Below are 54,644 nucleotides of genomic sequence, written 5' to 3'. Positions count from 1 at the left end.
GTCATCGGCAACAGCGAGCTGCCGCAGCAGCAGCTGTGGGGCACGGTGCTCGCCTGCGCCATCGCCTCGCGTTCGCCGAAGGTCCTCAAGGAGCTGGAGCCGGAGGCCCAGGCCAACCTGAAGCCCGAGGCGTACCAGGCCGCCAAGTCGGCTGCCGCGATCATGGCGATGAACAACGTCTTCTACCGGACCCGGCACCTGCTGTCGGACCCGGAGTACGGGACGATGCGCGCCGGTCTGCGGATGAACGTCATCGGCAACCCGGGTGTCGAGAAGGTCGACTTCGAGCTGTGGTCGCTGGCCGTCTCCGCGATCAACGGCTGCGGTCAGTGCCTGGACTCGCACGAGCAGGTCCTGCGCAAGGCCGGTGTCGGCCGCGAGACGATCCAGGAGGCCGTGAAGATCGCGTCGGTCATCCAGGCGGTCGGCGTGACGCTGGACGCCGAGGCGGTTCTCGCCGAGTAGCGGCGTCGTACGAAGTGAAGGGCCCCGGGGTTCGACGGAACCCCGGGGCCCTTCGCCGTCCGGCCGCGCTCAGCTCTTGAGCGCCTTCATCAGCTGCTGCATGTCCTCGACGAGGTAGGTCTGCATGGCCGCGGGGTCGAGCTGGGGCGCCTCGATGGGCCGGTCCTTCTCCTCGTCGTAGTCGTCCGCCTGGAGCACGAGGCGCAGCACCGCCTGCCCGTCGAGGACCTCCAGCGACTGGTCCCCCCACGGGCCCCCGTAGTAGGCGAGCTCCCCGATGCCGCCGACCCGGTCGCCGCCGCCCGCCAGCTGCGGGTCCGCCCTCCGGGCCTCGAACTCGGGGCCGGGGTCGGTCACCCGGTGCAGGGAGTAGCTGACGCGCACGGTGTACGGGACGGGCTTCGACGCCAGGGTGACGCTGCAGTCCCATTCGAAGAGGGCCGGGTGGTCGGCCTTCAGCGGTTCGTCCTGGGCCGGTCCCTTGGGGCCGAACGCCGCGGTCAGTCCCGACAGCTCGGCCGTCTCGCAGGGGTCGCGGTCGGTGCGGTAGCCGCCGAGGTCGGGACGGTCGTCAGGGTCGTACGCCGCGAGGCCGCCGGCCCACAGCGCGGAGGCGGCGACGGCGCCGCCGAGCGCCCACGGCCAGGGGCGGCGGGGGCGGTACGGCTCCGGATCCGACGGCGGGGGCGGGGGCGGAGGCGGGGCCAGGGGGGCGGAGGCGGGGGCGGGGAACGCCGTACCTCCGACGAGTTCCGGTTCGGAGATCACGCGTCACTTCCGGTGTGGCGGTCGGTCGAGCCGGGCGCCGGGGTGGGCGCCACTTCGTGGGCGGTCGCTCCGCGCGGCTCGGGGGCGGCCCGCAGGGCCTGTTCGGTGCTGTACGCGCGGAGGTAGCCGACCGCCGTGTTGGCGACGGCGACCAGCGGGACGGCGACGACGGCGCCGCCGATGCCGGCGGTCAGTCCGCCGGCGGCGACCGCGAGGACCACCGCGAGCGGGTGGACCCGCACGGCCCGGCCGAGGATGAACGGCTGCAGGACGTGGCCTTCGATCTGCTGCACGGCGAGCACCACCACGAGCACCATCAGGGCGGTGAACACGCCGTTGGTGACGAGGGCGACGACGACCGCGAGGGCGCCGGAGACGACGGCGCCGACGAGCGGGATGAAGGCGAAGAGGAAGATGAAGACGGCGAGCGGCACGGCCATCGGCACGTCGAGGAACCACAGGCCGAGGCCGATGAAGACGGCGTCGATGAGGGCGACGAGGACGGTGCCGCGGACGTACGCGGTGAGGGTGCGCCAGGCCCGGGGGCCGGCGCCGGCGACGCCGGGGCGCGCCTGGGCGGGGACCAGCTTGAGTGTCCACTCCCAGACCTTCTTCCCGTCGTGGAGGAGGAAGAGGGTGGAGAACATGGCGAGCAGGATGCCGGTGATCGCCTCGACGATCACGGTCACGCCCTGGAGTCCGGCGGTGGTGATCTGTTCGGCGTTGGCGCCGATGGTGTCGCTGAGGTTCTTGGCGATGTCGTTGATCTGGCGCTCGGTCACGTGGAACGGGCTGTCGAGGAGCCAGCGCTTGAGCTCCTCGATGCCGTCCCTGACCCGGTCGGTGAGGTTGTCGATGTTGTCCATCACCTGCCAGACCACGAACCAGCCGACGAGTCCCATGATCACGAAGCCGGAGACGGCGGTGACGGCGGTGGCGAGGCCGCGCGGCAGGCCCTTGCGGCGCAGGAGCGCCACGGTGGGCTGGAGCAGTGCGGTGATGAGGAGGGCGGCGACGAAGGCGAGGACGACCAGCTGGACGGAGCTGATCACCTTCATCAGCACCCAGACGGTGCCGGCGAGGACGAGCAGGCGCCAGCCGGCCTCGGCGGCGACCCGCATGCCCCAGGGGATCGCGGCCGCCGGGTCGGGGCGGGCGGCGACGGCGGGCGCGTAGGCGGGCGGCGCGGGTACGGAGGCGGGTTCGGGTACGGCGGCGGGGGCCGGTCCCGCGGCGGTGCCGGGGGCGGTCTTCGGCGCGGGGTGCGGCTCCGGTCGCGGCTCGGGGGCGGGGGCGTCGTAGGGCGGGCCCAGGGGTTCGCCGCGTTCGGCGTCGGCCCGGCGTTCGTCAAGGCGTTCGCCCGCGCGGCTGAGGCTCTCGCCCAGCCGGTGCAGCCATCGTGGCAGTCTCGACATGCTCTTCCCTCTTCCCCCTTCGGGTCCCCGAACCTACCCCACGCGCGCGCGAAGCCCCTCACCGAAGGACGGCGAGGGGCTTCGCGGGGTTGAGCGTGGGTCGGCTGGTTGCAGGGGCCGGCCTAGTACCAGTGGTTGGCCTGCCAGAACGACCAGGCGCCGCAGGGGCTGCCGTAGCGGCCGTCCATGTAGCTGAGGCCCCACTTGATCTGGGTGGCGGGGTTGGTCCGCCAGTCGGCGCCGGCCGAGGACATCTTCGAGCCGGGGAGCGCCTGGACCAGACCGTAGGCACCGGAAGAGGGGTTGGTCGCGCGGTAGTTCCAGCCGGACTCGTGGTCCACGATGTTGCTGAAGCACTGGAACTGGTCCGCCGGGATCATCTGGCGGGCCATCGCCTTGACCTCGGAGATGCTGTACGACCCCTGGGCGGCGAAGCTCGAGGCGTCGCGCAGGGAGTCGCGGTTGGCGCGCTCGGCGGCCTCCTTGCGCTCCTGCTCGGCCTTGTCGGCCGCCTTCTTCTTGGCCTCGGCGTCCTTGGCGGCCTGGATGCGGGCGGCTTCCTCGGCGGACTTGCGCGCGAGGGAGTCGGCGGCGGCGGCCTGGACGTCGGCCTGCTCCGTGAGCGAGGAGACCTGTACCTGGGCCTGCTCGCCCGCGGGGATGTCCGCGAGCAGCGTGGTGTCGGCCGCGGTGGCCTCGAAGTTGTCGTCCGAGGGCTGCGCCGCGTTGCCCGAGGCAACACCGACGACGGCGCCGACAGTGGTGACCGCAGTGGCCGAAGCCACCGCGAATCCCCGGACCGAGATCCGGCTCACACGGTTTCCTTCCAGCATCGCCCGCGCAGGTGACCAAGCGGGCGAAATCGTGCCCCTGACACTGGTCTTCGACTGCATGGGTCACTGAAGACACGGGCCCGTGGTGCTGTGGGCGGCATACGGCGACGGCTGTTGAGTTGTGTGGTGCCGCACCCCTGAGGGTGCACGTGTGCCGTATGCGGGGCCTGACGGAAGCAAGACTCTGCCGGACGTCGGCGCCGCGAGGCAATTCCATGGTGCGTGTGAAAGCTCACACCGGGTGGGAGGCAAGGGATTTGGCGTTTACAGCGGACAGCGCGGCGCCGCCCGGCTAAGCTCTCGCGCTTTGCCGGGCGGCGCCAACAGGGCCCGCAAAGGGGTCAGATCTGGCCGTCCTCCAGCATTTCGGTCACGAGCGCGGCGATCTGCGAGCGCTCGGAGCGGGTGAGCGTGACGTGGGCGAAGAGCGGATGCCCCTTCAGCTTCTCCACCACGGCGACGACTCCGTCGTAGCGACCGACCCTCAGGTTGTCGCGCTGGGCGACGTCATGGGTCAGCACCACCCGGGAATTCGCCCCGATCCTGGACAGAACGGTCAACAGGACGTTCCGCTCCAGGGACTGGGCCTCGTCCACGATGACGAACGCGTCGTGCAGCGAGCGGCCCCGGATGTGGGTGAGCGGCAGCACCTCCAGCATGCCGCGGCCGAGTACCTCCTCGATCACGTCACGGCTCGCGACGGCCGACAGCGTGTCGAACACGGCCTGCGCCCACGGGCTCATCTTCTCGGCCTCGGTGCCGGGGAGATAGCCGAGCTCCTGTCCGCCGACCGCGTACAGCGGACGGAACACCATCACCTTCTGGTGCTGACGGCGCTCCAGGACCGCCTCCAGGCCCGCGCAGAGCGCCAGCGCCGACTTGCCGGTGCCGGCCCGGCCGCCCATGGAGACGATGCCGACGTCCGGGTCGAGCAGCAGGTCGAGCGCGATCCGCTGCTCCGCGCTGCGGCCGCGGATGCCGAAGGCCTCCCGGTCGCCCCGCACCAGCCGGACGCTCCCGTCGGCTCCGACCCGGCCCAGCGCCTTGCCGCGCTCGGACTGCAGGACGAGGCCGGTGTGCACCGGCAGCTCGGCCGCCTCCGGCACGTAGAGCGTCTCCTGGTCGTAGAGGAGGTCGATCTGATCGGCCGAAAGGGCGACTTCGGACATTCCGGTCCAGCCGGAGTCCGTGATGGCCAGCTCCGCGCGGTACTCCTCCGCGAGGAGACCGACCGAGGAGGCCTTGATCCGCAGCGGCAGGTCCTTGGAGACGACGGTGACGTCGTACCCCTCGGCCTGCAGGTTGCGCGCGACCGCGAGGATCCGCGAGTCGTTGTCCCCCAGCCGGTAGCCGGCGGGCAGGACGCCGGGGTCCGAGTGGTTGAGCTCGACCCGCAGCGTGCCGCCCAGGTCCCCGATGGGGAGCGGGGCGTCGAGGCGTCCGTACCGGACCCGGAAGTCGTCCAGGAGGCGCAGGGCCTGCCGGGCGAAGTAGCCGAGCTCGGGGTGGTGCCTCTTGGCCTCCAGCTCGGTCACCACGACGATCGGAAGCACCACTTCGTGCTCCTCGAAGCGGGACATCGCGCTGGGGTCGGCCAGCAGGACGCTGGTGTCGAGAACATAGGTGCGCCTGTCGGACAAGCGGCGCTTAGTGCTGGTCACCACGGAAGGACAGACCCCCTTCGAGGACCCCTGTGAGGTCGGGGTGCGCCGGGGCCGCCCATGGCGGAACCGGCGTCGCTGCGGAATGGGACCGGGCTCAGGCCGCGATGCGCGGGCCGAGCTCCGGCCCTCCGCCTCGTCCGTACATGTCCTGCACGGTCGTCCTGGTGCAAAGGGCCTCCCGGGTGGCGGTCTCCGTGCCGCTCACTTCACCTGGGATATGCCCTTTCGCACGCGCCGTCATGCCATGGCATATGACGGCGTGTTCATGAACGGAGGGTGACGGGCGTTCCCCGCGGGGAGTGCCGGGGCGTCAGTTGCCGAAGCGCCGGTGCCGGGCGGCGTAGTCGCGCAGCGCGCGCAGGAAGTCGACCTTGCGGAAGGCCGGCCAGTGGACCTCGCAGAAGTAGTACTCCGAGTGGGCGCTCTGCCACAGCATGAAACCGGACAGGCGCTGCTCGCCGCTGGTGCGGATCACCAGGTCCGGGTCGGGCTGGCCGCGGGTGTAGAGGTGCTCGGAGATGTGCTCGACGTCGACGATCTCGGCGAGCTCCTCGAAGCTCGTGCCGCGCTCGGCGTGCTCCAGGAGCAGCGAGCGGACCGCGTCGGCGATCTCCTGGCGGCCGCCGTAGCCCACCGCGACGTTCACGAGTATCCCCGTGTTGTCGTGGGTGGCCTGCTCGGCCTCCTTCAGGACGGACTGGGTGCGCGCGGGGAGCAGGTCGAGGGTGCCGACGTGGTGCACCCGCCAGCGGCCGTCGGCGGCGAGCGCCCGCACCGCGTCCTCGATGATCGCGAGCAGCGGGACGAGCTGCTCCTCGGGGCGGTTCAGGTTGTCGGTGGAGAGCATCCAGAGCGTGACGACCTCGACGTCGGTCTCGGCACACCAGCCGAGCAGCTCCTGGATCTTGTCCGCGCCTGCCTTGTGACCCTGCTCCGGGGTGCCGCCGGATGCCTTGGCCCAGCGCCGGTTGCCGTCGAGGATGACGCCGATGTGCTTGGGCACCTGGGCGTGATCGAGGCGGCCTTCCACCCGGCGTGCGTAGAGCCCGTACACCAGGTCGCGCAGGTTCACTGTTCTTTACCCCTCCATGCAGTGTCGGCCCCCGAAGCCGCCACATTACTGCGGAGGGGTGACCGGCTCCCAGCCCGGGACTGTCACAAGTCCGTGATAAGCAGAGATACGTGACTGATTCCCCCGTGTACCGCGCCGCCGAGGACCGCTACGACTCCATGGAGTACCGGCGCACCGGCCGCAGCGGGCTCAAGCTCCCCGCGATCTCGCTGGGCCTGTGGCACAACTTCGGCGACGACCGCACCCTCGCCTCGCAGCGCGCGATCCTGCGCCGCGCCTTCGACCTGGGCGTCACCCACTTCGACCTGGCCAACAACTACGGGCCGCCGCCCGGCTCCGCCGAGCTGAACTTCGGGAAGATCTTCGCCCAGGACTTCGCGCCGTACCGCGACGAGCTGATCGTCTCGACGAAGGCGGGCTATCTGATGCACCCGGGGCCGTACGGCGAGTGGGGCTCCCGCAAGTACCTGATGTCGTCGCTCGACGCCTCCCTGAAGCGGATGGGCCTCGACTACGTCGACATCTTCTACTCGCACCGCTTCGACCCGCACACCCCGCTCGAGGAGACGATGGGGGCGCTGGCCTCCGCCGTGCGGCAGGGCAAGGCGCTGTACGTGGGTGTCTCCTCGTACACCAGCGAGCAGACCGCCGAGGCCGCGCGGATCCTGAGGGAGATGGGCGTCCCGGCGCTGATCCACCAGCCCTCGTACTCGATGATCAACCGGTGGACGGAGGAGGACAACCTCCTCGACACGCTGGAGGCGGCCGGGATGGGCTGCATCTCCTTCGTGCCGCTGGCGCAGGGCCTGCTCACCGACAAGTATCTGAAGGGCATCCCCGAGGGCTCGCGGGCCACCCAGGGCAAGTCCCTCGACCCGAACCTGCTCTCCGACGAGGTGCTGCGCCGCCTCCGCGGCCTCGCGGACATCGCGCAGCGGCGCGGGCAGTCGCTCGCCCAGCTGGCCCTCACGTGGGTGCTGCGCGACGAGCGGATGACGTCGGCCCTGATCGGCGCGTCGAGCGTGGCGCAGCTGGAGGAGAACGTGGCGGCGCTCGCCGGGGCGCCGCTGACGGACGAGGAGCTGAAGGAGATCGACTCCTTCGCCGTCGACACGGCCGGCACCAACATCTGGGCCGGCCGGGGCTGACGCGCCCCGGAAGGGCGGCAAAGAAAACGGGCCGGTCCGTGGGGGGGGATACGGACCGGCCCGAGGGGGGGTTTCCACCATAACCCTTCATTAGTCGTGCTGGGGGCCACCCGCGCCGATCGGGTGCCGCCGGATTCGCCGGAGCCCAGGCGCCACAAGGGCTGTGGCCCCCGGTGGCGGGTTTGCGCCCGGGCGTGGCGGCGGATTCCGTACCTCCCACGGGGGACCCCCGCGGGTCCTCGCCCGGTTGACGCGCCGGCGCGGGCCGGGCAAGAGGCCGGGGCGGGCGTGGGGGCGTGGGGACGTGGGGTGGTGTGGCCGGGGAAGGCGTGGGCGAGGCGGACAGGAGCTGACCTACTTCGCTTCTACGGTCGGGGCATGACGACCGCCTCCCCCGCCGCGCCCCCGGTCACCTGGGCGCAGGCCGACGCCCGCAGGATCCGCCGCCAGTTCCTGGCCGAGCCGGCGGACGCCCCGCCGGCGGAGGTGGCCGCCGCCATGCTCGGCGCGCACGCCCAGGTGCTGTCCGCCGCCGAGCTGTCCGTGGCGCTGCGCAGGACGGAGGGGACGCGGGCCGACGTACGCGCCGCGCTCGGGCAGGACCGCACGCTGATCAAGACGTACGGGCCGCGCGGCACCGTCCATCTGCTGCCCGCCGCCGATCTGCCGATGTGGACGGGAGCCCTCTCCGCGATCCCGGCCGTGGCGGGTCCGCAGCCGCCGCACGTACGGATGACGCCCGAGCAGACGGAAGAGGTCCTGGCCGCCGTCGCGGACGCGCTGACCGGTGCGGAACTGACCGTGGACGAGCTGACGGACGCGATCGTGGAGCGCACCGGCCCCTGGGCCGGTGACCGGGTGATGGACGCCTTCCAGGAGAAGTGGCCGCGCTGGCGTCAGATCACGCACCTGGCGGCGCACCGCGGAGTGCTGTGCTTCGGGCGCGACCGGGGCAGGAAGGTCACGTACACGCACCCGGGGGTGCGTCCGGCGGGGCCGCGGGCGCTCGGCGAGCTCGTCGAGCGCTATCTGCGCGCCTACGGTCCGGCGGAGCCGCGGCACTTCGCGAAGTGGCTGGCGGCGCCGCCCGGCTGGGCGGCCGGGCTCTTCGCCTCGCTCGCCGAGGCGGGCCGGATCGAGGAGGTGTCCTTCGAGGGGGCGGCCGCCTGGGTCGCGGCCGGGGACACCGCCTTCCCGGAGGAGCGGCCCGCGCCCGGGGTGCGGCTGCTGCCGTACTTCGACGCCTTCGCGATCGCCTCGCAGCCGCGCGAGCGCCTCTTCCCGGGGCGGGCGCGGGAACGGGCCCTCGCGGGCGGCCAGGCCGGGAACTTCCTGGTGCTGCTCCTCGACGGCACGGTCGCGGGCGTCTGGCACCAGCGCCGCTCCGGGAAACGGATCACGGTGACGGTGGAACCCCTCCGGCCGCTGGGCGCGCCCCGGCTGCGCGAGCTGGCGGCGCAGGCCGACCGGCTGGCGGCGGTGCTTGAGGGCCGGGCGGAGCTGACGGTGGGGCCGGTGGCGGTGGGGCCGCACGCCTAGGGACGGGCGTCGGCATCAGCCCTCGGAGCCCTGGTGCGGTGCAGCAGGGTGATTCCGTCGCGTACGGCCACGACCTCGTAGCCGTGCTTCTCGCGGGCCGCCCTCAGTTCCGCGCGCTGCTGCTCCAGGGGGTAGGGCCAGTGGCCGCGGGGGTAAGGCCAGGCCTCGGGGGCCTGGGGGTCGTGGACGATCCATTCGGCGGTGGGCGCCGGCAGGTCGTTGCGCCGGTGCTCGTAGAGCCGGCCGGCGACCGGGAAGGTCGGGAAGAGGACCACCGTGCAGCGCGAAGTGAGCTGGGGCGCGAGCCGGTTGGAGGCGGCGACGGTCGCACCGTCGGGGATGCGGGCGAGGAGTGACCGGGCGGCCTCCACGTGCCCGGTGGTGTGCCAGGTGGCCCGCTGGGCGAGCTGGGCCAGCGGGAAGGAGGGGATGAGGACGGCGGTCACGGCGAGGACGGTGGCGAGGGCGGCGCGGACGTTGCGGCGGTTGGTCTCGCGGCCGAGGACGTCGAGGAGTCCCGCGAAGACGACGGGCATGAGGATCGCGCTGTAGTGGAACGCCGTGCTCCAGTGGAAGCCGTTCTCGGAGGCCAGCCGCCAGCCCAGGGTGGGCAGGGCGATCAGGGCGAACGGGGAGCGCAGGGCGAGCAGCGCGGACGGGGCGAAGACGAGGACGAGCGTGGTCGCCTTGGTCTCGGGGCGCAGCAGGTCGAGGGGGGCGTGCGCGAGCGCGGAGAGCAGGGAGCCGTGCGCGGCGGCGAGGTTGCCGCCGTGGACATAGCCGCCGGTGGGGGCGAGGGCGGGCAGCAGGACCTTGATCTCCAGGAACGAGCCGAGGAGCCCGGCCGCGACGGTGGCGAGCCCGAGGACACGAACGCTTCGGGACGCCCGGCCCTTGACCGCGATGTAGCCGCCGACGGCGGCGAGGGTGAGCCCCAGGTCCTCCTTGACGAGCAGGAGCGGCGCGGCCCAGGCGACGGCGGCCCGCCAGCGCTGCCGGCCGAGCGCTTCGAGGGAGAAGGCGAGCAGGGGTACGGCGAGGGCGACCTCGTGGAAGTCGAAGGCGGCGGCGGAGGCGATGCCCCAGCTCAGCCCGTATCCGACGGCGACGGCATGGGCGCCGCGGCGGCCGACGACGCGCAGCGCCCAGCGGACCAGGGGGACGGCGGCGAGCGCGAGGAGCGCGGACTGGGCGACGAGCAGGGCGAGCGGGGAGGGCCAGAGGCGGTAGAGCGGGGCGAGGGTGGCGAGCAGGGGGTGGAAGTGGTCGCCGAGGAGGTTGAAGCCCTCGCCGCGCAGGGGGGCGACGGGGGCCCGGAGTTCGGCGTAGGCGCGGACGGCCTGCTCGAAGATGCCGAGGTCGTATCCGGTGGTGCGCATGAGGAGGTGGCGGCGCACGGCGACGGTGGCGTACAGCAGACAGAGGGCGGCGGCCCAGGCCCAGGGGAGCAGGGCGGGCCGCCGGTGGAAGGGGGTGGGTTCGGGAGAGGGAAGACCTCTCACCCCTTCCTCTTCGGTCGCCGATGCCGATGCCGATACCGATGTCACCATCGTCCCGTTTGATGCCGGATGCCCACCAATTGTTCGCATACGGCGTGATGCTAGGCGGGTCGTTTCAGGGGAGGGCGGTGAACGCGCCGAGCAGGAGGCCGAGGAGCGCCCCGACGATCATGAACGGTCCGAAGGGGATCGCGTCGCCGCGGTCAGCGCGCCCGGTGACGACGAGCCCGAGTCCGTACAGCGCGCCGAGGAGGAATCCGGCGAAGGCCCCGGCGAACAGCACCCCCCAGCCGTACCAGCCGAGGGCCGCGCCGAGCGGCACGGCCAGCTTCACGTCACCGAAGCCCATGCCGTTCGGGTGGAGCATGGCCAGCAGCAGATAGCCGCCGCCGAGCACGAGCGCCCCGAGCAGGCTGTGCGTCCAGGACCCCGCCGCGTACGGCAGGAGCGCGGCGAGCGCGAGCAGCAGGGGCAGTGCGACGGCGAGGGGCAGGGTCAGCCGGTCGGGGAGCCGGTGGACGCGCACGTCGACGCAGGCGAGGAGGGTGCCGAAGGGCGCGGCGAGCAGCCAGACCAGCAGCTCGGGCCGGGGGACGCCGGTGGCCGCGGCGAGCGCGGCGCAGGCGAGCGCGGTGAGCAGCGGCGCGGTGAAGGGCGCGGGAGTGGTGGCGCAGCCGGCCCGCCCCGGGCCGCCCAGCCAGCCCCGGGCCGGCCCGGCTAAGGCGTGACCGGCGGGGCAACGGGAGCGCCAGGGCTCGTCCGCGGCGACCGACAGCCGGTACGCGGCGCGGGGGACGAGCAGCCCGGCCGCCGCGCCCCAGAGGGCGGCGGTGGTGACGAAGGCGATCGACGGGGCGTCCACGGCCCGAGCCTAGAACTAGGGTCGTGGCCATGGGGAGGACATGGCGCGACGGCACCGGTTGGCTGGAGATTCCGGGCGGGCACGGGCGGGTGCCGCTGGAGGTGGCGGCCTCCTACCGGGCCCGGCGGCGCGGCCTCCTCGGCCGCGACGGCCTGGACGGCGCGCTGCTCATCACGCCCACCAACAGCGTTCACACCTTCGGGATGCGCTTCACCGTCGACGTCGCCTATCTCGACCGGTCGTTGACCGTCCTCGACGTGGTCACCATGCGGCCGGGACGGCTCGGCATGGTCCGGTGGCGCGGCCGGCACGTCCTGGAGGCGAGGGGCGGCGCGATGGCCGGCTGGGGTCTGCGGCCGGGCGTACGGGTCGCGATGGAACTCACGGACCGCAGGGACCCTGGAGGTGTTTCCGGCCGCACGGACCTCACGGAGGGCCCGAGCCCAGGAGCGTGAACGCCCCGTACGCGGCGGAGGCGAGCGCCAGGGCGGCCAGGACCGGTACGACCGTGCGGGTACGGAGCCGGGCCAGGGCCGCGGCGGGCGGCAGGAGCAGTCCGAACGCGGGCATCATCAGGCGCGGCCGGGAGCCGAAGTACGCGGCGCCGACCAGGGAGACGAGGACGACGGCGATCGTGTACACGAGCAGCGGCAGCGGCTGCCGTTGCCGTACGCACAGGACGATCAGCCAGGCGAGCAGCGCGAGCGCCGCGCACAGCCCGAGGGCGGCGGGCCACGGCAGGCCGGCGATGAACAGGGCGAGGGCGACACCGCCGTCGATGGAGTTGCCCCAGGCGGCCTGCACGTCGAAGTAGGCGGTGGGGCCGCCCTGGCGGACGCCGACGTAGACGATGTAGCCGAGCCAGCCCAGCGGGGCGAGCAGGACACCGGCGGCGACGCGGGCGCGGAGCCTTCGCTCGCGCACGACCGTGACGAGGGCGGTGATCCCGATCGCGGCGATCAGCGCGGCGGCCGTCGGGCGGGTGAGCCCGGCGAGCACGCACAGCGCGCCGGCCAGGATCCAGCGGTCGCGCAGCACGGCCCAGAGCGACCAGGCGGCGAGGGCGGTGAACAGGGTCTCGGTGTACGCCATCGACTGCACGAACGCCGTCGGGTACACCCCCCACAGGACGGCGAGCACCACTCCCGTGCGCGGCCCGGCCACCTGGGTGCCGACGGCGTGGATGCCCCAGGCGGCGACGAGCGAGGCCGTCCAGGACACCAGCAGCCCGGCGGTGGCGGCGTCGACCGGCAGCACGGCGGACAGGGCCCGCTCCAGGAGCGGGAGGAGCGGGAAGAACGCGAGGTCGGCGTGGACGGCGCCGTCGGGCAGGGTGACCTCGTAGCCGTAACCGTGCTCGGCGATCCGCACGTACCAGACCGAGTCCCAGCGGCCCGAGAGCCGGTGCAGCCCGTCCTTGCCGGTGGCCGCGGCGACGGCGGCGAGGACGGCGAGACCGAGGAGGCGGGTGGCGGCGTAGCCGCCGAGCGCGGCCCAAGGCGGGGCGATCGCGCGCGGGACGCTCGTCCGCGACACGGTCGGCGGCGCGGCGGGGGTGGTGCGGGACATGTGGTCGATTATCGGCCGCCTGGGCGGGAGCCCGGTCGCTGCCTCGGGAGGCCGGCTCTCGCGCCGGACGGTCAGCCGCCGGGACGCAGGCGCAGGAACCTGGCGGCCATGACCGGCCCCAGCTGCCGGACGATCTCGTACCCCGGCTCATGGGGATGCGGCAGGTCGACGAGGAAGGACGTGACGATCACCTCGTCCACGCCGACCTCACCGCGGCGGCTCTGCTCCTCCAGGAAGTCGAGCGTGCGCCGCCAGTCGACCGCGCTGCCCTCCTCCTCCAGGAACGAGCGGACGGTCCCCTGGACGACGTCCCAGAAGAAGACGTGCGGCAGGACGACGCCCTGGGTGAAGACGTGCGACTCGTAGGCGTCGCGGAAGGAGGGGATGCGGGCGACGAGGTCGCTGACCAGCTGGACGCTCGGGGTCGTGGTCGTCATGCGCTGCCCATTCGGGAGGGAGGAAGGGCTGGGGTTCGGACCAGGATCCTCCTCGGGAACGCCCTGTCCGGCCGCCTTTGCGCTTTCCTTACGGCCTCTTTCGACGGGTTTTCCACAGGGGGTGCGAACTGTCCCTCTTCCGTGGATCGTTGGGCGTATGTACGAGTTGATGTCGCCGACGATGCTCGCCAGGGGCGGGGTGCTGCTCACGGTGTGGGCGCTCGCGGCCGGCTGGCCGCGGGGCCGGCTCGCGGGGCGGCTGCGCCGGGACGGCTGGCAGCGGATCTGCCGGGGCGCGTGGGCGGTCCCGGGAAAGGAGGTGGACTGGCGCGTGCGGGCCAGGGCGGTCCAGCTGCTGCGGCCGGAGCTGGTGTGCAGTCACCGGACGGCGGCGGCGCTGCACCGCATCGAGCTGCTGGGCGAGGGACCGGTGGAGGCGGACGCCCTGGACTTCGCGGCTCCCCCGCCCCATCGGGGAGGAGCGGCCGCGCGGGGGTGGATACGGGTGCACGGCACGGCCCGGCTGACGGACCGTGACTGCTCGCTGCGGCGGGGGTTGCGGGTGACGAGTCCGGCGCGGACCGTCGGCGACCTCATACGGACGGCCGGCAGCCGGGAGGCCGCCGTGGTCGTCGCCGACTCGGCGCTGTCCCACCGCTTCGTGGGCGGCCTGCGGCGCGCCCCGCTCGTCCGCGCCGAGGACCTGGCCGCCGAACTGGCGGCGCCCCGCTGCCCGGGCGGCCCGGCGGCCCGCCGCTGGCTGACGCTCGCCGTGCCCGGCTCCGGCTCCCCCGCCGAGACGGTCGCCCGGCTACGGATGCGCGACGCGGGCCTGCACCCGGAGGTCCAGCCGACCCTGCACACCGCGGCGGGCCGCCCCCTGCGCCCCGACTTCTACTTCCGCGCCGCCGGACTGGTCGTCGAGATCGAGGGCTTCGCCTTCCACGGCACGCGGGAGGCCCACGAGCGGGATGTCCGCCGCTTCAACGAGCTGCAGAACTGCCCGGGCGTGCGTCGTGTCCTGCGCTTCACGGCCCACGAGGTCTTCACCCGTCCCGACCGGATGACCGCCACCGTCCGGGCGGCCCTCGGAGCCCTGGCGGCGCGTCCGGGGGCGCCGTAGGTCACCCGCCGGAGGTGCGGGGGAAGGACACCTCGACGCGGCGGTTCTTCTTCCGCCCCTCCTCGGTGGAGTTGTCGGCGATCGGATAGTCCTCGCTGTACCCGCGGATGTCGAAGGTCGTCCCCGGGTCCAGGTTCCTGGCCAGCACCTGCTGCACGGCGTCGGCACGCTGTTTGGAAAGCTTCAGCCCGTGCTCGTAGGTCCCGAGGTCGTCGGTGAACCCGAACACCCGGACGCGGCTCGACCCCTGCTTGTTGATCTCCACGGCGATGGCGGCGATCCGGGCGGTGGCGGCGGGGCTGAGCTTGGCGCTGTCCTTGGGGAACAGCACCTCGGCCTGCAGGGCGAACGTGACGTCCACGTTGGTGTCCTCCCGGCGCTGCTCACCGCCCTCCTCCTCGACGATCTGCTTGATGTCGAGGACCTTGGCGGGGGCGAGGGTGGCGCCGTCCGGCAGCATCAGCGCGGGCGAGTTCGCGTCGATCGCGGCCGGCGGCGCGCCGACCGTCGTCGACCCGGGCGGATCATCGGCCCGCGCCACCCCGGCCCCTCCCCCGAGGAGGACGACCGTGACGGTGAGGGCGGCGAGGCGGCGGGATGTCGTCGTCATGGCTGCGCCCTCAGGAGAGCTTGATGGTGGCGGGATCGAAGGTGGGGAGTTGGAGCGAGACTTCGGTGGTGGTGGGGGGTGGGGCGGGGAACTGCATGAAGACCGGCGTCTTCGCTCCGGCAGCCAGGCTGGAGAGCCGCGTGGTGGTGAGGGGGCGCCCATCGGTGTCGCGAAGCACGTAGTAACGCTTCTTTCCGGTGGAGTCGAGAAGGGTGGCGCCTCCGAGCGAGTTGCCGTGCTTGATGATCTCCGTCTCGTCGCCGCTGAGGTGGGAAGAGATGACGGCGATGTCGTCCGACGTGTTCTTCAGCTCACCCTTGACCGTGATGAAGCCCCCAGCGTCCCGCGTCGCCGAGTGGACGGAGAGTTCAAGGCCTTCCTGTCCCTTGAGTACGGCGATGGGATCGGCCGGCGCCTCGGACTGCGGCTGAGCGTTCCCCTCACTGCTCCTGGAAGCGCTGCTGGTCGTCGTCGGCTTGTCCCGCGGCGGCTTCTCTTCCTCGCCGCAGCCGGCAAGGCCGATGACAAGTCCGGCCGTTACGGCGACCGAGGCCCACCCTCTGCCGACCTTCTTCGTGTGCCGCACACTCATGGAAACAGGGTCCTTCGCTCGTCAGTCGACCAGTCGGACGGTAAAGAGGTCGGCCGCGTCGGGCAGCCGAGGGTCTTCCGGGTCGATCGTCCACTCGACGCCGTCACAGACAAGGCCGGTGATCGGTTGCGGTTCGGGGCTGGGCGTGGGAGTCGGCTCCGGGGCGGCCGAATCCGTCGGCGTGGGCGTGCTGGGCGTCGGCGGTGGGGTCGGCTCGGGAGCGTCAAAGGAGCAGCGGGGTTCGAGGACGGCCGTCGCCGTGGCCACGGCGTGCTGCCTTTCCGTACCCGGCACGAGGGAGTTGCCCACCGTGTCGAGGGTCCGGATCTGCACGCGGAACTCTTCTCCTCCCCCGGACCTCCGCGCCGTACAGCCGTTGGCGAGCAGTTCCGCGCGGTTCTCCGCTGCGAACTGAGCCGCCCGTTCGCAGGACTGTTCCGGGACGTAGTCCTCGCCGCTGAGGAATCCCTCCCATGCGTCCGGGTCCGTCACCACCTGCAGCCAGCCGTCCCGGAGTTGCTCTCGCGCGTCCTGCGCCGCGGCGAGTGCGGCGGCGTCGGCCGCTGTCTGTCCGCCGTTGCGGGTGGCCGCCGCCTGCCCCACGGCGAAGTAGACGAACGCGAGGAACAGCAGTCCGGCGATCACCGCGATGTAGACGGGAAAAGCCTGGCCATCGTCCCGCCGACGGTCGCCGGGGCCTATGAACCGCCTCCCCCACCCGTCAGGCTGGCGATCTTCCGCGTGATCGCGTCCTTGATGCTCTGACCGATGTCCGTGCCGGTGATCGCCACCACGATCGCCACCACCACCACGATGATCCCCAGGTACTCCACCGCCGTCTGCCCGCGGTCTCCCCTGGCCCGGGCGGCTCTGGCTTCGAGCCAAGTGGCCGCGTGCACCCTGGCCTTGGTCAGGGCCTTCAGCAGCGCGTCGTTCATGGTGTTCCCCTCCGTGTACGGCGACGCGGGCAGGGTACGCCCGGAGGGGGTGGGGATCACAGGGTCCGTAGGCCCAATTACGGTGTGTCACAGGGGGCGGTGGGGTCATGACGCCGTCCTCGTGCCGAGCCAGGAGGCGATCGCTTCGCCGCGGGTGGTGCTGTGGAGCTTGGCGAAGATGCGGTTGATGTGGTTCTTGACCGTCTTCTCGGTGATGGAGCAGGTGGCGGCGATCTGCTGGTTGGTCATGCCGGATGCGATCAGGTTCATCACCTCCACCTCCCTCGCGCTCAGACCGAACCGTTGCACTTGCGAAGCGGGATTCCTGAAGCGCAGTATATTCGAGACAGTTGATCCTCCGCCAGGATGTGCAGTCGCACGCACCGCGTGGATCAGTTCCGACTCGTCGAACTCCCCGTGGACAAGCTGCGCGCACCCCGCGCCCCGGACCGGGGTGTGGGTGAGGAGCAGGACCGGGGCCAGGGACGTCAAGGCGCGGGCGGGGGCCGCGGGGCCGTCGAGGAGGATCAGGTCGGGGGCGGGGCGGACGGCCTCGGGCGGGAGGTGCGGCGGTGGCGTCAGCACCTCGATGTCCCGGTGCGCGCCGAGCAGCACCGCCAGGCCCGCCCGCACCACCGGGTTCCCGCTCGCCACCAGCACTCTCAGCATCCCGGCCGCCCTCATTCGCCCGTGATCGAGCCGAAGTCGGTGCCCGTGCCGAGGAAGAGGCCCGCCCCGAGCAGGATCATCGTGGCCGGGACCATCAGCGTGGTGATGACCATCGTGGCCTTGGGAACGGCCTTCGCGGCCTTCCTCCTGGCGTTCTGGGCGTCGGTCCGGCGCATGTCGTCGGCGATCTGGATCAGGGTGTCGACGATGGGGGCGCCGAGCTCCTCGCCCTGCTGGAGGGCGGTGACGAACTGGGCGACCTGCTCGGAGTCGTTGCGGCGGCGCAGGGCGTCGAAGGCCTCTCGGCGGCTGACGCCCATGTCCATCTGGCGCAGGGTGATGCGCAGTTCGTCGGCCCACGGCCCCTCGTACCTGCCGGCGACCCGCTCCAGCGCCTGGCGGAAGCCGAGGCCCGCCGAGACGACGACGGCCAGCACGTCCAGGAAGTCGGGCAGGGTGCGTTCGATCTGGTCCTTGCGGATCCGGACCGCCGACCAGATGCCGACCTCCGTCCAGAACGCGCCGAAGGCGAACAGCAGCAGCGCGACGAGGACCGAGCCGCGCCCGAGCATCAGCAGTCCGCCGAAGCCGCCGAGGAAGCCGTAGACCGCCCGCCTCGCCCCGTAACGGTCGATCGTCAGGCCGCCGGGGTTTCCCGCGAGGTCGATGCGGCGGCGGACGGAGTTGACCCGCTTCGGGCCCATGAGCCGCAGGACGGCCGGTGACCAGCGCATGCCGAGCCGGTCGACGACGGAGTCGACGGCGCCGGTGCGGGTGGCGCCGACCTCCAGGGCGAGCTGGAGGTCGCCGGGGAGCCTGGCGTCGGCGCGGTAGAGGCGGATGCCGTAGCAGAATCCGGCGACGGCGAGTCCGGCGAGCAGGGCGAGCAGCAGTTCCATGGTGACGACCCCCTACACGTCGATCTTCGCGAGGCGGCGGATGACGACGAAGCCCACCACGTACAGCGCGAAGGCCACGACCACGGCGACCTGCCCGGCGGCCGAGCCGGTCATCCGGTCCAGGGCGCCGGGCTGCATGTTGTCGATGAGCAGCAGCGAGCCGACGCCGATGACCGGGACCGCGTACGCCGTCAGGCTGACCTGCGAGAGCTGGGTGCGGACCTCGCGCCGGGTCTCCTTGCGTTCCTCCAGGGTCTCGGTGAGGTTGCGCAGCGAGGAGACGACGGTCCCGCCGGCCCGGTTGGCGAGGACCAGCGTGGTGACGAGGACGACGAGCTCACGGGACGGGAGGCGTTCGGCGAGCTCGCCGAGGGCGTCGTCGACGGAGGTGCCGACGGCGAGCTGCTGGGCGACCCGGGCGAGTTCGTCGCCGGCCGGCGCCTCCAGTTCGTCGGCGGCGAGGGAGAGGGCCATGCGCAGGGCGAGGCCGGCCTGGGTGGCGTTGGCGAGGATGCGGGAGAGTTCCGGGAGCTGGTTGATGAACCTCTCGATGCGCTTCTGCCGCTGCCAGTTGAGGAAGCCCATGGCGGCCCATACGCCCAGGAAGCCGGAGATGGGTCCGAAGAACGGGGAGAGCAGTGCCTGCCCCGCGGTCCACAGGACCACCACCGTGACCGCCATGGCGACGACGAACTCGCCCGGCGTCACGGACAGTCCGGTGGCGGAGATGCGGAGTTCCAGCCTGCGCCCGAAGGCGGTGCGGCGGATCCGCCGGTCGATGCCCCGGAACAGGCGGCCGCGCCGGCCGGTGCCGCCCTCGCCCCCCTCGCCCGCGGTCTGCGAGAGGCGGGCGATCAGCGCGGCCCGCTGGGCGGCCCCGCTCGCGTAGAGCTGGACGCCGATCACGGCGAGGACGCCGGCGACCAGGGCCGCGGCCACCGTCAACAGTGTCGGATTCACGGAGATGTCCCCCTACTTCGCTTCCCGCGTGGCGAGGTGTGCGTCGGTCGCGGCCACGCCGAAGGCCTGCGGGACGGGCTGGCCCGCCATGTACAGCCGGTCGGCGACCCGGCGCGGCAGCGGGTGGTGGGCGAACTCGCCGTGGACCCGGCCGTCGGCGGCGATCGGCCGGGCGTTGAAGCGGCAGACGGTGGCGAGGAGGTAGCGCTCGCGGCCGTCGGAGGCGAGGATCGCGATCTCGGTGACCCTGCGGGTGCCGTCGGGATGGCGGGTGAGCTGGACGAGGACGTCGACGGCGCTGTTGATCTGGTCGCGCAGCGCCTCGAAGGGGACCTTGACCTCCGACATGGACGCGAGGGTCTGGAGGCGCATGAGGGCGTCCTCGGCGGAGTTGGCGTGGACGGTCGCGAGGGAGCCGTCGTGGCCGGTGGACATGGCCTGGAGCATGTCGAGGGTCTCGCCGCCGCGGACCTCGCCGACGACGATGCGGTCGGGGCGCATGCGCAGGGAGTTGCGGACGAGGTCGCGGATGGTGACCTGGCCGCGGCCCTCGATGTTCGGCGGGCGGGCCTCCAGGCGGATCACATGGGACTGCTGGAGCTGGAGTTCGGCGGAGTCCTCGATGGTGATGACCCGCTCGCCGTCGGGGATGAGTCCGGACAGGGCGTTGAGCAGGGTGGTCTTCCCGGTGCCGGTGGCGCCGGAGACGATGATGTTGAACTTCGCCTGGACGAGCCCGGACAGCAGGAGCAGCATCTGCTCGTCGAGGGAGCCGAGGCCGATCATCTCGTGCAGGGTGTAGGCGCGGGGGAAGCGGCGGATGGTGAGCGTGGCCCCGGTGAGCGACAGCGGCGGGATGATGACGTTGACGCGTTCGCCGGACGGCAGGCGGGCGTCGACCATGGGGTTCGACTCGTCCACGCGCCGGTTGACGGTGGAGACGATCCGCTCGATGGTCTGCATCAGCTGCTCGTGCGAGGCGAAGCGGAGCGGGAGCAGTTCCACCCGGCCGGCCCGCTCGACGTAGATCTGGTCGGGGCCGTTGACCATGATCTCGGTGATGGAGGCGTCTTCGAGGAGTGGTTCGAGGACGCCGAGGCCGAGTGCCTCGTCGACGACCCGGCGGATCAGCTGGGCGCGTTCGGCGGTGGAGAGGACGGGTCCCTCGCGGCTGATGATGTGGCCGAGGACGCGCTCCAGGCGGGCCCGCCGCTCGGCGGCGGCGAGCGCGGACATCTCGGTGAGGTCGATCTCCTCGAGGAGCTTGGCGCGGAAGGACGCGACGAGGTGGCCGTCCTCCCGTCCGCCGCCCGCCCGGTGGTCGTCAGGGGTGCTGATGCGGGCCCGCAGGCTCATGACTGGTCCTCCTCGGGCACGGGCATGGTGGCGGTCCTCGTCACGGGCTCGAAGGTCCAGAAGGGGACGAGGGAGGGGATCCGTACGGTGACGGTCGCCCTCCCGCCCGCCTCGGAGACGTCGCTGCGGCGGGCGATCCAGTCGCTCATGGCCGCCTCCCCCGCCGTCTCCGGGTCCGGTACGGAGTCGGTGTCGTCCACGCTCGCCGCCCGCGCGGCCGCCCGCGCTCCTGTGCCGGCCTGCTGGGCGGCGTACGCGACGAGGCCCAGCTGCACGCCGACGAGGCCGATCAGCAGGAGGATCGGCAGGAAGCCCAGGTACTCGATGGCGACCTGGCCCCGGTCACGTCGTCTCATCGATCCTCCCCCTCCCACACGGCCGCGGCCTCGCCCGTCACCGTGAACGGGAAGCTGATCGCGCCCGGGAAAAGCACCGGAACCTTGAGGTCGACCCGCGCCCGCGCCATCCCGTCCTCGCGCCGGCAACCCGGCGACGCGCCCGCCCGCCAGGCGCCGTCCAGGTGCCGCAGCGCCGCCTCCCCGCAGCTGTCGCCGACGGCGTAGGCCCGCGCCGCCTCGTCCGCCGCGTTCCCCGCCAGCGTGTACGTGTAGCCGATCAGGACGCACTGCCACAGCAGCACGAGCGTGAGCAGGATCAGCGGCAGCATGCCGACGAACTCGACCGCCACCTGTCCCTCGTCACCCCGTACGCCGCGCCCGGCCGGCACCCGTCCCATGTCAGCGTCCCGCCCCGCGCCGCCGCAGCCCCAGCGCGCCGCGGTCCGACGCCCGTACGAGCTCCCGGCCCCGGCCCTGCCCGCCCCGGCCCTGGTCGGCCGCCGCCTTGACCAGGCCGAGCTCACCCGCCAGCGCCCACAGCGCCTGCTTCACCGTCGACCGGGCGTCGAGGTCGTGCAGGCGGCCCGCGTCCACGACGGCGGCGAGTTCCTTGAAGTGGGCGGGGACAGCGACGCCGGCCAGGCGGGTGCCGGTGATCTTCTGGATGAGGGCGGGCTGGATCTCCGTCGAGCGCTGGTGGCGGTTCACCACCACGGTGCTCTCCTCCGGCTTGCGGATCTGGAGCCGGTCCCACATCCGTACCACCCGTTTGGCGGCCCGTACCGCCACCACGTCCGGCGTCGTCACCAGCAGGGCGGTGTCGGCCATCTCGACCGCCGCCGCGCCGGCCGCGTCCAGGTGGGTCCCGCAGTCGAGGACGACGACCTCGTAGCGGCCGCGCAGGGCGCTGACGATCTGGCGGGCGGAGCGGTCGGTGACCTCCTCGCCGCGTTCGCCCTCGCCCGGGGCCAGGAGCAGGGAGAGGCCGGTCTCGTGGACGTAGACGGCGTCCTGGAGGACGCGGGGCGAGATGTCGTCGACGGCGGCGAGGTCGGCGAGGGAGCGGCGGAACTGGACGTCGAGGTAGGAGGCGATGTCGCCGCCCTGGAGGTCCATGTCGACGAGGGCGACGGTGCGGCCGGAGGCGCGGGCGGCGAGGGCGAGGTGGACGGCGGTGACGGTGGTGCCGACGCCGCCCTTGGCGCCGCTGACGGTGACGACGGTGCCGCCGGGCCCGGTGGAGGTGTCGGCGCCGGCGCCGAGGTGGCGGCGGACGCCGGTGGACCACTGGGCGGCGGCCTGGACGCGGCTGGCGAGTTCCTCGTAGCCGAGCGGGAGGGTGACGAGGCCGCGGGCGCCGGAGTCCATGGCGGCGGAGAAGAGCACGGGGCTCGCGTCGGCGGTGATGAGGACGACTCCGACGGCGGGGAAGCGGAGGGCGACCTCGCGGATGAGTTCCAGTGCCGGTACGGGGCCGATGCGTTCGTGGACGAGGACGACTTCGGGAAGTTCGTCGAGGGATTCGGCGGCGAGCCGGGCGAGGGTGTCGACGAGCTGGGTGGAGTCGGTGACGGGCCCGGCGGGTTCGGCGTCGGGGAGCTGGCCGATGAGGGTGGTGACGGCGCGGGCCGCGTCGGGGTCGGCGACGGCCGGCAGGATCCTGGTGGGCATGGCCGGGCCTCACTTGTCCTTGTCGAGCGTGTAGGTGCGGTCGCGCGGGTCGGGCGGGGTGGTGGTGCCGGGGGCGACGAGCGCGAGGCGGACGTGCTCGGCGAAGGACTCGGCGTAGGCGACGCGCTGGGCGTCGGCCGTGGTGAGGGCGAAGGTGATGGGGACGGCCTCGGTGGCGCGGCCGGCGCGGTCCTCGCGGCCGGCGTCGATGGGGGTGAGCGCGCCGACGTCGAGGACGCGGGCGGCGGCGACGATCAGCTTGGACTGGGCGGCCGGGCCGCCGCGTTCGCCGGCGAAGGTGGCGTAGATGTTGACGGTGGCCCCGGGGGTGATCTTGCCGGCCACACCGGTGGCGGCGTCGATCATGATGGCGATCTCCTGCTGGCCGGGGGCGAGCGCGGGCCGTTCGACGATCATGTCGGCCTGGAGGAGGGAGCCCCGTTTGAGGGTGGTGACCGCGATCTTGCCCTCGGTGCGGGCGAGGTCGGTGACGGCGGTGGCCGGGAGCCAGCGCTCGGGCATGGTGATCTTCTCGAACTGGTGGGCCCGGAGCGGGGTGTAGGGCGCGATGTCGCCCTTGATCCGGTACGCGGTGACCTCGGGCCCGACCTTGGAGTTCACGTCGCTGATCACGGAGAGCACGCCGGCGAAGGCGCCGAGGGCGCACAGGACGGAGAGCAGCAGCAGGATGACGCCACGGCGCTGGCGGGAGTTCATGGCCGTACTACCTCGATCGTGGACGGGAACGGGGACGCTAGCGGTGACCGGTGGGGGTGGCCGGGGTCGGTTCGGCCGTGGGCAGCGGCGCGGCGCAGAAGCCGCAGCGGTCGCCGATGAGCTCCATCCGGCACCAGTGGCAGGTCTCGCGCCGTACGGAGGAGACGAGTTGGTACAGGACGGGCAGGTCGGGCAGGTAGGCGGCGAACTCGACGAGCTTGCCCGTGCCCCACCAGCGGGGTGAGGACTCGGGAAGGGTGGCCTCCTGGACGGCGCGGACCTGCCAGCGGGGCGCGAGGGCGGTGGTGGGCCAGTCGGTCTGGAGCTGGCCGCGGGCGAGCACGAGGTCGGTGCCGAACTCGGGCCCGGTGAGGGTGTCGGATCCGGCCGGCCCGGAGGATCCGAGGCGTACGAGCTGGGGGACGGGTCCGGCGAGGACGGCGAAGTGGGCGCCGGGCAGCCAGCCCTTGACGTGCGAGGCGAGGCCGACCGGTACGTGGTCGAGCCGGGCCACGGAGCCGAGGACGGCGCCGGCGTAGACGTAGTGGGCGAGCAGCCGGGCGGCGGAGGCGAGGACTCCGGGGCTGAAGTCGCAGGTGGCGAGCTGGCGCAGCTGCCGGACGAGGACGGCGGCGCCGAGCGGTGGCAGGTCGGTCCTGACGATCGCGATCCGGTCGGATTCGAGCAGCCCGCGGACCGCGTACAGGCGCTGTTCGGTCGCGGGCGGTGCCGTGGTGGGGCAGACGACGATCAGGTGGCCGTGCCGTTCGAGCAGGAGCTGGACGTCGGCGAGGGTGGCGTCGAGCGGCCGGGTGTCGGGGCCGGGCAGGACGGCGGCGGGGAGTGTCTGGGGGTCGGTCGGGGGCAGCACCAGGTCAGGCCTTGTGACCGCAATCGCTGTCGGCACGTCGGGCTCCCCCGATCCCTCACTGACCACTCGTTGATCACTTGCTGCGTTCGCGGCGTCACCGCTCCTGCACTTTAGCCACGCCGCTCGGGCGCTGAACACACAATCGTTCAAGCTCCGTCACTTTCTCGGCGCCGTGAACTGCGCTTCCTTCCACAGGTCTTGACAACCCGATTGGTCTGGACCAACTTGTTGCCCCTCCCCCACTTCCCCCCGGAGGCAGCACGTGGACCGCACCACCACAGCCGCGCTCGCGCTCGCCGTCGGCGCCGGGCTCCTCGTCGTCGGCGGCGCCGGCACCGCCCAGGCCGCGGACGTCAACGTCGCCAGGAACGCGGGCTTCGAGAACGGCCTCGCCAACTGGTCCTGTTCCGCCGGCAGCGGCGCGGCCGTCCCCTCGCCGGTACGCACCGGGGCGGGCGCCCTGCGGGCCACCCCGGCCGGCCTCGACAACGCCCGCTGCACCCAGACCGTGACGGTCAGGCCGGGCTCCACCTACACGCTGAGCGCCTGGGTGCAGGGCGGCTACGCCTACCTGGGCGCGACCGGCACCGGCACCACCGACGTCTCCACCTGGACGCCGGACAGCGCCGCCTGGAAGCAGCTGAAGACCACCTTCACCACCGGCCCCAACACGACGTCGGTGCAGATATACACGCACGGGTGGTACGGCACGGCCGCGTACTCCGTCGACGACGTGAGCGTCTTCGGCCCCGACGGGGGCGGCGGCACCGACCCGGAGCCGACGGTCCCGGCCACCCCCGCCGGCCTCGCCGCCGGCACCGTCACCTCGTCGTCGGTCTCGCTCAGCTGGGGCGCGGTCTCGGGCGCGACGGGCTACAAGGTGTACAAGGACGGCTCCCTCGCGGCGACGGTGAACAACACCTCGGCCACCGTCACCGGGCTCGCCCCCGACACCGCGTACCAGTTCCAGGTGGCCGCCACCAACGCCGCGGGCGAGTCCGCCAAGTCGGCCGCCGTCACCGCGCGGACCGCCAAGGTCACCGACCCGGGCCCCGGCCCGGCCGTGCCGAAGCACGCGCTGACCGGCTACTGGCAGAACTTCGACAACGGCGCCGCGGTGCAGAAGCTGCGGGACGTGCAGGCGCAGTACGACATCATCGCCGTCTCCTTCGCGGACTCCACCGCCACGCCCGGCCAGATCGTCTTCAACCTCGACCCGGCCGTCGGCTACGCCTCGGTCGCCGACTTCAAGGCCGACATCGCGGCCAAGAAGGCGGCCGGCAAGTCGGTGATCATCTCGGTCGGCGGCGAGAAGGGGAACGTCACCATCAACAGCGACGCCTCCGCCACCGCCTTCGCCAACAGCGCGTACGCGCTGATGCAGGAGTACGGCTTCAACGGCGTCGACATCGACCTGGAGCACGGCATCAACTCGACGTACCTCACCAAGGCGCTGCGCCAGCTGTCCGCCAAGGCCGGTCCGTCGATGGTGCTGACGATGGCCCCGCAGACCATCGACATGCAGAACACGGGCACCGAGTACTTCAAGACCGCGCTCGCCGTGAAGGACATCCTCACGGTGGTCAACATGCAGTACTACAACAGCGGCTCGATGCTCGGCTGTGACGGCAAGGTCTACAGCCAGGGCTCGGTGGACTTCCTCACCGCACTCGCCTGCATCCAGCTCCAGGGCGGTCTGGACGCCTCCCAGGTCGGCCTGGGCGTGCCCGCCTCGACGCGGGGCGCGGGCAGCGGCTACGTCGACCCGCAGATCGTGAAGAACGCGCTCGACTGCCTGGCCAAGGGCACCGGCTGCGGCAGCTTCAAGCCCTCGAAGACCTACCCGGGCATCCGCGGCGCGATGACCTGGTCGACCAACTGGGACGCGACGGCCGGGAACGCCTGGTCGAACGCGGTCGGCCCGCACGTCCACGGCCTCCCGTAACCCCTTCCGTAACGCCGTCCGTAAGACCCTCCGTTAAGCCGTCCGCGACGACTTCCGTCACGCGTCCACGATCCCCCCTTCCGGGGGAATCCCTCCGCAGCGCCGCCGCTCCCCCGGCGGCGCTGCGCCGTTTTCGGGGCCGGCGGCGGGAGAATATGGCCGAACTTCACTCCTTGACCGGTGCATGCCACACCCCCACGATGTGCACACCCGCACCAGTCTGTCGCACACCCCCACACTCCCCACCCAGGAGACAGCATGCGACTTCGAACCCGAGGTGCCCGCGGAACCCGCGGCCCGGGCAGAGGAAGGACCGCCGGTCTCGCGGCCCTCATGGCGCTCGCGCTCGCGGCGCCCCTCTCCGGCCTCACCACACCCGCCGGGGCCGACCCGGCGCCGACCGCCGTCGCCCGGGACGGCGAGGAGGTGATCCGGCAGTACGAGGTCGCCGGACCCGCCACCGCCGCCCAGCGCTCCGCCCTCACCGCCACCGGCGTCTCCATCGACGAGGTCGACGCCCGCTCGGTCGTCGTCAGCGCCAACGCCCAGCAGCTCGCCCACCTCAAGAGCCTCGGCTACAAGACCACCCCGCTGCCGGGGCCGCCCGACCGCAGCGGCGGCCACGACCACACCCATGGCGTCGGACCGCTCGACTTCCCCTCCGCCGACTCCAAGTACCACAACTACGCGGAGATGAACGCCGAGATCGACCAGCGCCTCGCCGCCTACCCGTCCATCATGAACAAGCGGGTCATCGGCAAGAGCTACCAGGGCCGTGACATCGTCGCCATCAAGATCAGCGACAACGTCGGCACGGACGAGGCCGAGCCCGAGGTCCTCTTCACCCACCACCAGCACGCCCGCGAGCACCTGACCGTCGAGATGGCGCTCTACCTGCTGCGCGAGCTCGGCGCCGGCTACGGCACCGACTCCCGGATCACCAACATGGTCAACGGCCGGGAGATCTGGATCATCCCCGACCTCAACCCGGACGGCGGCGAGTACGACATCGCCTCCGGCTCCTACCGCAGCTGGCGCAAGAACCGCCAGCCCAACTCCGGCTCCTCGTACGTCGGCACGGACATGAACCGCAACTGGAACTACAAGTGGGGCTGCTGCGGCGGTTCCTCGGGCTCCAAGAGCTCCGAGACCTACCGCGGCGCCGCGCCCGAGTCCGCGCCCGAGGTGAAGGTCGTCGCCGACTTCGTCCGCTCCCGCGTGGTGGGCGGCAAGCAGCAGATCAAGACCGGCATCGACTTCCACACCTACAGCGAGCTCGTCCTGTGGCCCTTCGGCTGGACGACCGCCGACACCGCGACGGGCATGACGCAGGACGACCGTGACGCCTTCGCCACGGTCGGCCAGAAGATGGCGTCGAGCAACGGCTACACCCCGGAGCAGTCCAGCGACCTCTACATCACGGACGGGTCGATCGACGACTACCTCTGGGGCACGCACAAGATCTTCGGGTACACCTTCGAGATGTACCCGGCCTCGTCCTGGAACGGCGGCTTCTACCCGCCCGACGAGGTGATCGAGCGCGAGACCAGCCGCAACAGGGACGCCGTGCTGCAGCTCCTCGAGAACTCCGACTGCATGTACCGCTCCATCGGCAAGGCCGCGCAGTACTGCTAAGACTCGTTCCGCAGTTCACCAGAGGGTGAGCTGCGGGTCGCAGCCGGGGCGGCGTCCGGGCTGTCCGGCGTGGTCACGCACGGCGCGTGTCTCATCCGGGGTCGCTCGGGGCCGCCTTGCGGCGGTTCGGTGAGCAGAGGTCTCCCCTTGGCGGGGGACTGCCACGCGACCAGCACCCCGAGGGGTGTTCTGGCTCGGTGTGGTTGACTCACGCAGGGCTTCTTCCAGCCCTTCATCGAAAACGATCTGTACGTGCCGGGACATCGCGGTGTCCAGGTACGCGGTCTTGGGGTCGTCCACGTCGGTGAGGCGGACGAACGCGGCCAGGGCGGCGGATACAAGGTCTCGCTTGCCGACCAGGCCGCAGGCAATGCACTTGTGTTCCCGATCCCGCAGCGCCTTGCTGACGCGCTGGCCGCACATGCAGTGCTGTGACAGGGCCGTTGACCAGGTGGACGCCCGTACGAGCCGTCCGCGCGCTGCCCGGCATTCGCGGTCGAGGGCGCCGATCAGCATTCCCGGTGTGGTCTGGGAGAGGCGCTTGCCCCACAGCCGGTACCAGGTGCGGATGTCGCAGTCCTCCACCACGAGGACGGGTCCGTGGGCGGCGATGATCTCCCGTGCCACGCTGCGGGCACGGTGACGGCGGTGTTCGGCGGCGCCGGCGGCGGCTTCGGCCTGGCGGGCGCGCTGCTCCCGGTAGTGGGCGGACAGCTTGTCGCGCCGGTATGCCTGCTTCGGCACCCCGCCCGCACGGGCGGCGCGGGCACCGCCCGGAACCTTGACCCTCTTCTCCGGGAGTCCCTTGGATGCGCGGCGCTCGGCCCGGCGCTGCTGCTTCTTCGACAGCCCGTACTGCGCCGTGTTCGTCGCCCGGCGGGAGCGTTCCAGCGCCCGCGCCCGGCCCCGCCGCTTCTTCGCCGACTTCTCCAACCTGGCACGCTCGGCGTCGGTAAGCGTGATCTCGATGGACGCCGGTGCGCTGTCGGCAGGGTCCAGGCTGGCGGGGAAGGAGACGACGGAGAGGTTCGAGACGTTGCCGTCCACCCCGCCGATACGGTTCAGGGAGGCAGCCCGCTGCCGCATCTGCTGTACGGCGGGGGACGCGTAGCCAGGACCCAGCACCATCAGGTGCGCCTCGTACGCCCAGCCGCCCGGCGCACCGGCTTTGCGGCGGCGCACAAGGTCCACCTTGTGCCAGCGGGCGGGGTCGGTGAGGAAATGCTCCGCCCGCGCCCACTGTCCCGGCCCCTGGGGGATGCGCACAGGGAGGACGAGGTCACCACGGGCGGAATCGGGGCCGCCCGCGAACACCACGGCGAGGGGACCGGCGTGGTCCCACCACGTGGCCTTGCGCATCCCCGGCTTGCCCGAGGCGGTGGTCTTGCCCGTGGGCACGCTGCCAGACGGCACGGTCGGCTTCGGCATCCGGCGCGGCTGCTGTAGCTCTTGCCGACCGCCGTCGGTGTAGGCCATGGCGTGGCCGTGGAGGCTGCCGGCGAGGCGGAAGGTTTCCCACTTGTTGGTGGTGGTGTGGGAGCGGGCGCGGCCGGGGATGCGGGTGAAGTCGTGCCAGCGGCCGGTCCTCGGACGGCCGAAGCGGTGGCCGGTGGCGTCGGAGAACAGGTGCCGCTGCACGCCGTTCCACACCTCGTCAGCCATGTGCATTGCCAGGGCCTTCGAGGCGTGGTGCCTGAGGTGCCCGGAGTCCTCCAGGTGCCGGTAGGCGCAGCGCTCCAACGTCTCACGGGAGAGGCCGAGGCGCTGCCGTACGGCCTTCGCGCCCTGCTCGTTCCGCTCGTGGTACGCGGTCCAGTAGGCATTGACCTTGGCGCGGGCATCGCGCTGGACGGCGTGCTTGATACTCCACATCGCAGCGAACAGCTTGTTCAGCCGGTCCAGGTCGCCGGGGTCGGTGACGGCCAGCGGCAGCACCATCACCGACACCACCCCGCCGTCGGGCTTCTTCCACTTCGGGGCCTTGTTCCTCCCCCGGAACCTCCCTGCCGTCCGGGCAGCCCGCATGACCGCCACCCCCTCCCGTATGGCACCGGCTCCACCCAACCTAGAGAGCCCTTCGCACGCACAGGCGAACTCCGTACGCATTCACCGATACTCGCGACACCCCGCACGCACGTGCGACCAATGGGCGGCGGGCACAACTCAAGGTGACCGTCCAACACGTCTACCTCAACCGCAGCCGAGCCGACTTCCCCACCCCCGGCCACGTCGGGCGCCGCACCCCGCCGTGGCCGGCCGACCGGCTCCACTCAACGTCACACCAGCCTGCACCCCCGCGCCATGTCGCACTGGCCCGGACCGACCATCAAGGCGTTCATTGTCCTGGTCGCCTGCACCGCCGCGCTCCTGCCAGCGCCGGGACGTGGGCGGCCGTGGACGATACTGCTGGACAGCCGCGTCCTACTGGCCGCCATCGCCTGGCGCACCAACCTCACCCACCGGCAGCTCGCCGACCTCTTCGGCGTCGTCCTGGCCACCGTCCACCGCGTCATCGACCGCATGACGCCCCTGGTCGCCGGGCTCCTCGAACCACCCGGAGGGCGCCGGTCGGACCTGTGGGTCGTGGACGGCACTCCTGCGCCCGGCCACGACCGCACCATGGCAGCCTGCTCAAAGAACTACCGGCGCTCCGTCAATTTCCAGGTCACCATCCGCGCCCGCGACCGCCGCATTGTGGCGGTCGGCGACAACTGGCTCGGCAACCGCAACGACATCGTCGTCTACCGCGCCACAATGGCCGACCAGGTCACCAGACATCGCCTCAAGGACTTCCAGGTTCTACGCCAGCACCACAGGCGCGGGAAGCACTTCAACGACACCGCCCGCGCCGTCGCCGTGCTCCACAGCCTAAAGATCGACTACGTATGAATTACGGAACATCTCTTAGGCGTCCTCGTCGAAGTAGGCGTCGAGCACCGCGTCCAGCCGTGACTCCCACTCACCGATGCGCGCCCTGGCCGGCGCCTCGATCTCGACCGGGTACCAGCGCCGGTCCGGGGTGTGCACGGTGACGGTGAACCGCTTGCCGAAACGGGAGGTCGCGGTCTCCACCGCGCCGATCTCGTCCCAGCGGAACTCGCAGTTCTCCTCGTCCAGGCCCAGACGTACGCCAGCGGCGTCGGCGACGATCCGGGCCCGCCGGTCGGCGGCCTCGAACACGGGGCCGCCGTCGGCGTGTCCGGAGTCCTCCCCGACCGGCGCGTCCTCGACGTCGATCCCGTCCTCGGCCTCGTCGACGGCCTCGTCCACGGCCTCGTCGTCGGCGTCCTCGACATCGGCGGGCTCGGCCGTCGGCGTCCTGTCCTCCGGTTCCGCCGGCCGCGGGCCCATGATGCCGGGCACGAACGCCGGGTCGGCCGCGGCCCCTTGCAGGGGCTGGATGCTGGGTTCTGTGCGCTGCTCCACGGCGGAAGTATGGACGACGGACCTGTGAGGAGCCCAGCCGCCCCCGCCACGAAACCGGGGATCAGCCCAGGACCGCCAGCGCGTCGATCTCGACGAGGAGGCCCTTGGGCAGGCCGACGTAGACCGTCGTACGGGCCGCGGCCGGGGCCTTGAGGCCCTGCTCCTCGAAGTAGGCGTCGTAGATCTCGTTCATCTCGGCGAAATGGTCGACGTCGGTGAGGTAGACGCGCATCATCATCACGTCGTCCCAGCCCGCGCCGCCCTCCTCCAGGATCGCCTTGACGTTGGCCAAGGTCTGGAGGGTCTGCTCGCGCAGGGTCGGGCCGGCCGGCGTCGGGGGCTGCCCCTCGACGGCGGGCAGGAAGCCGACCTGGCCGGCGACCTGGAGGATGTTGCCCTTCCGCACGCCGTGGGAGAACCTGGCGGGGGGTGCGGTGTGGGTGGCGGGGGTGAGGGCGATCTTCTCGGTCATGCGGGTCCTCGATCCTTACGCGTGTTTCGTCGGGGCGTTGCCTGAGTAGTCCCGGCTGATGTCGTCGGCGGTGCGCCGCACCAGCGGGAGGAGTGCGAGGAGTTCCTCGGCCGTGACGACCACGTTGGGCGCCGAGACCGACATGGCGGCGACGACCCGGCCGTCCGCGCCGCGGATCGGCGCGCCGACGCAGTTGATGGACTCCTCGTGGCCGCCGAGGTCGGTGGCCCAGCCCTGTTCGCGTACGGTCGCCAGCTCCTTGAGGAAGGCGGTGGCGTTCGGTGTCGAACGGGGTGTGTACGGGGGGTAGTCGAGCCTGGCGGCCAGCGCGCGCCGCTCGGGCTCGGGCAGGTCGGCGAGGAGCAGCTTGGCGACGGCGGCGACGGTGAGGGCGACCGGCTTGCCGATCCGCGAGTACATGCGGACCGGATAGCGGCTCTCGACCTTGTCGATGTAGAGGACCTCGCCCTCCTCGCGCACGGCGAGGTGGACGGTGTGGCCGATCCGCTCGTTCAGGGCGACGAGGTGGGGGTGGGCGATCTCGCGGACGTCGAGGTTCTCGACGGCTTCCTGCGCGAGGGCGAAGAGGCGGGCGCCGAGGCGGTAGCGCTGGTCCTGCTGGCGGTGGACGAGGCCGTGCTCGTGGAGGGTGCGCAGCAGCCGCAGGGCGGTGGACTTGTGGACGCCGAGCCGGTCGGCGACCTGGCCGAGGTCGGCGGGCCCCTGCGCGAGCAGCGGCAGGATGCTGAGCGCCCGGTCGACGGTCTGGCTCATGGCGTACGTACCTCCTGGTCCTCCCCGGTCCAGCCGGGGCCGAGGTGAAGTGTCCCCCAGGCCTCGTCGTCGGCGGCGGCCAGCCGGTCGGCGTGGGCGCGCCGGGGTGGCGCGGCGAGGTCTCCGGGCACGGTGAGCGCGGCCGCGGCCGTCAGATGCCCGTGCCGCGCCCGCGCCTTGGCGTCGAGCCCGCGCAGGGTCCCGGACAGGAACCCGGCGGCGAAGGCGTCCCCGGCGCCGACGGGGGCGACGACGGTGACGCGGGGGGCGGGGACGTGGGTGACGGTGTCGGGGACATGGGTGACGGTGTGGAGGACGTCGGTCACGGTGTCGGGGGCCGTGGCCGCGCGGCGCTCGAACACCACCGCGCCCTCCCCGCCCCGCTTCACCACCAGCACCGCCGGCTCCGGCAGCGCCGCCCGGATCGCCGCCGCACCGCCCGTCCCCCACGCCTCCTCCGCCTCGTCCTCCCCCACGAACACCACGTCCGCCCCGCGCGCCAGTTCCAGCAGCAGCCGGCCGCCCGCCGCCGGGTCGCGCCACAGCCGCGGCCGGTGGTTGACGTCGAAGGAGACGAGCGGGCGCCCGGGGCGGGGCCGGGTCAGCTCGCGCATCAGGGCGAGGCAGTCGTCGGACAGGGCGGCCGTGATCCCGGACAGGTGCAGGATCCGGCCACCCGAGACGCTCTCGTACGGCACGGTGGCGGGCGACATCGCCGACGCCGCCGAGCCGGCCCGGTGGTAGACGACCTCGTGGGCGTCGGTGGCCCGGTCGGTGGCGGTGCGGAAGTAGACGCCGGTCGGGCGGTCGGGGTCGCGGACGACGGCGGAGACATCGACCCCGTACGCCCCGATGGTCTCGATCAGGTGGTCGCCGAAGCCGTCGCGCCCGACCCTTCCCACCCACCGCACCCGATGCCCGGCGGCGGCGAGGGCGCAGGCGACGTTGGACTCGGCGCCGCCGATGGCGCGGTCGAAGGAGGGGACGTCGGCGAGGCGGCCCGGCCGGGTGGGCAGAAAGGTGACCATGGACTCGCCGAGGCACACGACGTCCACGGACGCGTGCGCGGGCGGGTTTCCGGTCACTGCGGGGGTCCTCGGCTTCGGTGCGGGGAAGGCGTGGGGTCCATTGACCCGGCGTCGGCCTGGATGTTAGACAGCCATGAGCGATATGCGCAACGGGTGTTGCATATACCGCAACGCCCTTGAGGAGGAGGACCCATGCCCCTGAACCCGGACCCGGATCCGGCCCCGGCCCCGGACCTGGCGAACGAGCGCGTCGACCACCGCTTCAAGGGCCTGCCGCCGGACGCCGAGGGCCTGACCGTCGGCGCGCTCGCCGCCCAGCGCCGCAACCTCTTCACCGGCGGCTTCACCACCCCCGTCCTCGCGCTCTCCGCCGAGTCCGTCGAGCACAACCTCCGCCTCCTGGAGACCTACGCCGAGCGCCACGGCCTCGCCTTCGCCCCGCACGGCAAGACCTCCATGGCCCCCCAGCTCTTCGACCGCCAGATCGAACACGGCGCCTGGGGCATCACCGCCGCCGTGCCCCACCAGGTCCGTGTCTACCGCGCCCACGGCATCGCCCGGATCTTCCTCGCCAACGAGCTCGTCGACGCCGTCGCCCTGCGCGGGCTCGCCGCCGACCTCGACGCCGACCCGGACTTCCGCTTCGTCTGCTACGTCGACTCCGTGCGCGGGGTCGAGCTGATGGACGAGGCCCTGCGCGCGGCGCGGGCCCGGCGCCCGGTGGACGTCGTCGTGGAGCTCGGCGCCGGCGACGGGGCCCGCACCGGCGCCCGTACGGAAGCCGACTGCGCCGCCGTCGCGGACGCCGTCGCCGCCGCCCGCACCCTCCGGCTCGTCGGCGTCGCCGGCTACGAGGGCGAGGTCCCCCGGGCCGACCCGGACCGGGTCCGCGCCTGGCTGCACCGGCTCACCGGGCTCGCCGCCGCCTTCGACAAGGACGGGCGCTTCGCCCCGGAGATCGGCGAGATCGTCGTCAGCGCGGGCGGCAGCGCCTGGTTCGACACGGTCGCCGAGGTCTTCGCCGAGATCCCCGCACTGTCCCTGCCCGTCCTGAAGCTGCTGCGCTCCGGCGCGTACGTGTCGCACGACAGCGGCCACTACCGCGACCTCTCGCCCTTCAACCGGGTCCCCGAAGAGGGCGCCCTGGAGCCCGCGTTCCGGCTCTGGGCGCAGGTCGTCTCCCGGCCGGCCCCCGACCAGGCCTTCACCAACGCGGGCAAGCGGGACGCCGCGTACGACCTCCGGCTGCCCGAGGCCCAGGTGGTCCGCGACGCCCGCACCGGCGAACTGCGGCCCGCCGACGGCATCACCGTCACCGGCCTGTCCGACCAGCACGGCTGGCTGCGGACCGAGGAGGGCGCCGATCTGGAGGTCGGCGACTGGCTCGGCATGGGCCTGTCGCACCCGTGCACCTCGTTCGACAAGTGGCAGCTGATCCCGCTCGTCGAGGCCGACGGCACCGTCGTCGACTACGTCCGCACCTTCTTCTAGCGTCAGCCGTCAACCGACAACCGTCAGGAGCCCGCCATGGATCTCGTCCTCCGTGACGCGGAGGTCGTCGACGGCACCGGCGCGCCCTCCTACCGCGCCGACGTCGCCCTCGCGGACGGCCGGATCGCCGCGATCGTCAAGGAGGGCGCGGCGGCCGGCTGCCAGCGGCCCACCGCCCGGCGCGTCGTCGACGCCGAGGGCCTCGCCCTGTCCCCCGGCTTCATCGACATGCACGCCCACAGCGACCTCGCGCTCCTGCGCGACCCGGACCACAGCGCGAAGGCCGCGCAGGGCGTCACCCTCGAAGTCCTGGGCCAGGACGGCCTGTCGTACGCGCCCGTCGACGACCGCACCCTCGACGAGGTCCGCCGGGCGATCACCGGCTGGAACGGCGGTGCGCCCGGGGACACGAGCGTCGACTTCGACTGGCGCACGGTCGGCGAGTACCTGGACCGGCTCGACCGGGGCGTCGCCGTCAACGCCGCCTACCTCGTCCCCCAGGGCACGGTCCGGATGCACGCCGTCGGCTGGGAGGACCGGCCCGCCACCGAGGCCGAGCTGAACCACATGCGGCGGCTGGTCGCCGAGGGCCTGGAGCAGGGCGCGGTCGGCATGTCCTCCGGGCTCACCTACACCCCCGGGATGTACGCCCCCGATGCCGAACTCACCGAGCTGTGCCGGGTGGTGGCGCGGTACGGCGGCTACTACTGCCCCCACCACCGCTCCTACGGGGCGGGCGCGCTGGAGGCGTACGAGGAGATGGTGCGGCTCACCCGGGACGCGGGCTGCGCCCTCCACCTCGCGCACGCCACCATGAACTTCGGCGTGAACGAGGGCCGGGCGCCGGAGCTCCTCGCCCTCCTCGACGAGGCCCTCGCCGGCGGCTCGGACATCAGCCTCGACACCTACCCCTACACGCCGGGCTGCACCACGCTCGTCGCCGTGCTGCCGAGCTGGGCCCACGAGGGCGGCCCCGAGGTGCTCCTGGCGCGGCTGCGCGACGACGCGACGGCGGAACGGATCCGCCACCACCTGGAGGAGGTCGGCTCGGACGGCTGCCACGGGGTGCCGGTCGAATGGGACACCCTCGAGGTCTCCGGCGTGACCGACCCGGCCCTGGCCGGCTTCGTCGGCCGCCGCCTGGCCGACTGGCCCACCGCCCGCCGTCTGCTGGTCGAGGACCGGCTCGGGTCGACGGTCCTCCAGCACGTCGGGCACGAGGAGAACGTGCGCGCGATCATGCGCCACCGGGTCCACACCGGCGGCTCCGACGGCATCCTCCAGGGCGCCAAGCCGCATCCGCGGGCGTACGGCACGTTTCCCGAATACCTCGGCCGCTATGTCCGCGAGGAGGGCGTGCTCTCCCTGGAGGAGTGCGTCGCCCACCTCACCGCCCGCCCCGCCGCGCGCCTCCGCCTCCCCGACCGCGGGCTCGTCCGCGAGGGCTACGTCGCCGACCTGGTCCTCTTCGACCCGGCGACGGTCGCGGCCGGTTCCACGTACGACTCCCCCCGCACGCTCCCGGTCGGCATCCCGCACGTGCTGGTCGACGGACGCTTCGTCATCGAGGACGGCCGGCGGACGGACGCCCTGCCGGGCCGCTCGGTGCGGCGCACGCCCCGGCCCTGACCACCCGTCCCTAGGGGGCGTCCGGAGCCGAATCCGCGCCGTGGGGGCGCGATGTCCCCGTGGTGCCGGCGGGCGCGAGGGCCCGCGGCGGATGCGCGGGCGCCGCCGCGGGCCATCGCTCCCGGCGCGCCCACAGCAGCCCTACCGCCAGCGCAAGCCCTGCCAGCGCGAAGCCGTACGCGGGGGTGTGCCCCGAGGGCGCCGTCTCGTACGTGAGGGCCGCGGACAGGACCGCGAGGAACTGCGCGGGCCGCGTGTGCCAGACGCCGGCCGCGGCGACGGTGGCGGTGCCCCACAGCAGGTACCACGGCTGGACCATCGGCGACAGCGCGACCAGGGCGAGGAGGGAGAGGCCGAGGGCAAGGACCGGGGAGAGGCGGCCCTGCCAGGCCCGCCGCCCGAGGAACGCGATCAGGACGAGCGCGGCGAGCAGGCCCAGCTTCTGGACCACGGCCTTCACCGGCTCCGGATCGTCCGCGACGAGCAGGCCGAGGCCGAGCCCGAGGTCGCTGGAGACGGAGAGCGCCGTGTGGATGGTGCCGGCCACGCTCTGGGTGCGCAGCCAGCCGAAGCCGGTGCCGGCGAGCAGCGTCGCCCCGGCGGCGACGGCGGCCGCGACCGCGCCGGGCAGGACGAGACCCCGCAGGAGGTTCCGTACGCCGCCGCCCCAACGGCGGGCGAGGAGGATCCCGACGAAGAGGAGCGCGACGGCGGCGGGCGACTTGACCATCGTCGCCAGCCCGATGACCGCGCTGCCGAGCACCCACCGGTCGCGGACCGCGAGCAGCACCCCGGTCAGCATGAGGCCGATCATGAGGCCGTCGTTGTGCATGCCGCCGACCACGTGGATGAGGAGGAGCGGGTTGAGCGCGGCGAGCCACAGCGCCCCGGCGCCGTGGACGCCGACCCGGCCCTCCCCGGCCTGGCTGCGCCCGGGCCCGGTCTCGCGGGCCAGGCCCAGGACCGCCCGGACGATCAGGGCGAGCGCGGCGAGGGCGAGCAGTCGCATGCCGAGGACGGCGGGGACGACCGCGCCGCCGGTGAGCTTGACGACCGCCTGGGCGAGGACGAGGAAGACGGGGCCGTAGGGGGCCGGGGTGTCCGTCCAGTGCCCGCCGACGCTGGCGGCGGCGTCGTGGCCGAGGTCGCCGGGGCCGAGGACGGAGGGCCCGGCCCCGTACACGTCGTGGCCTTCGAGGACCATGGCGCCCTGGGCGACGTAGCTGTAGACGTCGGCGCTGTGGAGCGGCGGGGCGAGCAGCAGCGGGCCCGCCCACCAGCCGAGGGTCACCAGGACCCGGTCACGGGCTCCGGCGGCGAGCTGCCGCCCGTACTGCCACCAGGCGGCGAGCAGCAGGGTCAGGCCGAGGTACGCGAGGACCGCGCCGGCGACCGTGAGGGCGGAGCCGTGCGGCTGCCACAGGCCCTGCCCGCCGCGCACGGGAAGCGTTCCGGCGGCCCAGCCGCCGGCGGCGACGGCGAGCGATCCGGCCGCGCCGAGCCACCGGCAGCCGGCGGTGCTGAAAACCCACATGACGGGACAACCTATCCTGCGGCCCGGCCGGGCCACCTCGGCTTCCCCCCAGGGCCGCCGCCTCCCCCTTCCCGTATGGCCTACCCCTCCCGTATGGCCTACCTCGGCTTCTTCGTGACGCCGGGGGCGGAGCCCGACTTCCCCGGGTGCTGGGCGGAGCCGGTGGCTCCGGTGGTCCCGGTGGACGGGGTTCCGGAAGGGGTGGCGCCGGAGGGTCCGGTGGTGGCGGTGGGGGTGGGGGTGACCTGGGCGGTGGGCGAGCCGCTCGCCGAACGGGACGGGTCGACCACGGCGGACGTCGGGGTTCCGTCGTCCGCCCCGTCCCCGGCTCCGGCCTCGGGCCGGATCAGGGCGGGCATGCCCGGGTGCCCGTCGTCGACGGCCGGCGCGCGGCCGGCCGGTCCGGAGTCGAGGGCCGTGACGGCGGCGAGGACGCCGACCACCACGACGGCCCCGCTCCCGATCATCCAGAGCGGGCCGGGACCCCGGCGCTTCGTGGCGTGACGGCGCCGTCTCGGGGGCTCGGCGCCCCCCGTTTCGTACTGGCTCACGAGGCGTGATTGTAGGGAGCACGACAGCGCCGGAGCGACGCGGGTCACAGTCCGGAGTGCCGGACGGGTGCCCGACGTGTCCCAAAACACGAAGCGCGACACCCGCCACCGCCGTAAGCTCTCGTCATGCAGGTGATCCAGTCCACGAAGCTCGCCAACGTCTGTTACGAAATCCGGGGCCCGGTGCTCGAAGAGGCGATGCGGCTGGAAGCTGCGGGTCACCGCATCCTCAAGCTCAACACCGGCAACCCGGCCGCCTTCGGCTTCGAGTGCCCGCCGGCCATCCTCGAGGACATGCTGCGCAACCTCGCCGAGGCGCACGGCTACGGCGACGCCAAGGGCCTGCTGTCCGCCCGGCGCGCGGTGATGAGCCACTACGAGACCAAGGGCATCCCCCTTTCGGTCGAGGACATCTACCTCGGCAACGGGGTGTCCGAGCTGATCCAGATGTCGATGCAGGCGCTGCTCGACGACGGCGACGAGGTGCTCGTCCCGGCTCCCGACTATCCGCTGTGGACGGCGTCGGTGTCGCTGGCTGGCGGTACGGCGGTGCACTACCGCTGCGACGAGCAGTCGGACTGGATGCCGGACCTGGCCGACATCGAGCGGAAGATCACCGATCGGACCAAGGCGATCGTGATCATCAATCCGAACAACCCGACCGGCGCCGTCTACGACGACGAGATGCTGCGGAGCCTGACGGAGATCGCCCGCCGCCACAACCTGGTCGTCTGCTCGGACGAGATCTACGACAAGATCCTCTACGACGGCGCCACGCACACCCCGACCGCCGCGATCGCCCCCGACCTGCTGGTGCTGACCTTCAACGGGATGAGCAAGAACTACCGGGTGGCGGGCTTCCGCTCCGGCTGGCTCGCGGTCTGCGGCCCGAAGGCGCACGCCTCCTCGTACATCGAGGGGCTGACGATCCTCGCCAACATGCGGCTGTGCGCCAACATGCCGGCCCAGCACGCGGTGGCCGCGGCCCTGCAGGGGCGGCAGTCGATCGAGGACCTGGTGCTGCCGGGCGGACGGCTCCTGGAGCAGCGCGACACGGCGTACGAGCTGCTGACGCGGATCCCGGGCGTGACGTGCGTGAAGCCGAAGGGCGCGCTGTACCTGTTCCCGCGGCTCGACCCGAGCGTGTACAAGATCAAGGACGACCGGCAGATGGTCCTGGACCTGCTGCGGGCCGAGAAGATCATGGTGGTGCACGGGACGGGCTTCAACTGGCACGAGCCGGACCACTTCCGGATCGTGACGCTGCCGAACGCCACGGACCTGGCGGACGCGGTGACCCGGATCGGGAACTTCCTGGACGGTTACAGCCAGCACTGAGCGCCGGGCGCTGCGCCGGACGCCCCCGAGCGTCCACGTTTCTCGACGCAGCTCAACTTTAGATTGAATCTAAGCTAGGATGTCTCCAGAGCTACCGTTGGAGGCCATCCCCATGTACGAACCGATCCGTACGAAGTCGGTCCACCGGATGGCCGACGACGACCAGAACGGCTACCCGCACCGCTCCCGCGAGGAGGAGCTGGACATCCAGCTCGCCGGCCACCTGGCCGCCCTGCTCGCGGTCACCGACGAGCTCGGTGACACCGAGGCGGGCGAGCTCATCGCCCGCCAGGTGGCCCGGCTCCGTGGCGCGCCGCCGGCCCGCCACGCGGGCCTGAGCGGCTCCGCCCCCGAAGCGCTGCACCGCAGGGCCCACGCCCTGGCCGGCCGCGCCCTGGTCGTCGCCGCCTCCCGGGCCGACACGGCCGCCGCGATCCTCGCCGCCGAGCGCATGGACGCGCACACCGCGGCGCTCGCCGGGGAATCCCTGGTCGCCGCCCCCTGACGGCCCCGGTCCGCGCGGCCACGACCCCGCGCGGACCGGGCGCCACCCACCCCCTCAGGCCCTCCCGACCGCCGCAGGCCCGGTTTACGCACCCGGCCGGGGGGTGGCGGTCGCCGTGGGCCCGGCGGAACCGGCCGACCCGGTCGGCTCCGTCGACGTGAAGTCGGCGTCGTACACGACGCACCGCGGCTTCCCGGCCCCGCTCCCGTTGCCGCCCCCGCCCTCGTACGCCTTCGCGCCCACGACCACCGTCCGCCCGGTCGCCCCGCGCGCGAGGTCCTCGACCACCCCGACGCCCTGCCCGACGGCTTTCTCCCGCTCGTCCTGGAACTCCACGGTCACCGTGTACGTGCCCCTGCGGGACGCCTGGCTAGTGATCGACAACTCGGCCACCGGCCGCTTCGACACCGGGTCCAGGGCGCAGCGCGCCACCGTCACGTCCTGCGACGGGAAGCGCAGGTTCTCGTGGTTCTTCCCGACGGCCCACATATACGCCACGATGCCGCCGACCGGCACCAGCACCACCAGCGCCCCCACCACCCACAGCACCGCGGCCGCCCCACGCGACATCCGCCCACCCCCGCCTCGACGGCCGCCCACGGTACACCTCGCTCCGGTTCCCTACCGGGATCGTCGCTTCACCGCCCGTACACCCAACTCCCCCTGGAATGTGGGTTTCCGCGAGCACGCTGCCCGCGTGAGACGCATCCTGGGAATCGTCCTCGCCGTCCTGCTCCTCGGCGGCGTGGCCGCCGCCCTCGTGGTGGGCGGCGACAAGGGCGACAACGGCACGGCAACGAAGACCGTGCGAGGAGTGATCGGGTCGGAGAAGGCGGAGTTCTTCGCCGACCCGGCGGTGGTGGCGGCCCTGGCGGCCAAGGGCCTCACCGTACGGACGGACACCTCCGGGTCCTGGGACATGGAGGAACTGCCCCTGACCGGCTACGACTTCGCGTTCCCGTCCGCCAAGGCGCCCGCCGACGAGCTCAAGGCCAAGGCAAAAGTCACCACGGCCCCGCTGCGGCCCTTCTACTCGCCGCTCGTGGTGGTCGCGCACAGCTCCGCCGCCACGGTCCTCGCGGACAACGGGCTCGCCGCGCTCGGCCCCGGCGGCCGCACCGGCAGCCTGCGGATGGAGGCCTACCTCGACGCCGCCCGCGCCGACCGCAGCTGGCAACAGCTCAAGGGAGCCGCCGCCCACGCCGAGCTGCGCGGCACCCTCTTCATCACCTCGACCGACCCCGTCGCGTCCAACTCGGGCGCCCTGTACCTCGCCGCGGCGAGCTATGTCGCCGACGGCGGCCGGGTGGCCGGCGACAAGGCGGCCGTGGACCGCACCGCGCCGCTGCTGCGCAAGCTCATCCAGGTGCAGGGCGCCCAGCAGTCCGGCTCGGACGCGCCGTTCCGTGACTTCGTCAGCGGCGTCGGCAACCCGCTGGTCCTGGTCTACGAGTCACAGGTCGCCGCCCAGCTCCTCGCCGGCACGGACATGGGCGACCTGGTCGTCCTCTACCCGGACACCACCGTCAACAGCGACCACACCCTCGTCCCGCTCACCGACGCCGGCCGCACCCTCGGCGAACTCCTTTCCACGGATACCGAGTTGCGCAAGCTCGCGGTCCGGCACGGATTCCGCCCCCAGGGCGCGGCGGCCGAGTTCACCGCCGCCACCGCCGGACACACCGGCTACCTCAACCAGACGCTCACCGGTGTCCGGCAGGCGCCCGTGCCCACCTCCGCGGTGCTGCACGCGATGGCGCTGCGGGCCCGCGACCAGGGGGACACCGCATGACCACACCGGCACACGACGCCACACACGGGACACCGCCCGGCGCGGAGACCCCGCTCGTCCTCACCCCGCCGGATCCCGTCCCGCCGGTGCGCGCCGAGCAGGCCACCGGTCTGGTGCCGCTGGACGAGTCCGTCGTCGCGGAGATGTCCCGCCGGGCCGCCGAGTACGTCGGCTCGCTGTCCGGACTCGACCCGCGCTCACCGGAGTTCGCGGGCCGGATCGGCGAGATCGCCGCGCTGGGCGCGGGCGAGATGCGGGCCGCCGCCCAGCAGTCCAACCGGATGCTGGACCGCACCGTCCGCTCGCTCGGGCAGGGCGGCGGCGACGCCCAGGTCGGGGTCGGCTCCTCGCTCGTCGAGCTCCGCCGCACCGTCGAGGACCTGGACCCGCGCGACACCCCCGGCAAGGGGGCCCGCCGGCTGCTCGCCCGGCTGCCCGGCGGCAACCGGTTCCGCGACCACGTCGCGAAGTACGCCTCCTCCCAGGCCACCCTGAACAGGATCGTCGGCTCCCTGCGCGGCGGCCAGGACGAGCTGCGGCGCGACAACGCGGCGCTGGGGACCGAGCGGGCCCGGCTGTGGGAGACCATGGGCAGGCTCCAGGAGTACGTGGTGCTCACCCAGGCGCTCGACGCGGCCGTCGAGGAGCGCATCGCCCGCACCCCGGACCCCGGCGAGGCGGACGCGCTGCGGGCCGACGTCCTCTTCCCGGTCCGCCAGAAACACCAGGACCTGCTGACCCAACTGGCCGTCTGCGCCCAGGGATATCTGGCGATGGACGTGGTCAGGCGCAACAACGACGAGCTGATCAAGGGCGTGGACCGGGCGGCGACGACGACCCTGTCGGCGCTGCGGATCGCCGTGATGCTCGCCTCGGCCCTGGAGAACCAGCGGAAGGTGACCGAGCAGGTGAACGTCCTGCGGTCCACGACGGAGGACCTGATCCGGGGCAACGCCGAGATGCTGGCCGGGCAGGCTGGCGAGATCCAGCGGATCGCGGCGGATCCGGCGGTCGGCGCGGAGACGCTCCGCACCGCGTTCCAGCAGATCTACCGGACCCTCGACGCCATCGACACGTACAGGGCGGGGGCGACGGAGGCGATGGCGGCGACGGTGGAGTCCCTGACGGCCGGACTCCAGGAGGCCAACGCCCACCTGGAGCGCAGCCGCCGCACGAGCGCGCTGGAGGGTGGTGCCCCCGCATGACACTCCGCCCCCGCCCTCCCCACCCCCGTACGGGACTCCGCTCCCGCACGGGACTCCGCTCCCGCTCCCGGCTCCTCGCCGCTCTGGCCCTCGCCCTCCTGGTCACCGCCACCGCCGGCTCCTGCTCCGGTGACCACACCGGCCGTGCCGAGCAGGACGACACCAAGGCCGTGCCCGGCACGCTCCGGGTCCTCGCCTCCTCAGAGCTGGCGGACATGGCCCCGGTCCTGGACGCGGCCCGGCTGAAGACCGGTGTCTCGGTGCGGCCCACGTACGTCGGGACCCTGGAGGCCGTCGAGCGGATCGCCTCCGGAAAGGCCGACGGCGCCTACGACGCCGTGTGGCTCTCCTCCAACGACTATCTGCGGCTCCGCCCCGACACCGCCCGCCGGATCACCGGCGAGACCCCGGTCATGACCTCCCCGGTCGCCCTCGGCGTCCGGCCCGCCGTCGTCACCCGGCTGGGCTGGGACCCGGCGAAGGTCACCTGGTCGCAGGTGCACGGAGCCGTCGCCGCCGGCCGGCTCACGTACGGGATGACGGACCCCAAGCGGTCCAACTCCGGTCTCTCCGCGCTGGTCTCGGTCGCCTCGGGGCTCTCCGGCGCCCAGGCCGCGCTGACCCAGGACGACGTCCGGGCGGCCACGCCGAAGCTCAAGGAGTTCTTCACCGGACAGAAGCTCACCTCGGGCTCCTCCGGCTGGCTGGCCACCGCCTACCAGCGGCGCACCGACGTCGACGCGCTGATCAACTACGAGTCGGTGCTGCTCTCCTCCTCGACCGGGCTGACGGTGATCCGGCCGACCGACGGTGTGGTCACCGCCGACTATCCGCTGACCCTGCTCACCTCGGCGCGCCCGGAGGCGAAGGACGCGGCCCGGAGGCTCGCCGAGCACCTGCGCACCCCCGAGGTCCAGCGCCGGATCACCGACTCCACGCTCCGCCGCCCGGTGGTCGCCGGCGTCGATCCGGCCCCGGGGCTCGCGCGGGACCAGCGCCGCGAACTGCCGTTCCCCGGCAGCCGGGCCGTCGCGGACGGGCTGCTCGACGCGTACGACAACACCCTGCGCAGGCCCTCCCGCACGGTCTACGTCCTCGACACCTCGGGTTCCATGGCCGGGGAGCGTCTGGACCGGCTCAGGTCGGCGCTCGCGGAGCTGACCGGCGACTTCCGGGACCGCGAGCAGGTGACGCTGATGCCGTTCGGCTCGTCGGTGAAGACCGGCGAGGTCCGGACGCACACGGTCGATCCCGCCTCGCCCCGGGCGGCCCTCGACGCGATCCGGGCCGACGCGCGGGGGCTCACGGCCTCCGGGGGCACGGCGATCTACTCCAGCCTGCAGGAGGCGTACCGTTTCCTCGGCTCGCCGTCCGGTTCCTCGCCGTCCGGTTCCCCGCCGCCCGGGGACGCGTTCACCTCGATCGTGCTGATGACGGACGGCGAGAACACCGACGGCGCCCGGGCCGCCGACTTCGACGCCTTCTACCGGGCCCTGCCCGCCGAGCGGCAGCGCACCCCCGTCTTCCCCGTCCTGTTCGGGGACTCGGACCGCGGCGAGCTGGACCACATCGCGCATCTCACCGGCGGCCGGCTCTTCGACGCGACCAAGGGCTCCCTGGACGGGGCCTTCGAGGAGATCCGTGGCTATCAGTAACCCGACGGTGCTGCGCGCCCTGCGCTGTGCGCTGCGGTACGTGGAGTCCCGCAAGAACCTCGCGGGCTGCGCCTGCGGCCTGGTCGGGGTGGTGCTCACGCTGACCGGTGCGGCGGGCGTGCTGTGGCCGCTGGTGGTGGCGGGCCTGTACGCGGCGGGCGCGCTGATCGCCCCGCCCGAGCGTCCGTCCGCGCCGGAGTTCCCGGAGCCGGCCGACCAGCTCGACGCGCTGCGCGCGGACCTGGTGACGCTGCGCGGCTATCTCGCCGAGGTGGAGCTGCCGCCGGCCGCGCGCGGCCGGCTGACGGAGCTGGACGCGCTGGTGGCGGCGCTGCTCGAACCGGGCTGGGTGAGCGACCCGGAGCATGTGCGGGTGCTGGCCCGTGCGGTGCGGCAGGACATCCCGGAGTCCGTCGACGCGTATCTACGGACGCGGTGGTGGACCCGCGTGGTGCCGGGCGGGGAGTCGCCGGAGCGCCATCTGGAGCGGCAGTTGGAGGCGCTGCGCACGGAGGCGGCCGCGATCGCGGCCGCGCTGCAGGACGCGGAGGCCCTGCGGCAGCAGACGCACACCCGCTATCTGGAGGAACGAGGCCACTGAGCCGGCCTCAGGGACGCGGAGGGCGCCGGACGTGCGCCGGCCCCCGGAGCCGTGAGGGGGCTCCGGGGGCCGGATGCGTCGTGGCGGGCCGTCGTGACCCCAGCTGGTCAGGGCGGAAATCGGGGCAACCCGCCACGAGTCACGGGGGGACTAGCCGAGGCGCTCCACGAGGGCGCGGTACTCGTCCCACAGTTCCTTCGGGGTGTGCTCGCCGAAGGTCTCCAGGTGCGCGGGGACCAGGGCGGCCTCCTCGCGCCAGACGTCCTTGTCGACGGTGAGCAGCAGGTCGAGGTCGGCCTCGGGCAGCTCCAGACCGTCGAGGTCCAGGGCCTCCTTGGTCGGCAGCACGCCGATGGGGGTCTCGACGCCGTCGGCCTTGCCGTCGAGGCGGTCGACGATCCACTTCAGGACGCGGCTGTTCTCGCCGAAGCCGGGCCAGACGAACGCGCCCTCGTCGTTCTTGCGGAACCAGTTGACGTAGTAGATCTTCGGGAGCTTGGCCTGGTCGGCGCCCTGCCCGATCTTGATCCAGTGCGCCATGTAGTCGCCCATGTTGTAGCCGCAGAACGGCAGCATGGCGAAGGGGTCGCGGCGCAGCTCGCCGACCTTGCCCTCGGCGGCGGCGGTCTTCTCGGAGGCCACGTTGGCGCCGAGGAAGACGCCGTGCTGCCAGTCGAAGGACTCGGTGACCAGCGGGACGGCGGAGGCGCGGCGGCCGCCGAAGAGGATGGCCGAGATCGGCACGCCCTTCGGGTCCTCCCACTCGGGCGCGATGATCGGGCACTGCGAGGCGGGAACGGTGAAACGGGCGTTGGGGTGGGCGGCCGGCGTCTCGGACGCGGGCGTCCAGTCGTTGCCCTTCCAGTCGGTGAGGTGCGCCGGGGCGTCCTCGGTCATGCCCTCCCACCACACGTCGTTGTCGTCGGTGAGCGCGACGTTGGTGAAGACGGCGTTGCCCCACAGGGTCTTCATGGCGTTGGCGTTGGTGTGCTCGCCGGTGCCGGGCGCGACGCCGAAGAAGCCGGCCTCGGGGTTGATCGCGTAGAGGCGGCCGTCCTCGCCGAAGCGCATCCAGGCGATGTCGTCGCCGATGGTCTCGACCGTCCAGCCGGAGATCGTGGGCTCCAGCATGGCGAGGTTGGTCTTGCCGCAGGCGGACGGGAAGGCGGCGGCGACGTACTTGGACTCGCCCTGCGGCGGGGTGAGCTTGAGGATGAGCATGTGCTCGGCGAGCCAGCCCTCGTCACGGGCCATGACGGAGGCGATGCGCAGGGCGTAGCACTTCTTGCCGAGCAGGGCGTTGCCGCCGTAGCCGGAGCCGTACGACCAGATCTCGCGGGTCTCGGGGAAGTGCGAGATGTACTTGGTGGAGTTGCAGGGCCACGGCACGTCCTCCTGGCCCCCCTCCAGAGGGGCGCCGAGGGTGTGGACGGCCTTGACGAAGAAGCCGTCGGTGCCGAGCTCGTCGAGGACGGCCTGTCCCATGCGGGTCATGGTGCGCATGGAGACGGCGACGTAGGCGGAGTCGGTGATCTCGACGCCGATGGCGGAGAGCGGGGAGCCGACCGGGCCCATGCAGAAGGGCACGACGTACATCGTGCGGCCCTTCATGGAGCCGCGGAAGATGCCCTTCTCGCCCGCGAAGATCTCCTTCATCTCCGCCGGGGCCTTCCAGTGGTTGGTCGGGCCCGCGTCCTCCTCCTTCTCGGAGCAGATGAAGGTCCGGTCCTCGACGCGCGCGACGTCGGTCGGGTCGGAGGCGGCGTAGTACGAGTTCGGGCGCAGGGTCGGGTCGAGCTTCTTGAAGGTCCCCTTGGCGACGAGCTCCTCGCACAGGCGCTCGTACTCGGCCTCGGACCCGTCGCACCAGACGACACGGTCGGGCTGGGTGATCTCGGCGATCTCGTTGACCCAGGAGACGAGCTCCCGGTGCTGGGTGGGGACGGTGGAGGGAGCCGCGTTGTCGCGCGCCACGATTGCTCCTTGTAGAGGGGTTTTTTAGATGTATGCCCCTTGGGGGCTGCGACCCGGATGCGTCGTAGGCGCTCATCCGGTGCCGACCGCACTCATTTGATCATCCGATGGTAGCGCCCATATGTCCAGAGGGCCTCACACGTGAGCATCGCCACTCATCGCCACTCATATCCGCTCCTTACGATGACCTCGGTACCATGCGGGGCCATGACTGCAGCCACGCCGGACCTCATCACCGCGGAACAGCGCCCGGCGCTGCCGATCCCTCTCAAACCGCGACTCAGAGGCTGGCTGCACGCCGGAATGTTCCCCGCGGTGATCGTCGCGGGGATCGTTCTGGTCGCCCTCGCCGAGTCGCCCAGGGCCCGGATCGCCTGCGGCGTCTACGCCCTCACCGCCTGCCTGCTGTTCGGCATCAGCGCCCTGTACCACCGGGGCGACTGGGGCCCGCGCGGCGAGGCCGTGCTGCGGCGCCTCGACCACGCCAACATCTTCCTGATCATCGCGGGCACCTATACCCCGCTGACCCTGCTCCTGCTCCCGGACTCCACCGGCCGGCCGCTCATGTGGGCGGTCTGGGTCGCGGCCGCGGCCGGCATCGCCTTCCGGGTCTTCTGGGTCGGCGCCCCTCGCTGGCTGTACACGCCCTGCTACATCGCGATGGGCTGGGCCGCCGTCTTCTTCCTGCCCGACTTCATGCGGACCGGCGGCATCGCCGTGCTCGTCCTCGTGATCGTCGGCGGTCTGCTCTACAGCGCGGGCGGGGTCATCTACGGCATCAAGCGCCCCAACCCCTCACCCCGCTGGTTCGGCTTCCACGAGGTCTTCCACTCCCTCACCCTCGCCGCCTTCATCGCGCATTACGTCGGCATCTCCCTGGTGGCCTACCAGCACGCCTGACCAGGCCCGCCCGACTGCCTGACCGGGCCCGCCCTGTCTGACCAGGCACAATGACGGCCATGGCCGCCGACACGCCCTCCGCATCGCCCCGCCCCTCGCTGCGCGAGCGCAAGAAGCTCAAGACCCGCGCCGCGATCCGGAAGGCCACCTACCGGCTCGCGGCCGAGCAGGGCTGGGAGGCCGCCACCGTCGAGCGGATCGCCGCGGCGGCCGAGGTCTCCGCCTCCACCGTCCTGCGCTACTTCCCCGTCAAGGAGGACATCCTCCTCACCGACGACCAGGACGAGCTCCTGGTCGACCGGCTGCGCGCCCGCCCCGCCGGCGAGGACCCGCTCGACTCGCTGCGGGCCGTCGTCCTCGACGCGGTGACCGCCGCCCTCGACCGCGAGCCGGAGGAGACCCGGCTGCGCGCCCGCCTCATGGTGGAGATCCCCGCCGTCCGCGCCCGGCTCACCGAGACCACCGCCGAGACCGGCCGGCTGCTCTCCGGCGCCGTCGCCGAGCGCACCGGCCGCGCCCCCGACGACCTGGAGGTACGGGTCTTCACCGCCGCCGTCCTCGGCGCCCTGCGCGAGGCCACCGTCTTCTGGGCCGAACGCGGCCGGGGCGACGACCTCGTCGCCCTCCTCGACCGGACCGTCGACACCCTCAAGACCGGCCTGACGCGCTCCCCGCGCCGAGCGCGCCCCTGACCACCTCGCCGGACACCGGGTTGTCCGCACACGCCCACACCCCGTGCGGGCAGTAGTCCGTGAAGGTCTGGTACACCGGCCGGTGCCGCGCGAACCAGTCGAGCATCCCCCGTACGTACGCCGGGTTGTCCCCGTTGCGGAACAGCCCCCACTCCGGGAACGACACCGGCTTGCCGTGCGCCGCGGCGAACCGGGCGTGGAAGGCGAGACCGTACGGCTCGGTCACCTGCTCCTCGAAGGAGAGCCCCTCGGGCTGGTCGTAGGCGTCGAGGCCGACGATGTCCACGACGTCGTCGCCCGGGTAGCAGCGCGGCCAGGCGACGGCGTCCGTCCCGCGGCTCGGCGTGAAGTCGAAGCGGAAGCGCTGTCCCGGCACCTCCCGCAGCACCGACACCACCCGCCGCCAGTACGCCTTCCAGCGCTCCGGGTCCGGGCCGCAGCGATGGGCGTACGTCGTGCCGTTCATCTCCCAGCCGAGGACGAGGACCGCCTCGGCGAGCCGGTGCTCCACCAGACGCTCCCCCAGGGTCCGGAAATGCCGGTCGAACTCCCCGGCCGCACCGCGCCGCAGACCCGCCCGCACCTCCGCGTCGCCGAGCCCCTCCTCGTTGCGGTCCAGCAACGGCACGTTCAGGACGAACAGCCGCCCCGGCCGCTCCTCCTTCCACCGCGCCCACGGCTCGAACAGCGCCGGATGCCCCTCGATGTTGGACCAGCGGTCGCCCGGCAGATAGGTGTGCCCGACCGTCAGCGGCGCCCCGCCCAGCCACTTCTCCACCTCCGCGATCCGGCGCACCCCGGCCGCGTCGGAGCCGGTGAAGAAGCCCGCCGGCACGTCCGCCGGCACGTCCGCCGGCACCTCCGGCGGAGGCACCGGCTCCGGCTGCGTCCCCGGCGGCGCGAGCCGCTCCCCGGTGTGCCGCTCACCCGGGGCGAGCCCCTCGTACGGCAGCAGGAACGCGAGGACGGCCGCGAGCAGCACGGCCAGTGCCACCCGCGGCCAGGAGAGGAGGAGGCGCACGTCAGCTGGTCCAGAACTCCCACCAGCGGGTCAGGATCAACATGCCGATGATCCCGATGTGCAGCACCGGCAGCGCGAAGGTGAAGTCGCCCAGGAAGCCCTTCACGGCGGCGGGCGCGGGCAGCACCCCGCCCCGCACGTTGTGCGCGGTGACGTACCAGAACATGGTGATCGTGGCGCACCAGGCCAGACAGCACCACAGACACAGCGAGTTGATCTCGTACAGCGACTGCTGCATCAGCCAGGTGCAGAAGCCCACGCCGAACAGCATCCCGGCGTTGAGCCCGAGCCAGAACCATCCCCGGTAGCGGGCGCCGGCCAGCAGGCCGACGCCCACCGCGACGACGGCGGCGTACGTGACGAGACCGAGCATCGGGTTCGGGAAGCCGAACACGGCCGCCTGCTCGCTCTTCATGATGTTGCCGCAGGAGACGACCGGGTTCAGGCTGCACCCCGGCTGGAAGCCAGGGTCCTCGGCCAGCTTGATCTTGTCGATCGTGATGACCCAGCCGGCCAGCACACCGGCCGCGCCCGTCACGACGAGCATCCAGGCGAAGGCCCGGCTCGCGCCGATCCCCGCTCCGCCCGCGTGGCCCGCTTCCCGCCGCTGCTGCCGGCCCGGCACCCCGTCCCGCACGTTGACCGCCGTCATGAGGTCGCCCCCTGTCCGCTCAGCCCTGGATCCGGCTCACCGGCACGGCGATGTGGGCCGCGTTCTTCACGACCTCCTCGGAGGTGATGAAGGCCTGCAGACGGTCCTCGGGGACCGGCACGCCCGGCTGCCCGTCCGGCCACGGCACGACCGGGACCATCAGGATGACGTGCCCGTTCTCGTAGGCCGCCGCCTGCCACTCCGCCGACACCGGGCACTGCGCGTTGGTGAACGGCAGCGTCAGCACGGCCCGCTCCGCCTCGACGAGCAGATGCGCGCCGATCCCCCGGTCCTGGCCGGCGTCGACGACGGTGCCGCCGATCGGCACGCCCATGCCCTCCAGGGTCTGCCGGAGCTCCGCCTCGCCGGCCTCGGGGCCGTGCAGACCGTCCCCGATCGAATACACCATCAGAAAGGGGGTGGCGGGCATGTCGTCGGTGGGCCCGAGGATCCACGAGATGGCGGTGAGCGTTCCCATCGAATGGGCGCTGTGGGCCAGGGACGCGGCGTTGGAAGTGGTCATGAACCCGGATGCTAGGGGACGAACACGGACCACCCTTCACCGAATTCACTCATTCGGCCGACATTCCGTCCCGTGGCATTTCCGGCGCAACGAACCGGCGTTTCCCTCGTTGTGCCCATAGGGCATCCGTCGACGACAGGAGATCGCTCATGATCGTCCCGCGCCGCGTGGCGTTGCGATCCCTTTTCGCACTGGCCGTGACCGCCTTCACCGGCGGCGCCCTGGCCCGGATCGCCGGCGCGCCGGAGTCCGGACGCGAGACCCCCGACGACCCGTCCGCCTTCGACGAGATGTACGGCGGCCGCCACATCCAGGGCCGTACGGGACCGTCCGGCGCGCCCGTGGTCCTCGTCGACGGCCGGCCGCTGCACCTGATGCGCTGCGCCGACGGCGGCTACGTCAGCCCGCTCGACCACTACGAGTCGTGTCCCACGCCGCTGGCCGCCACCCGCGCGGCCGTGGACGCGGCGGGGTCCGCCCCGCTCACCCGCCACGCCGCCGCCCACGGCGTCCGTCCGGGAGGGAGCCCCCGTGGCGTACACGCGTAAGAACCAGCGCGATCTGACGAGCGCCGAACGGAAGCGTTTCGTCTCGGCCGTCCTCGAGCTCAAGCGGACGGGGAAGTACGACGACTTCGTCCGCACCCACATCGACTACTACGTCGCCGACGGCGAGGGCAAACTGCGGGTGGCACACATGTGCCCGAGCTTCCTGCCCTGGCACCGCAAGTTCCTGCTGGAGTTCGAGCGGGCGCTGCGGGCGGTCGACCCGTCGGTGACCGTGCCGTACTGGGACTGGACCAGGGACAACACCCCGGCCGCCTCCCTGTGGAGCGAGGACTTCCTCGGCGGCAACGGCCGGCGCGGCGACCTCCAGGTCATGACCGGCCCCTTCGCCTACGCGAGCGGCCGGTGGACCGTGCGGCACGGCATGACCGAACAGCGCTTCCTGAGCCGGGACTTCGGCCGCCCGAACAATCCGATCACGTTGCCGACGGCCACGCAGGTGGAAGAGGTGCTGCGGGAGCGGGTCTACGACGCGTCGCCCTGGAACTCGACCAGCGGCTCCGGCTTCCGCAACCGGCTGGAGGGCTGGGCCCAGGGCACGGGCAACGACCGGTTCCGGCTGCACAACCGGGTGCACCGCTGGGTCGGCGGCCTGATGCTGGGCGGCGCATCGGTCAACGACCCGGTGTTCTGGCTGCACCACGCCTTCGTCGACCTGCTGTGGTCGCGCTGGCAGGCCCGGAACCCGGGCGCTGGCTATCTGCCGAAGGATCCGCCGCCGCTGGGCGACCCGCAGTACCGCAAGGTGGCCGCGCTGCACGAGCGGATGGGTCCGTGGAACGTGACGCCGGCGGAGCTGCTCGACCACAGCACGATCTACCGGTACGGCTGAGGGCGCGCTCGTCCCAGGACGCTCGCGCGAGTGGGCTCGCACGACAGCGTCCCCCCGGCCCGCGTGGGCCGGGGGGACGCTTCGTCCTGGCGGGGAGGCGGGGGTCAGCCGCCGTAGCCGCCGTCACGGTTGTGGTCGCCGCCACCGTCGACGTTCGCGCACTGGTTGCCGAAGGCCGGGTTGATCAGGCCGATGACGTTGACGGTGTTGCCGCAGAGGTTGATCGGCACGTGGACCGGGACCTGCACGACGTTGCCGGAGCCGACACCGGGCGAGTGGGCGGCGACGGCCTCGGCGCCCGAGTCGGCGACGGCCATGCCGGCTCCGCTGAGGGCAACGGCACCGGTGCCGGCGATGACAGCGGCAGCCTTCGCGATGCGAGACATCAGGAACTCCTTGAACGTGGAAAGCGACCGCGAGAATCACGGCCACGTATGCCCTTCAACGGCGAAACGGCATACAAGTCACGGCCGTTGCGCCGAACGGGAATGAAGCGAACGGAAGAACGGAGGAACGCGGGTACGAAAGGACGGAAGGGGGGAAGGAATGACCCGCGGACCACCACCCACCCGCCGCCGGATACGACGGAGCAGGCGGTGATCCGTGAGCCGCGGCCATGCGACAAGCCTTCCGGTGCAACGAGCCATGGTCCCTCGGGTGGCGGGAAGAATCGTGTCTTCACCCGCCGGGTCATCGGTCGTACAAAAAGACCGTCGCAGGAAGGACCCGTCGGTCCTAGGACGGCGCGAGGCCCAGCTGGGGGTCGAGGGCCCCGTTCAGCGCGGGGGTGAGGACGCCGACCTGCGGGACGCCGAGTTCCGGCAGGCCGAGAGGCGCGCCGTGGGGGTCGGCCACCGGGTTGCCGACCGTCGCGCCGGGGGTGACGGCCTTCATCTCGGAGCGCGGGCTGGTGAGCGCGGCGGTGCCGGGCTCGCTGTCCCTGAGGACCTCGGGCAGCGGAGCCGCCACGTCGGTCTCCGAGAGGGTGCTGCTGAGCGGGATACGGGGCAGGGTGAGGTCCGGCAGGCCGCCGACACCCTCGTGGAAGCCGGTGGGGGCACCGGGGATGGGGGTGGGGACACCCGTGGCCACCGAGGGGGCGTCCATCGGGAGCACCGGCTCGAGGCCCTGCAGGGGAACGATGACGGGCGCGTCGGCGGTGGCGGGCGTCGCCAGGGCGGCGGAGGCGAAGGCGGCGGCGAGGAGGCCCAGGCCGGCGTGAGATCGCAGATTCATGTCCTGCAAACGAGTTGCGGGGGTGTTTCGTGACGGGATTCCCCTGAGTGCAGCAACACTCGGGCCCCCACCGGTGAGGGTGGGGGCCCGGATTGACGTCGCGTCAGCGAAGTGTGTCAGTGCCGGCCGCGGACCAGTCGCCCGCCGCGCAGGTACATCACGCCGCCGCCGACGAGGAGCGCGGCGCTGATCGCGGCGGCTCCCATGAGGGCGGCGGAGTCGCCGCCGGTGTCGGGGAGGTGGGGGTGCTCACCGGGGTGGGTGGGGTTGCCGGGCGGGTTGGTGCCGCCGGGCGGGGTCGTGCCCCCGGGAGGAGTGGTGCTGCCGGGCGGGGTGGTGCCTCCGGGGCCCTCACAGCCGGGTCCGTTCTCACCCTCGTCGCACTCTCCCGGCTCGTCCGGCTGGGTGGGCGGGGTGGTCGATCCCGGCGGCGTCGTCGACCCGGGCGGGGTGGACGACCCCGGCGGAGTCGTCGGGTGGTCCGGCTCGCAGTCCGGACCCGACTCGCCCTCCTCGCACTCCCCCGGCTCGTCCGGCTGGGTGGGCGGGGTCGACGACCCGGGCGGGGTGGACGACCCCGGCGGAGTCGTCGGGTGGTCCGGCTCGCAGTCCGGACCCGACTCGCCCTCCTCGCACTCCCCCGGCTCGTCCG

At 72.6% G+C, this 54,644-nt stretch carries 57 protein-coding genes (1 of these 57 only partly in view); 20 read left to right on the top strand and 37 right to left on the bottom strand.

What is annotated here, in order from left to right:
* Positions 1-465, top strand: partial view of an alkyl hydroperoxide reductase gene (locus ACFY7C_RS21830; protein WP_389653112.1) — the 3' portion only. It extends 69 nt beyond the left edge of the window; the window shows 465 of its 534 coding nt (coding positions 70-534); its start codon lies beyond the left edge, outside the window; the stop codon is at positions 463-465.
* Between the two features lie 69 nt (positions 466-534).
* Here the strand turns inward: ACFY7C_RS21830 and ACFY7C_RS21825 are convergent, their stop codons facing one another.
* From ACFY7C_RS21825 to ACFY7C_RS21805, 5 genes are all read right to left on the bottom strand, one after another.
* On the bottom strand, positions 535-1,233 hold the full coding sequence (locus tag ACFY7C_RS21825) for a hypothetical protein (RefSeq protein WP_389653109.1): 699 nt from the start codon (positions 1,231-1,233) through the stop codon (positions 535-537).
* On the bottom strand, positions 1,230-2,648 hold the full coding sequence (locus tag ACFY7C_RS21820) for an AI-2E family transporter (protein WP_389653106.1): 1,419 nt from the start codon (positions 2,646-2,648) through the stop codon (positions 1,230-1,232). Before ACFY7C_RS21820 ends, ACFY7C_RS21825 begins: the two co-directional genes overlap by 4 nt.
* A 122-nt stretch (positions 2,649-2,770) precedes the next feature.
* Positions 2,771-3,481 (bottom strand): transglycosylase SLT domain-containing protein, encoded by a 711-nt coding sequence (locus ACFY7C_RS21815; protein WP_389653103.1) that lies wholly within the window; start codon positions 3,479-3,481, stop codon positions 2,771-2,773.
* A 341-nt stretch (positions 3,482-3,822) separates the two neighbouring features.
* Positions 3,823-5,145 carry a PhoH family protein gene (locus ACFY7C_RS21810; RefSeq protein WP_356692120.1) on the bottom strand — a complete coding sequence of 441 codons (1,323 nt, stop codon included), beginning with the start codon at positions 5,143-5,145 and terminating at the stop codon, positions 3,823-3,825.
* A 310-nt stretch (positions 5,146-5,455) separates the two neighbouring features.
* Positions 5,456-6,217 carry an isoprenyl transferase gene (locus ACFY7C_RS21805; protein WP_389653100.1) on the bottom strand — a complete coding sequence of 254 codons (762 nt, stop codon included), beginning with the start codon at positions 6,215-6,217 and terminating at the stop codon, positions 5,456-5,458.
* 110 nt (positions 6,218-6,327) lie between these two features.
* Between ACFY7C_RS21805 and mgrA the strand changes: the two genes are divergently transcribed.
* Positions 6,328-7,365, top strand: coding sequence for an L-glyceraldehyde 3-phosphate reductase (gene mgrA / locus ACFY7C_RS21800; RefSeq protein ID WP_389653097.1), 1,038 nt, complete (start codon positions 6,328-6,330; stop codon positions 7,363-7,365).
* Between the two features lie 378 nt (positions 7,366-7,743).
* Positions 7,744-8,904, top strand: a complete 1,161-nt coding sequence (locus ACFY7C_RS21795) for a winged helix DNA-binding domain-containing protein (RefSeq protein WP_389653094.1) — start codon at positions 7,744-7,746, stop codon at positions 8,902-8,904.
* On the opposite strand, the gene ACFY7C_RS21790 is transcribed toward ACFY7C_RS21795, so the two are convergent.
* On the bottom strand, positions 8,901-10,283 hold the full coding sequence (locus tag ACFY7C_RS21790) for a DUF2079 domain-containing protein (protein ID WP_389654450.1): 1,383 nt from the start codon (positions 10,281-10,283) through the stop codon (positions 8,901-8,903). The two genes, ACFY7C_RS21795 and ACFY7C_RS21790, sit on opposite strands and share 4 nt — an antisense overlap.
* Positions 10,284-10,518: 235 nt before the next feature.
* Complete coding sequence (locus ACFY7C_RS21785) at positions 10,519-11,265, bottom strand: prepilin peptidase (RefSeq protein ID WP_389653092.1); 747 nt, start codon at positions 11,263-11,265, stop codon at positions 10,519-10,521.
* A 29-nt stretch (positions 11,266-11,294) separates the two neighbouring features.
* Here ACFY7C_RS21785 and ACFY7C_RS21780 point away from each other — a divergent pair, with 29 nt between their 5' ends.
* Complete coding sequence (locus tag ACFY7C_RS21780; RefSeq protein ID WP_389653089.1) at positions 11,295-11,720, top strand: DUF192 domain-containing protein; 426 nt, start codon at positions 11,295-11,297, stop codon at positions 11,718-11,720.
* Here the strand turns inward: ACFY7C_RS21780 and ACFY7C_RS21775 are convergent.
* The gene (locus tag ACFY7C_RS21775; RefSeq protein WP_389653086.1) at positions 11,692-12,834 is read right to left on the bottom strand and encodes a mannosyltransferase family protein; all 1,143 of its coding nucleotides are present in this window, start codon (positions 12,832-12,834) and stop codon (positions 11,692-11,694) included. The genes ACFY7C_RS21780 and ACFY7C_RS21775 overlap by 29 nt on opposite strands.
* A 71-nt stretch (positions 12,835-12,905) precedes the next feature.
* A complete protein-coding gene (locus tag ACFY7C_RS21770) occupies positions 12,906-13,271 on the bottom strand; it encodes a hypothetical protein (RefSeq protein WP_389653083.1) in 366 nt (121 codons plus the stop codon).
* Positions 13,272-13,428: 157 nt separating this feature from the next.
* Here ACFY7C_RS21770 and ACFY7C_RS21765 point away from each other — a divergent pair, with 157 nt between their 5' ends.
* Complete coding sequence (locus ACFY7C_RS21765; RefSeq protein WP_389653080.1) at positions 13,429-14,394, top strand: hypothetical protein; 966 nt, start codon at positions 13,429-13,431, stop codon at positions 14,392-14,394.
* A gap of 1 nt (position 14,395) precedes the next feature.
* Here ACFY7C_RS21765 and ACFY7C_RS21760 read toward each other — a convergent pair whose 3' ends face one another.
* The 13 genes from ACFY7C_RS21760 to ACFY7C_RS21700 all read right to left on the bottom strand — a co-directional run bounded on the left by ACFY7C_RS21760 (position 14,396) and on the right by ACFY7C_RS21700 (position 24,051).
* Positions 14,396-15,004, bottom strand: coding sequence for an OmpA family protein (locus ACFY7C_RS21760; RefSeq protein WP_389653077.1), 609 nt, complete (start codon positions 15,002-15,004; stop codon positions 14,396-14,398).
* 10 nt (positions 15,005-15,014) lie between these two features.
* Complete coding sequence (locus ACFY7C_RS21755; RefSeq protein ID WP_389653075.1) at positions 15,015-15,596, bottom strand: hypothetical protein; 582 nt, start codon at positions 15,594-15,596, stop codon at positions 15,015-15,017.
* Between the two features lie 21 nt (positions 15,597-15,617).
* Positions 15,618-16,241 carry a hypothetical protein gene (locus ACFY7C_RS21750; RefSeq protein WP_389653072.1) on the bottom strand — a complete coding sequence of 208 codons (624 nt, stop codon included), beginning with the start codon at positions 16,239-16,241 and terminating at the stop codon, positions 15,618-15,620.
* Positions 16,242-16,294: 53 nt separating this feature from the next.
* Positions 16,295-16,534, bottom strand: a complete 240-nt coding sequence (locus tag ACFY7C_RS21745) for a Flp family type IVb pilin (protein WP_389653069.1) — start codon at positions 16,532-16,534, stop codon at positions 16,295-16,297.
* A gap of 105 nt (positions 16,535-16,639) precedes the next feature.
* Complete coding sequence (locus tag ACFY7C_RS21740; RefSeq protein ID WP_389653065.1) at positions 16,640-17,203, bottom strand: response regulator transcription factor; 564 nt, start codon at positions 17,201-17,203, stop codon at positions 16,640-16,642.
* 11 nt (positions 17,204-17,214) lie between these two features.
* Positions 17,215-18,102, bottom strand: coding sequence for a DUF5936 domain-containing protein (locus tag ACFY7C_RS21735; protein ID WP_389653062.1), 888 nt, complete (start codon positions 18,100-18,102; stop codon positions 17,215-17,217).
* Positions 18,103-18,114: 12 nt separating this feature from the next.
* Entirely contained in the window at positions 18,115-19,062 is a 948-nt protein-coding gene (locus ACFY7C_RS21730) for a type II secretion system F family protein (RefSeq protein WP_389653060.1), read from the bottom strand.
* A 12-nt stretch (positions 19,063-19,074) separates the two neighbouring features.
* Positions 19,075-20,418 (bottom strand): CpaF family protein, encoded by a 1,344-nt coding sequence (locus tag ACFY7C_RS21725; protein ID WP_389653057.1) that lies wholly within the window; start codon positions 20,416-20,418, stop codon positions 19,075-19,077.
* Complete coding sequence (locus tag ACFY7C_RS21720) at positions 20,415-20,774, bottom strand: TadE/TadG family type IV pilus assembly protein (RefSeq protein WP_389653054.1); 360 nt, start codon at positions 20,772-20,774, stop codon at positions 20,415-20,417. Before ACFY7C_RS21720 ends, ACFY7C_RS21725 begins: the two co-directional genes overlap by 4 nt.
* The gene (locus tag ACFY7C_RS21715; protein WP_389653051.1) at positions 20,771-21,154 is read right to left on the bottom strand and encodes a TadE/TadG family type IV pilus assembly protein; all 384 of its coding nucleotides are present in this window, start codon (positions 21,152-21,154) and stop codon (positions 20,771-20,773) included. Before ACFY7C_RS21715 ends, ACFY7C_RS21720 begins: the two co-directional genes overlap by 4 nt.
* Position 21,155: 1 nt before the next feature.
* A complete protein-coding gene (locus tag ACFY7C_RS21710) occupies positions 21,156-22,427 on the bottom strand; it encodes a CpaE family protein (protein ID WP_389653048.1) in 1,272 nt (423 codons plus the stop codon).
* 9 nt (positions 22,428-22,436) lie between these two features.
* Positions 22,437-23,144 (bottom strand): Flp pilus assembly protein CpaB, encoded by a 708-nt coding sequence (cpaB, locus tag ACFY7C_RS21705; protein ID WP_389653045.1) that lies wholly within the window; start codon positions 23,142-23,144, stop codon positions 22,437-22,439.
* A 37-nt stretch (positions 23,145-23,181) separates the two neighbouring features.
* Positions 23,182-24,051, bottom strand: coding sequence for a hypothetical protein (locus tag ACFY7C_RS21700; protein ID WP_389653042.1), 870 nt, complete (start codon positions 24,049-24,051; stop codon positions 23,182-23,184).
* Between the two features lie 226 nt (positions 24,052-24,277).
* Between ACFY7C_RS21700 and ACFY7C_RS21695 the strand changes: the two genes are divergently transcribed.
* The gene (locus ACFY7C_RS21695) at positions 24,278-25,960 is read left to right on the top strand and encodes a chitinase (RefSeq protein ID WP_389653039.1); all 1,683 of its coding nucleotides are present in this window, start codon (positions 24,278-24,280) and stop codon (positions 25,958-25,960) included.
* 258 nt (positions 25,961-26,218) lie between these two features.
* On the top strand, positions 26,219-27,595 hold the full coding sequence (locus ACFY7C_RS21690; protein ID WP_389653036.1) for a M14 family metallopeptidase: 1,377 nt from the start codon (positions 26,219-26,221) through the stop codon (positions 27,593-27,595).
* 15 nt (positions 27,596-27,610) lie between these two features.
* Here the strand turns inward: ACFY7C_RS21690 and ACFY7C_RS21685 are convergent, their stop codons facing one another.
* Positions 27,611-29,620, bottom strand: coding sequence for a transposase (locus ACFY7C_RS21685; RefSeq protein WP_389653033.1), 2,010 nt, complete (start codon positions 29,618-29,620; stop codon positions 27,611-27,613).
* Between the two features lie 276 nt (positions 29,621-29,896).
* Here ACFY7C_RS21685 and ACFY7C_RS21680 point away from each other — a divergent pair, with 276 nt between their 5' ends.
* Entirely contained in the window at positions 29,897-30,484 is a 588-nt protein-coding gene (locus tag ACFY7C_RS21680) for a transposase family protein (RefSeq protein WP_389653030.1), read from the top strand.
* Between the two features lie 15 nt (positions 30,485-30,499).
* Here the strand turns inward: ACFY7C_RS21680 and ACFY7C_RS21675 are convergent, their stop codons facing one another.
* The 4 genes from ACFY7C_RS21675 to ACFY7C_RS21660 form a co-directional block, all read right to left on the bottom strand.
* On the bottom strand, positions 30,500-31,021 hold the full coding sequence (locus tag ACFY7C_RS21675) for a hypothetical protein (RefSeq protein ID WP_389653027.1): 522 nt from the start codon (positions 31,019-31,021) through the stop codon (positions 30,500-30,502).
* Positions 31,022-31,082: 61 nt separating this feature from the next.
* A complete protein-coding gene (locus tag ACFY7C_RS21670) occupies positions 31,083-31,493 on the bottom strand; it encodes a RidA family protein (RefSeq protein WP_389653024.1) in 411 nt (136 codons plus the stop codon).
* 15 nt (positions 31,494-31,508) lie between these two features.
* Positions 31,509-32,267, bottom strand: coding sequence for an IclR family transcriptional regulator (locus ACFY7C_RS21665; protein WP_389653021.1), 759 nt, complete (start codon positions 32,265-32,267; stop codon positions 31,509-31,511).
* A complete protein-coding gene (locus tag ACFY7C_RS21660) occupies positions 32,264-33,295 on the bottom strand; it encodes a sugar kinase (RefSeq protein ID WP_389654448.1) in 1,032 nt (343 codons plus the stop codon). The genes ACFY7C_RS21665 and ACFY7C_RS21660 overlap by 4 nt, the downstream gene beginning before the upstream one ends.
* Positions 33,296-33,487: 192 nt before the next feature.
* Here ACFY7C_RS21660 and ACFY7C_RS21655 point away from each other — a divergent pair, with 192 nt between their 5' ends.
* Positions 33,488-34,786: an alanine racemase gene (locus ACFY7C_RS21655; protein ID WP_389653018.1), complete on the top strand. Its 1,299-nt coding sequence runs from the start codon at positions 33,488-33,490 to the stop codon at positions 34,784-34,786.
* A 36-nt stretch (positions 34,787-34,822) separates the two neighbouring features.
* Positions 34,823-36,415, top strand: coding sequence for an amidohydrolase family protein (locus ACFY7C_RS21650; RefSeq protein ID WP_389653015.1), 1,593 nt, complete (start codon positions 34,823-34,825; stop codon positions 36,413-36,415).
* A gap of 10 nt (positions 36,416-36,425) precedes the next feature.
* Here the strand turns inward: ACFY7C_RS21650 and mptB are convergent, their stop codons facing one another.
* A complete protein-coding gene (gene mptB / locus ACFY7C_RS21645; protein ID WP_389653012.1) occupies positions 36,426-37,949 on the bottom strand; it encodes a polyprenol phosphomannose-dependent alpha 1,6 mannosyltransferase MptB in 1,524 nt (507 codons plus the stop codon).
* A 98-nt stretch (positions 37,950-38,047) separates the two neighbouring features.
* Positions 38,048-38,500 (bottom strand): hypothetical protein, encoded by a 453-nt coding sequence (locus ACFY7C_RS21640; protein WP_389653009.1) that lies wholly within the window; start codon positions 38,498-38,500, stop codon positions 38,048-38,050.
* Between the two features lie 126 nt (positions 38,501-38,626).
* Here ACFY7C_RS21640 and ACFY7C_RS21635 point away from each other — a divergent pair, with 126 nt between their 5' ends.
* Positions 38,627-39,838 carry a pyridoxal phosphate-dependent aminotransferase gene (locus tag ACFY7C_RS21635; protein ID WP_389653006.1) on the top strand — a complete coding sequence of 404 codons (1,212 nt, stop codon included), beginning with the start codon at positions 38,627-38,629 and terminating at the stop codon, positions 39,836-39,838.
* Positions 39,839-39,950: 112 nt separating this feature from the next.
* A complete protein-coding gene (locus ACFY7C_RS21630) occupies positions 39,951-40,343 on the top strand; it encodes a hypothetical protein (RefSeq protein WP_389653003.1) in 393 nt (130 codons plus the stop codon).
* An 84-nt stretch (positions 40,344-40,427) separates the two neighbouring features.
* Here ACFY7C_RS21630 and ACFY7C_RS21625 read toward each other — a convergent pair whose 3' ends face one another.
* On the bottom strand, positions 40,428-40,913 hold the full coding sequence (locus ACFY7C_RS21625) for a hypothetical protein (RefSeq protein WP_389653000.1): 486 nt from the start codon (positions 40,911-40,913) through the stop codon (positions 40,428-40,430).
* A 100-nt stretch (positions 40,914-41,013) separates the two neighbouring features.
* On the opposite strand from ACFY7C_RS21625, the gene ACFY7C_RS21620 reads away from it, so the two are divergent.
* The 4 genes from ACFY7C_RS21620 to ACFY7C_RS21605 are packed head-to-tail and all read left to right on the top strand — an operon-like array spanning position 41,014 to position 45,596.
* Positions 41,014-42,135, top strand: a complete 1,122-nt coding sequence (locus ACFY7C_RS21620; RefSeq protein ID WP_389652997.1) for a hypothetical protein — start codon at positions 41,014-41,016, stop codon at positions 42,133-42,135.
* The gene (locus ACFY7C_RS21615) at positions 42,132-43,340 is read left to right on the top strand and encodes a toxic anion resistance protein (RefSeq protein WP_389652994.1); all 1,209 of its coding nucleotides are present in this window, start codon (positions 42,132-42,134) and stop codon (positions 43,338-43,340) included. The genes ACFY7C_RS21620 and ACFY7C_RS21615 overlap by 4 nt, the downstream gene beginning before the upstream one ends.
* Entirely contained in the window at positions 43,337-44,995 is a 1,659-nt protein-coding gene (locus ACFY7C_RS21610; RefSeq protein WP_389652992.1) for a substrate-binding domain-containing protein, read from the top strand. The genes ACFY7C_RS21615 and ACFY7C_RS21610 overlap by 4 nt, the downstream gene beginning before the upstream one ends.
* Positions 44,982-45,596 (top strand): hypothetical protein, encoded by a 615-nt coding sequence (locus tag ACFY7C_RS21605; RefSeq protein WP_389652990.1) that lies wholly within the window; start codon positions 44,982-44,984, stop codon positions 45,594-45,596. Before ACFY7C_RS21610 ends, ACFY7C_RS21605 begins: the two co-directional genes overlap by 14 nt.
* Positions 45,597-45,746: 150 nt before the next feature.
* On the opposite strand, the gene ACFY7C_RS21600 is transcribed toward ACFY7C_RS21605, so the two are convergent.
* Complete coding sequence (locus ACFY7C_RS21600) at positions 45,747-47,570, bottom strand: phosphoenolpyruvate carboxykinase (GTP) (RefSeq protein WP_389652987.1); 1,824 nt, start codon at positions 47,568-47,570, stop codon at positions 45,747-45,749.
* 207 nt (positions 47,571-47,777) lie between these two features.
* Here ACFY7C_RS21600 and ACFY7C_RS21595 point away from each other — a divergent pair, with 207 nt between their 5' ends.
* Together ACFY7C_RS21595 and ACFY7C_RS21590 are read left to right on the top strand one after the other, a co-directional pair.
* Positions 47,778-48,470, top strand: a complete 693-nt coding sequence (locus ACFY7C_RS21595) for a hemolysin III family protein (protein ID WP_389652984.1) — start codon at positions 47,778-47,780, stop codon at positions 48,468-48,470.
* Positions 48,471-48,520: 50 nt separating this feature from the next.
* The gene (locus tag ACFY7C_RS21590) at positions 48,521-49,162 is read left to right on the top strand and encodes a TetR family transcriptional regulator (protein WP_389652982.1); all 642 of its coding nucleotides are present in this window, start codon (positions 48,521-48,523) and stop codon (positions 49,160-49,162) included.
* Here ACFY7C_RS21590 and ACFY7C_RS21585 read toward each other — a convergent pair.
* Genes ACFY7C_RS21585 through ACFY7C_RS21575 form a run of 3 tightly spaced genes read right to left on the bottom strand, consistent with a single transcriptional unit; the run spans position 49,119 to position 51,358 of the window.
* Entirely contained in the window at positions 49,119-50,183 is a 1,065-nt protein-coding gene (locus ACFY7C_RS21585; protein ID WP_389652980.1) for a glycoside hydrolase family 26 protein, read from the bottom strand. The genes ACFY7C_RS21590 and ACFY7C_RS21585 overlap by 44 nt on opposite strands.
* 1 nt (position 50,184) lies before the next feature.
* Positions 50,185-50,835 (bottom strand): vitamin K epoxide reductase family protein, encoded by a 651-nt coding sequence (locus ACFY7C_RS21580; RefSeq protein ID WP_389652978.1) that lies wholly within the window; start codon positions 50,833-50,835, stop codon positions 50,185-50,187.
* 19 nt (positions 50,836-50,854) lie between these two features.
* Positions 50,855-51,358: a DUF5949 family protein gene (locus ACFY7C_RS21575; protein WP_389652975.1), complete on the bottom strand. Its 504-nt coding sequence runs from the start codon at positions 51,356-51,358 to the stop codon at positions 50,855-50,857.
* 149 nt (positions 51,359-51,507) lie between these two features.
* On the opposite strand from ACFY7C_RS21575, the gene ACFY7C_RS21570 reads away from it, so the two are divergent.
* The gene (locus tag ACFY7C_RS21570) at positions 51,508-51,906 is read left to right on the top strand and encodes a tyrosinase family oxidase copper chaperone (protein ID WP_389652973.1); all 399 of its coding nucleotides are present in this window, start codon (positions 51,508-51,510) and stop codon (positions 51,904-51,906) included.
* Positions 51,890-52,756 (top strand): tyrosinase family protein, encoded by an 867-nt coding sequence (locus ACFY7C_RS21565; RefSeq protein WP_389652971.1) that lies wholly within the window; start codon positions 51,890-51,892, stop codon positions 52,754-52,756. The genes ACFY7C_RS21570 and ACFY7C_RS21565 overlap by 17 nt, the downstream gene beginning before the upstream one ends.
* Positions 52,757-52,860: 104 nt before the next feature.
* Here the strand turns inward: ACFY7C_RS21565 and ACFY7C_RS21560 are convergent, their stop codons facing one another.
* The 3 genes from ACFY7C_RS21560 to ACFY7C_RS21550 all read right to left on the bottom strand — a co-directional run.
* Positions 52,861-53,142 carry a chaplin gene (locus tag ACFY7C_RS21560; protein ID WP_389652969.1) on the bottom strand — a complete coding sequence of 94 codons (282 nt, stop codon included), beginning with the start codon at positions 53,140-53,142 and terminating at the stop codon, positions 52,861-52,863.
* Between the two features lie 349 nt (positions 53,143-53,491).
* Entirely contained in the window at positions 53,492-53,992 is a 501-nt protein-coding gene (locus ACFY7C_RS21555; RefSeq protein ID WP_389652967.1) for a hypothetical protein, read from the bottom strand.
* A 116-nt stretch (positions 53,993-54,108) separates the two neighbouring features.
* Positions 54,109-54,644 (bottom strand): LPXTG cell wall anchor domain-containing protein (locus tag ACFY7C_RS21550; RefSeq protein ID WP_389652965.1); only part of this gene is annotated, 536 nt, incomplete at its 5' end.

The organism is Streptomyces sp. NPDC012769 (genome assembly GCF_042901205.1).
GTDB lineage: Bacteria > Actinomycetota > Actinomycetes > Streptomycetales > Streptomycetaceae > Streptomyces.
The sequence above is the reverse complement of the archived record's forward strand: the minus strand, read 5'-3'. Positions and strand labels throughout refer to the sequence as shown.

What these genes read in the sequence shown, in the direction of transcription:
- ACFY7C_RS21660 (WP_389654448.1), bottom strand. Translation starts at nt 33,295, where the DNA reads ATGGTCACCTTTCTGCCCACCCGGCCGGGCCGCCTCGCCGACGTCCCC.
- cpaB (WP_389653045.1), bottom strand. Translation starts at nt 23,144, where the DNA reads ATGAACTCCCGCCAGCGCCGTGGCGTCATCCTGCTGCTGCTCTCCGTC.
- ACFY7C_RS21815 (WP_389653103.1), bottom strand. Translation starts at nt 3,481, where the DNA reads ATGCTGGAAGGAAACCGTGTGAGCCGGATCTCGGTCCGGGGATTCGCG.
- ACFY7C_RS21760 (WP_389653077.1), bottom strand. Translation starts at nt 15,004, where the DNA reads ATGACGACGACATCCCGCCGCCTCGCCGCCCTCACCGTCACGGTCGTC.
- mptB (WP_389653012.1), bottom strand. Translation starts at nt 37,949, where the DNA reads ATGTGGGTTTTCAGCACCGCCGGCTGCCGGTGGCTCGGCGCGGCCGGA.
- ACFY7C_RS21680 (WP_389653030.1), top strand. Translation starts at nt 29,897, where the DNA reads ATGTCGCACTGGCCCGGACCGACCATCAAGGCGTTCATTGTCCTGGTC.
- ACFY7C_RS21570 (WP_389652973.1), top strand. Translation starts at nt 51,508, where the DNA reads ATGATCGTCCCGCGCCGCGTGGCGTTGCGATCCCTTTTCGCACTGGCC.
- ACFY7C_RS21655 (WP_389653018.1), top strand. Translation starts at nt 33,488, where the DNA reads ATGCCCCTGAACCCGGACCCGGATCCGGCCCCGGCCCCGGACCTGGCG.
- ACFY7C_RS21690 (WP_389653036.1), top strand. Translation starts at nt 26,219, where the DNA reads ATGCGACTTCGAACCCGAGGTGCCCGCGGAACCCGCGGCCCGGGCAGA.
- ACFY7C_RS21790 (WP_389654450.1), bottom strand. Translation starts at nt 10,283, where the DNA reads ATGCGCACCACCGGATACGACCTCGGCATCTTCGAGCAGGCCGTCCGC.
- ACFY7C_RS21575 (WP_389652975.1), bottom strand. Translation starts at nt 51,358, where the DNA reads ATGACCACTTCCAACGCCGCGTCCCTGGCCCACAGCGCCCATTCGATG.
- ACFY7C_RS21635 (WP_389653006.1), top strand. Translation starts at nt 38,627, where the DNA reads ATGCAGGTGATCCAGTCCACGAAGCTCGCCAACGTCTGTTACGAAATC.
- ACFY7C_RS21710 (WP_389653048.1), bottom strand. Translation starts at nt 22,427, where the DNA reads ATGCCCACCAGGATCCTGCCGGCCGTCGCCGACCCCGACGCGGCCCGC.
- ACFY7C_RS21670 (WP_389653024.1), bottom strand. Translation starts at nt 31,493, where the DNA reads ATGACCGAGAAGATCGCCCTCACCCCCGCCACCCACACCGCACCCCCC.
- ACFY7C_RS21625 (WP_389653000.1), bottom strand. Translation starts at nt 40,913, where the DNA reads ATGTCGCGTGGGGCGGCCGCGGTGCTGTGGGTGGTGGGGGCGCTGGTG.
- ACFY7C_RS21560 (WP_389652969.1), bottom strand. Translation starts at nt 53,142, where the DNA reads ATGTCTCGCATCGCGAAGGCTGCCGCTGTCATCGCCGGCACCGGTGCC.
- ACFY7C_RS21715 (WP_389653051.1), bottom strand. Translation starts at nt 21,154, where the DNA reads ATGGGACGGGTGCCGGCCGGGCGCGGCGTACGGGGTGACGAGGGACAG.
- ACFY7C_RS21775 (WP_389653086.1), bottom strand. Translation starts at nt 12,834, where the DNA reads ATGTCCCGCACCACCCCCGCCGCGCCGCCGACCGTGTCGCGGACGAGC.
- ACFY7C_RS21590 (WP_389652982.1), top strand. Translation starts at nt 48,521, where the DNA reads ATGACGGCCATGGCCGCCGACACGCCCTCCGCATCGCCCCGCCCCTCG.
- ACFY7C_RS21580 (WP_389652978.1), bottom strand. Translation starts at nt 50,835, where the DNA reads ATGACGGCGGTCAACGTGCGGGACGGGGTGCCGGGCCGGCAGCAGCGG.
- ACFY7C_RS21740 (WP_389653065.1), bottom strand. Translation starts at nt 17,203, where the DNA reads ATGCTGAGAGTGCTGGTGGCGAGCGGGAACCCGGTGGTGCGGGCGGGC.
- ACFY7C_RS21720 (WP_389653054.1), bottom strand. Translation starts at nt 20,774, where the DNA reads ATGAGACGACGTGACCGGGGCCAGGTCGCCATCGAGTACCTGGGCTTC.
- ACFY7C_RS21610 (WP_389652992.1), top strand. Translation starts at nt 43,337, where the DNA reads ATGACACTCCGCCCCCGCCCTCCCCACCCCCGTACGGGACTCCGCTCC.
- ACFY7C_RS21725 (WP_389653057.1), bottom strand. Translation starts at nt 20,418, where the DNA reads ATGAGCCTGCGGGCCCGCATCAGCACCCCTGACGACCACCGGGCGGGC.
- ACFY7C_RS21780 (WP_389653089.1), top strand. Translation starts at nt 11,295, where the DNA reads ATGGGGAGGACATGGCGCGACGGCACCGGTTGGCTGGAGATTCCGGGC.
- ACFY7C_RS21555 (WP_389652967.1), bottom strand. Translation starts at nt 53,992, where the DNA reads ATGAATCTGCGATCTCACGCCGGCCTGGGCCTCCTCGCCGCCGCCTTC.
- ACFY7C_RS21650 (WP_389653015.1), top strand. Translation starts at nt 34,823, where the DNA reads ATGGATCTCGTCCTCCGTGACGCGGAGGTCGTCGACGGCACCGGCGCG.
- ACFY7C_RS21820 (WP_389653106.1), bottom strand. Translation starts at nt 2,648, where the DNA reads ATGTCGAGACTGCCACGATGGCTGCACCGGCTGGGCGAGAGCCTCAGC.
- ACFY7C_RS21755 (WP_389653075.1), bottom strand. Translation starts at nt 15,596, where the DNA reads ATGAGTGTGCGGCACACGAAGAAGGTCGGCAGAGGGTGGGCCTCGGTC.
- ACFY7C_RS21735 (WP_389653062.1), bottom strand. Translation starts at nt 18,102, where the DNA reads ATGGAACTGCTGCTCGCCCTGCTCGCCGGACTCGCCGTCGCCGGATTC.
- ACFY7C_RS21770 (WP_389653083.1), bottom strand. Translation starts at nt 13,271, where the DNA reads ATGACGACCACGACCCCGAGCGTCCAGCTGGTCAGCGACCTCGTCGCC.
- ACFY7C_RS21665 (WP_389653021.1), bottom strand. Translation starts at nt 32,267, where the DNA reads ATGAGCCAGACCGTCGACCGGGCGCTCAGCATCCTGCCGCTGCTCGCG.
- ACFY7C_RS21795 (WP_389653094.1), top strand. Translation starts at nt 7,744, where the DNA reads ATGACGACCGCCTCCCCCGCCGCGCCCCCGGTCACCTGGGCGCAGGCC.
- ACFY7C_RS21630 (WP_389653003.1), top strand. Translation starts at nt 39,951, where the DNA reads ATGTACGAACCGATCCGTACGAAGTCGGTCCACCGGATGGCCGACGAC.
- ACFY7C_RS21615 (WP_389652994.1), top strand. Translation starts at nt 42,132, where the DNA reads ATGACCACACCGGCACACGACGCCACACACGGGACACCGCCCGGCGCG.
- ACFY7C_RS21595 (WP_389652984.1), top strand. Translation starts at nt 47,778, where the DNA reads ATGACTGCAGCCACGCCGGACCTCATCACCGCGGAACAGCGCCCGGCG.
- ACFY7C_RS21765 (WP_389653080.1), top strand. Translation starts at nt 13,429, where the DNA reads ATGTACGAGTTGATGTCGCCGACGATGCTCGCCAGGGGCGGGGTGCTG.
- ACFY7C_RS21685 (WP_389653033.1), bottom strand. Translation starts at nt 29,620, where the DNA reads ATGCGGGCTGCCCGGACGGCAGGGAGGTTCCGGGGGAGGAACAAGGCC.
- ACFY7C_RS21745 (WP_389653069.1), bottom strand. Translation starts at nt 16,534, where the DNA reads ATGAACGACGCGCTGCTGAAGGCCCTGACCAAGGCCAGGGTGCACGCG.